This is a genomic window from Marinilabilia sp. (assembly GCF_016278715.1).
Classification (GTDB): Bacteria; Bacteroidota; Bacteroidia; order Bacteroidales; family Marinilabiliaceae; genus Marinilabilia.
The window spans coordinates 1-54,615 of sequence record NZ_JADQBH010000006.1 but is presented as its reverse complement, the minus strand read 5'-3'; the positions used below and the strand labels follow the sequence as shown (position 1 = coordinate 54,615).

Below are 54,615 nucleotides of genomic sequence, written 5' to 3'. Positions count from 1 at the left end.
CTCGTACGCCTTCCCGATGAAAAGATACGTCGTTCTTTTGAAAATCTATATTGCTTTGCAGTAAAAATAAACTGCACCATGAACGAGCGACAGTATTACATTGATTGGATAAGAATAGGTCTTATTTTGAGTGTCTTTTTGTACCATGTGGGAATGGTTTTTAACGGATGGCCCTGGCACATTAAAAACGAGGTTCAACTTGAATCATTAAATCCGGTTATGGGTATGTTGCATTCGTGGCGAATGCCCCTGCTTTTTTTAGTTTCGGGAGCAGGCACCCGTTTTGCTGTAAAGTTTAGGTCAAAGAGGAAGTATTTTGCAGAAAGAAGCAAAAGGCTTTTACTTCCTGTTATTTTTGGAATATTTGTTTTGGTTCCGGTACAGGTGTATATTGAAAAAATCTCCTCGTATTCAAGTTTGTGGGAGTTTTATTCACATATTTTCGAAGGGGTTTATCCTGAAGGAAATTTCAGTTGGCATCACTTATGGTTTATTGTTTACCTGTATTTTATTTCCATTGTATTCATTCCTTTTATCAGCTTTTTTCGATCTGGTTTTTACTTTAAAGTAGTAGATCCAAAATTTGAAGTTTTATCTGGATGGCAGGGTGGTCTGGCACTTTTTTTCGTTCCAATGCTTCTTTCTCAGGTTTTGTTGAGGCCTTACTTTCCGGAAGAGACCCACGCTTTTTACAATGACTGGGCTTTCATGACTCTGTTTTTTATATACTTCCTACTGGGCTTTGGTATTTTCGGGAATTCCAAAATTGTTGCAAATCTTAGAAGGCAAAGAAAAATTTGGTTGGGGGGAGCTATAATAATGGTGTCCGCTTGGTTTGTTTTGTCAGATTTTTCCTATTCATCGACAGTCCAAACCGCCCGGGATGTAATTGCTATTATAATGAGTTGGTTCATTAATCTGGCAGTTTTGGGTTATGGAAAGAAATATTTAAACAAAGATCATATCCTTCGAAAGCCTCTTAATAAGGCCATTTATCCATTTTACCTTATCCATCAGCCGGTAATAGTAGTGGTTGGGTACTGGGTCATTGCCATCCCGATGGCGATTTCTGCAAAGTCCTTGCTGTTGACTGTCTGTAGTTTGATAATAATTGTTGTTCTTTATGGCGGCCTAATTTCAAGAAGCAGGTATCTGGCTGGATGTTTCGGGCTTAAAAAATAAATACAACCAAATCCTATTTCTTATATGCCTTATAGGGTTTAATTTTTTCTTGGTTTCTTCTGTATTTTAATTGGCTAATAGGTAAAACTACTGCCCCCCAGGAATTCTCTCAAGATTGAGGTTGGCGGAATCTCCCGTGGCAGAATGGGTTTGAAATAGCTAAAAAACTTCAATAGCCGGTTGGCTTCGGAATATTCGGTTTGGTTTGGTTGCACCTCCAGAAGGATGGGCTCTGCGAAAGGTTTTAAAACTGCCAGTTCGTAAAGCAGAGCAGAGTTGAACATCGTATCTGCTTCCTCCTGATAAGGAAAAATGTGCTTGTCTTCTCCTCTGCGAACGCTGTCCCATCGGGAAATGGTTTCCTGTGCCGAATAGTTTCGATAACGATAATCCCGGATTATTCTTCTTACCAGTCGGTTGTCGGTTGTCGGAATTCGGCTCTGATTGTCAATGTTGATGTTGGTAAGAGCGGATACGTATATTTTATATTTTTTGCTGTTTTCTATCAGGTGTGTCAATCTTGGATTCAGGCCGTGAATACCTTCAATAATCAGGATGTTATCTTTTTCCATTTTTAATTTGTCACCATTGAAAGAACTCTTTCCGGTTTCAAATGAAAATTTTGGTAACAACACTTCTTTTCCGGCCAGTAAGTCGAGGAGCTGCTGGTTGAAGAGTTCAATATCTAATGCTTCCAGTGATTCAAAATCGTAGTCGCCGTTTTCATCCAGAGGAGTATCCTCCCGGTTTACAAAATAGTTGTCGAGCGACAGGTTTAAAGGGCTGATACCGTTGACCAGAAGCTGTATTGCCAGTCGTTTGCTAAATGTTGTTTTGCCGCTTGATGAAGGACCGCTGATTAATACAATTTTAAGTTCATTCTTTTTTTCGGTAATTCTATCGGCAATTTGAGCAATTTTTTTCTCGTGAAGGGCTTCACTTACTTTAATCAGGCGTTCGGCTTTGCTGTTGTGGGCAGCATTGTTGAGGTCGCTGATGTTCGTAACGTTCAGTACCCGGTTCCAATGTCCGAATTCGCGAAAGATTTCAAACATTTTGGTTTGTTCCACCAATTCCTGGACTTCCTCCGGTTTCTGTTGGTTGGGTATTTGAAGCAGCATTCCGTTGTAATATTTATTGAGGTCAAAAACCGTCAGATAGCGGGTTGAGGGAACCATGAAGCCATAATACTTACCGGGGTGCCCATTTAAGCAGTAATAGGTGGAATAGTATTGTCCCCGGTGTTTCAGTAGTTCAACTTTGTCATCAAGACCTTTTTCTTTGAAAAGGTCAATTACATCGTCGGTTTCATCTTTGAATTGCAGAAAAGGAATGTCCTGAGTAACCATCTCACGCATTTTCCGGCCTATTTCGAAAACATCCTCTATTGATAAAACTTTCTTTGTGCCGTGCAGGTCACAGTAAAAGCCTTTGCTTACCGAATGGTCTATACGCAGAGTGGCTTCGGGAAACACCTCTTTTGCAGCGGCTGTGAGTAAGAAGGAGAGGCTGCGAATATACATTCTCATACCATCCTTATGCGTGATGTCAAAAAACTCAATGGTTTTGGGGTTATAAATTTCAAAAGACAACTCCCTGACTTTATTATTGACCATTGCCCCTAAAATGGGGTGCTTTAATGATATTTTCTGATTCTCCGCAATTTCTTTGAGGGTTGTCCCCCTTTGTATATTGAAGGATTTATCATGGTTGAGACATTTTATGCGCAAGTTCGTTTTCATATTTGAATTTTGAATAGGTTATTTTTCCCGCAATCTGTAAATTTCGTTTGGGAAAGGGTTTTTGCAGAAAGTTCTTTCCTGAATAATGCAGGTTAGAGACCTTCATCTTTTTTAAGGAATTGTCCGGTAAAACTTTTTTTGCATTGTGCAACCTTTTCGGGTGTTCCACTGATGATGAGTTCTCCTCCGCGGCCACCCCCTTCGGGCCCGATGTCGATAATGTGGTCTGCCGTTTTTATCACGTCCAGATTGTGCTCAATAACGATGACTGTATTTCCCCGGGAAACAAGTTTGTTCAGTACTTCGAGCAATACCCGGATATCTTCAAAATGCAGGCCTGTGGTGGGTTCGTCAAGGATGTAAACTGTTTTTCCGGTGTCTTTTTTTGCTAGTTCGGCAGCCAGTTTCACCCGTTGCGATTCTCCTCCCGACAGAGTGGTGGAGGGTTGTCCCAGCTTGATGTAACCCAGACCTACTTCCTGAAGCACTTTTAACCGGGGAACCAGTTTGGGAATATTTTCGAAAAACTCAACCGCCTGGTTGATGGTCATATCCAGTACATCGCTGATGGATTTCCCCTTGAATCTGACTTCCAGTGTTTCACGGTTGTACCGTTTCCCGCGACAGTCGGGGCATTCGACCATGACATCGGGCAGAAAGTTCATTTCTATTACCTGTACGCCACCTCCTTTACAGGTTTCACAACGTCCACCTGCCACATTGAACGAAAAACGGCCAGGTTGGTAAGCTCTGATTTTTGCCTCTGGTAATCCCGCAAACAGTTTTCTGATCTCATCAAACATTTTCGTGTAGGTGGCAGGATTGGAGCGCGGGGTGCGGCCCAGTGGAGCCTGGTCTACATCAACTACCTTGTCCACATATTCAAGACCTTCTACTTTTTTGTAAGTCAGCGGGTCTTTCACCGATTTGTAAATGTACTGGTTGAGGATGGGATAGAGCGTGTCGTTGATGAGTGTGGATTTCCCGCTTCCCGAAACGCCTGTAACACATATGAATGTCCCCAGAGGAAATGAGACAGTGAGGTTTTTCAGGTTGTTTCCGGATGCACCTTTGATGGTCAGATTATTCCCGTTTCCCGTACGTCGCTCTTTGGGTATTGGAATTTCTTTAATCTTTTTGAGATAATCGGCTGTTAAGGAGTTTGATTCCAGTATGTCGCGGGGTGTTCCCTGTGCTACGACTTCGCCACCATGACGACCCGCATGGGGGCCCATGTCTATTACGTGGTCGGCAGCCATCATCATATCCTTGTCGTGTTCCACTACCAGAATGGAATTGCCGGTATCTCTTAATTGTTTTAACGATTCAATGAGCCGGTGGTTGTCGCGCTGGTGCAGACCAATACTGGGCTCGTCCAGGATGTAAAGCACGTTTACCAGCTGAGAGCCGATTTGAGTAGCGAGCCGGATGCGTTGGCTTTCTCCCCCCGATAAAGTCATGGCGCTGCGGTCAAGGGCCAGGTATTCCAATCCCACATCCAGCATGAATCCCAATCTTGACCTGATCTCTTTCAGAATTTCAGTGGCGATGGCCTTCTGTTTCTTTGAGAGGCGGTCTTCAATTCCTTCAGTCCATTGAAAAAGTTCCTTTAGATCCATCTTGCTGATTTCGGCAATGTTCTTCCCGTCAATCAGAAAATGAAGAGCTTCCTTATTGAGTCGCTGTCCGTTACAGGCCGAGCATACCGTCTTTTGAATAAACTGATTGGCCCACTTCCGGGCTTTCTGTGAAGTTTCGTTAGATTGCTGGTTGTGGATGTAGCTGATTACCCCGTCGAAACTCAGAGAGTAATTAGACGAAACGCCAAGGGGGGTGTTTTTTAACTTGAGGGGTTCGGCGGTGCCATGGAGAATTTCATCCAATGCCTCTTCTGGTATGTTCTTTATGGCACTTTTCAGTTTAAAGTCATGGCGGGCCGCCAATGCCTCTAATTGCCAGAAGATGAGGTTGTTTTTGTGCCGGCCCAACGGAACAATGCCACCTGAATAGATGGAGACATTGTCGTTGGGAATGATTTTTTCGAGGTCAATTTCATCCACAAAACCCAGTCCTTTGCATTTGGGACAGGCGCCCTGGGGAGAGTTAAATGAAAAATTGTGGGGTGCCGGCTCGTTGTACGAAATACCCGTGGTTGGACACATCAGTTGGCGACTAAAGTAGCGGGGTTTGTCACCCTCTTTGTCCATTACCATCATTATGTTTTTCCCTTGCTTCATGGCCAGCGATACGGATTCTTCCAGCCGTTTACGGTCTTTCTCCGATACCCTGAGTTTATCGATTACAACCTCTACAAAATGATTCTTGTAGCGGTCGAGCTTCATACCATGTTTTATCTCTTTAATTTCACCGTCCACCCGGACATTCAGGAATCCCTTCTTTCGAATCTGCTCAAAGAGTTCCTTGTAATGTCCTTTCCGGCCTTTTATCATTGGGGCAAGGATATATACATCATGGTCATTAAATTCCGAAAGAATGAGGTCAATTATCTGACGGTCAGTGTGTTTTACCATTTTTTCGCCTGTTTCGTACGAAACGGCATCTCCGGCTCGTGCGTAAAGAAGACGAAAGAAGTCATATATTTCAGTGGTGGTTCCAACCGTTGACCGGGGATTTTTACCGGTAGTTTTTTGTTCAATGGAGATAACCGGACTCAACCCCGTTATTTTGTCCACGTCGGGTCGTTCCAGTCCTCCGAGAAACTGACGAGCATAAGCTGAAAAAGTTTCTATGTAGCGCCTCTGACCTTCGGCATATATGGTGTCGAAAGCCAGTGATGATTTACCACTCCCGCTGAGGCCGGTGATAACCACCAGTTCGTTGCGGGGAATGATAATGTCGATATTTTGAAGGTTATGCACACGGGCACCCAAAACTTCAATCTGCTCAAGGTCGCTCTCTATGGGTAATGTGTTGTTTTTCGGTGTATTCACGTACTATTTTTTTGGAACTTACAAAGATAGCAAAAGTCAGGAACGGAGAAAAAGAGTTTTTAACACCGGAGTGATGGAAGTGGATTGTAAATAGGGAGTGGTATACAATATTCGTGTGAACAGATGGGATAGAAGCGGGACGTTTGAGGCTGGGGGTTGAAAAAAATCATAAGAATAGCACCCGGATTTTTGCCGGGTGTTTCGTTTAACCAGACTCAACAGAGTCCAGAGCAGGCATTCATTGGTGGTAAAATCTGAAAAACCTGGCGGCACGCCAATCACACCTCGTTCAGGAGAAAATCACTGTTGTGTTTGTTCGTCTAATTCCGATGCAGCGTGTGTTTGATTCTGAAACTTGCTTCGGATAAAAGCACCCTCTTCAGGAATTTTTATGTGATAAGTTTTTCCTCTTGAATTGGTTAGATGATCGTCTCTCAACCATGGATTCAAGTCTTTTAGTTCTTTATAGGAAAGACCAAAACTCTGGGCAAAATCAGCAAAATTGCTGATGGTACTATCCACTTCCACAGTATAGGTGGGTTCCATATAGTACAAGTCTCTTTCCTTTACATGAAAACCATAACTGACAGGGTTTTCCAGTATCTCTTTAATCGCAATAATGCGGTAAACGTACCGCCCGGTCTCATCATTCAGCAAAAGATCGTAGTAGTTGTTGGTCTTTTGTCTGTCTAATTGTCCGATAACGTGACTTCTGCCTGCATTGTAGGCAGCAGCGGCCAAAGTCCAGCTGCCAAACTTTTCGTAGCTGCTTTTGAGGAATCTGCTTGCGGCAGAAGTAGCCTTTTCAATGTGGTAACGTTCATCAACCTGGCTGTTGATTTCCAGGCCATAGTCGGTTCCGGCTCCTTTCATAAACTGCCAGGGACCTGCTGCTCCCGCTGGAGAAACGGAACGAATAATAAGTGCACTTTCTGCCAAAGCCAGGAATTTAAAATCATCGGGAACCCCTTCTGCTTTCAGAATGGGTTCGATAATTGGAAAATACTTTGCAGCCCGCTTGATAAATAATAAGGTTTGTGATTGCCAGTAAGTGTTGACCAACAACTCCCGATCCAGATTTTCCCGGATATACGAGCGTTCAACAGGTACGGGCTCACCTGCAAATGTAGGATTCTCCGGCACCGGCAATGAAAAAATATTGTATTCGCTCTGAAACTGCTCATTGTGAGTGGGAGCGGGCTCGTTTTGTTCAGGCTCTGCCGAATAGGTAAATAAACCCCACGCAAAAGCTGCAGCGAGGATTAAAGCACTTCCCGATAAAAATTTAAATGTCTTGAGTTGATTTCTGGTAGTCATTCTCTTTCCCTTCCAATCTGTTTCGAAATTATTGAGTAACACCGCAAATTTACATCATTTTGCGGACAAAAAAAGCTTGCAACGTTGTTTACGCTGCAAGCTTTTATATGTTTCTGAAAAATCCGCTTTTTCAAATTTTTTTTTAAACCATACCGGCAAATCCCATAAATGCCATGGCAAGCAATCCTGCAACAACTAAAGCGATAGGAGCACCCTGCATACCTTTTGGGATATTCACTAAATCCAGTTGCTCACGGATACCGGCAAATGTGATGAGGGCGAGTCCGAAACCCAGAGCAGATGCACCTGAGAAAACAACGGCCTCCACCAGGTTGTAATCGCGGCTTACCGTCATGATGGCAACACCCAATATGGCGCAGTTGGTGGTTATCAAAGGCAGAAATACGCCAAGGGCCTGATAGAGTGGGGGACTTACCTTCTTCAGGACAATCTCAACAAGCTGCACCAGAGCTGCAATCACTAAAATAAATGAAATGGTTTGCAGAAAGGTGATGTTGAATTGCTCGAGAATAAGTTTCTGGATAAAATAGGTGACGATGGTCGCGATAACCATCACAAAGGTCACTGCACCGGTCATTCCGATTCCGGTAGAAATTTTTTTTGAAACGCCCAGAAATGGACAAATTCCCAGGAACTGACTCAGTACAATATTGTTGACAAATATTGCTGATATGATAATGATAAAATAAGTCATGGTATTTTCTTTTTATCAACTACTGACTAATAATTACTGACTGCCCTTCCTCAGGCTTTGCGTACTTTATTGATGAATGCGGTCAGATAACCCAATGCAATAAATGCTCCCGGAGCAAGAACGAAAATCAACATCCCGTAACTTTCAGCAAAGAGGGAGAAACCAAAAATCTTTCCACTCCCTAAAATCTCCCTGATGGAACCCAGCATCGTCAATGCCATGGAGAAACCCAGTCCCATTCCGAGTCCGTCAATAATGGACGACCCCAGGGAATTCTTGGATGCGAATGCTTCGGCACGTCCCAGTACCAGACAGTTTACCACAATCAACGGGATGAACAGTCCCAGGGCCTCAAAAAGGGCAGGGATATAAGCTTGCATAACCATTTCAACAACCGTTACAAAGGATGCAATAATGACAATGAATGAGGGAATACGCACCTTATCTGGAATGAAATCCTTTACCAGAGCCACTACGATGTTGGACATAACGAGTACAAATGTAGTCGCCAGTCCCATGCCAAGTCCGTTTACAGCAGAGGATGTGACTCCCAGTGTGGGACACATACCCAGTAGCATTACAAATACCGGATTGTCTTTGAAAAAGCCTTTTGAGAAATTTTTCCATTGATTCATTGGGCACCTCCTTCCTGAGCGTCATTGTTTTTGGTTGTTGCAGAGCTGTAGGCATCTGCATTTTCATTGTAAGCAGCCCATGCTTTCTGCACGGCATCCAGAAATGCTCTGGAACTAATGGTGGCAGCAGTAATGGCATCAATGTCACCACCATCTTTAGAAACGGTCAGATTCGTTTTCAAGGGGTCTGCCCCGACAATGCTGGTGTTGCCTCCTCCGGCATCGCTTTTGATGCCAAAAAGCCAGTTGGCAAAGGCATTGCCCGAAGGTCCTGCATCTGCATTGTCTGATGGCTTAAACCAGGTATCCATCTTGGTTCCTAAGCCGGGCGTTTCTTTATGTTCCAATACAGCGTAATTATTGATGGTTCCGTCGGGTAAAATGCCAACCATGATTTTCACATCACCACCAAAGCCTTTGTGACTCACACTTTCGATGGCCACGCCCACATTGATGCCCTCTTTTTTTGCAGGGAATACCTTGAGTGAATCACCACCATCGGCGGCAATTTTGTACATCTCCTGTGCCGGATTGTTGTCGAACACCGGAACCACCAGCTGGATGGCTTCCTGTTGTTTCTGTTCGCTGGCGGCCGCAATGGGGCCAGCTGTCAGTTTGTATATGTATCCCAGCGTGCTTCCTGCTATCACAGTAATGACAATCAGGGTCAGTGCCATGCTTGGGAGTGTGGATTCTTTCTTGCCCATACAATCGTCCTTCTTTATTGTTTTTGAACTTTTGTTGTCTTTACTTTTTCTCCAAAGCGTTTTGGCTTCATATATCTGTCAATGAGCGGAACAAATGCATTCATAATGAGGATTGCAAATGAAACACCTTCGGGATAAGAACCATACACTCTGATAAGAACTGTTATTAAACCTATCCCAACACCATAGAGCAACATTCCTTTTTTCGACATGGGAGAACTTACATAATCAGTGGCCATAAAAAAGGCACCTAGTAAAACGCCTCCGGTAAGGAGGTGGAACAAGGGGCCTGCGTAACTTTCAGGGTCTGAAATATTGAGAATGGCAGCAAATACAGCGACTGATCCAAGAACGCTGACAGGAATATGCCAGGTAATGATTTTGCGCCACAGCAAATAAAGAACACCCAATACAAGCGTTATTCCTGCAATTTCCCCGGCACTACCTCCCATATTTCCCATAAAAAGATTCAGATAGGATGGAATTTCGCCCATTAATTCTGATAAAGAGGCGCCTGAAGACAAACCTTCCTTAACTACTGACAGTGGTGTTGCTCCAGTGGTGGCATCCAGATACTGAAAACGTGAGGCAACGGGAACAGGCCAGCTGGTCATTTGCACCGGAAATGAGATGAGTAGGAACACCCGTCCAACCAATGCCGGGTTGAAGGTGTTGTTTCCCAGACCACCAAACGACATTTTCCCAATTCCAATTGCAACCGCAGCGCCAATAATAATGAGTCCTATGGGTAAATTGCTGGGCATGTTGAATGCCAGGAGCAAACCTGTTACCGCGGCAGAACCGTCAGAAATCGACGGTGTGGCTTTCATTAGGTATTTTTGAATCACCCATTCAAATAAAACACAGGCCGCTATAGCGGTGAGCGTGACTATCAGTGCCCCGATGCCAAAATACCACAGCGATGCCAACAGAGCCGGGATCAGTGCTATGATTACTCCATACATATTCTTGGGTACGGAATCGCCACTGTGAACATGCGGGGATGGAGATACAACTAATTTTTGGTTCATTTTATATGATGCTTTGTATTAGTTTCTGTTTCGTATGATTTTTCCCACATTGCCTTTTCCCAGCCTGATGTAGTCCAGCAACGGACGATTGGCCGGGCAGGTGAAACTACATGATCCGCATTCGATGCAGTCCATGATGTTGTCACTTTCGGCGCGGTCAAGAAGTTCTTTTTCTGCTTCAATCATAAGAAGATAAGGCTCTAGTCCCATCGGGCATACCGAAACACACTTTCCACAACGGATGCAGTTTTCTACAGGTTTGCGGTGCGCTTCTTCGTGTGGGAGAACCAGAATGCCTGAACTACCTTTAGTTATAGGTACTTCCAGGTTGGAAAGTGCTTTACCCATCATGGGGCCTCCACCAATTACTTTTCCGGTGTTGTCGGGCAGTCCGCCCGCGGCTTCGATGAGCTGACTGACAGGTGTTCCGATGCGCGCGAGGAAGTTGGATGGTTTGCTGACTCCGGGGCCGGTTACGGTGACCACTCTTTCTATCAGCGGCTTATTTTTTTGAACAGCTTCATAAACAGCCAGGGTGGTTCCCACGTTGTGAACAACCGCTCCTACTTCGATGGGTAATTTCCCTGAAGGAACCTGACGGCCAATAACTGCATCAATGAGTTGCTTTTCACCACCCTGTGGATATTGAACTTTCAAAGGCTGAATTTCTATGCCTTGTTCGTTTTCTGTAAGCGTTGTTAGATGCTGGATGGCATCGGGCTTATTGTTTTCGATGCCTATGACGGCCCGGTCAACTTTAAGTGCTTTCATCAGAATCTTTACGCCGACAATGAGTTCATCTCCTTTTTCCAGCATAACACGATGGTCACTGGTGAGGAAAGGTTCACACTCCACGCCGTTGATGATTAAAACATCACATTTTTTACCGGGGGGGGGTGATAGTTTCACATGAGCAGGGAAAGTAGCTCCTCCCATGCCGACAATCCCCATTTCTCCAACTTTTTTAATTATTTCTTCGGAAGAAAGGGAAATTTCAGTCTTTAAAGTTTCCGACCGGTCGATGGACTCATCCCATTCGTCCCCCTCCACATCAATAATGATAACAGGTTTCCGGTATCCGGAAGCATCAACGACCTCGTCGAGTTTGAAAACTTTTCCGGAAACAGGAGAATGGATATTGGCCGACACAAAGCCACCGGATTTGGCAATTACCTGACCAGTTTTTATCTGGTCACCTTTTTTGAGTTCGGTTTTTGCCGGGGCTCCGATGTGCTGGGCCAAAGGTACCACCACTCGTTTGGGTAGGGGCAGCACTTCTATGCTTTTACCGGCAGATATTTTGCGGTCGGCCGGGTGAATACCTCCTAAGGAAAATGTTTTAAGCACGGTGATATTTCTTTTTAGTGAACGTCCAAATTAATTACTGCTTTCGGGTGTGTTGGCCGGTTCCTGCTCTTTTGCCGGTTTTGGCTTTGGCGGGGGAAAGTTTATCTCATGAATGGCATTTGTAGGACAAACAGGGACACACTTTCTGCACAAACGACATTTATCGTAGTCAATGTACGCCAGATTGTTTTCGATGGTAATAGCATCGAATGGACAAACTTTAGCACATTTTCCGCACCCGATACAGGCCACATCACAAGCTTTTTTAGCTACTGCTCCTTTGTCCTGGTTGACACAGCTGACAAAAATCCGACGGCTTTTGGGGCCTTTTTTACGGAGTTCAATGATTTCTTTGGGACAGGCGTCCACACAAGCTCCACAGGCCACGCAGTTGTCCTCAATGATAACCGGCAATCCTGTTTTTTCGTCCATATACATGGCATTGAAATCGCATGCTTCCACGCAATCGCCCAGTCCGTAGCATCCGTAGGAGCAGCCTGTTTCTCCTCCGTAAAGTGCCGCAGCAACGGCACACGAGGTGGCTCCTTCGTATTCATTGAGGCGTGGACGATGCTCACAGGTTCCGTTGCAGCGAACCACAGCCACGAGGGGATCGGACTTTCCCATTTCTTTTCCAAGAATATTGGCTACGGTAGCCATTACATCGGCTCCTCCTACCGGACAATTCAGGTCTGAAATGTCATCTGCTTTTACCAATGCTTCTGCAAAGGCACGACAGCCGGGGAATCCGCATCCTCCGCAATTTGCAGCAGGAAGAGCTTCTTCCACCTGATTAATGCGGGGGTCTTCAAAGACTTTGAATTTCTGGGAAGCCAGATAAAGTATCACTGCAGCCAAAGCGCCCAGGCCGGCCAGCGTTAATATGGTAATCAAAACAATACTCATAACACTACTCCGTAGATGGTTTTATGGTAAAAGAAAATGTTTTAAAAAACTTATGGTTAAATAACCTGATGATAAGGAAGTAAGGAACCAGGATTCCCAATGCCAGCAAGCCGGCAAGGTTTTCATTTTTGGTTAGTGTGTAGGTGGTGATAAGAACGGCAATAATTAAAAACAATGGAAGGATATAGGCCCACCAGGCAGCCTGAAGCCCCAGTTTACTTTCGCCAACCAGCGTTACTCTGTCACCGTGTTGGTATGGACGGTCGCACGAGGCATCAATTAGTTTTTCCTGCAGATCGGCTGCAGTACAAACGCCTTTGGCATGGCATGAGGCACAGGCCGATTGACTCAGAATTCTCACGGTTGCGCGGTTCCCATCAGCCTGTTCTATTATGCCCTGGTGTTCTATTTGTTTGTTTTCTGACATGTTTTTATACCCCTTGTGCGGCACAAATGTATATAAATGGGAATGATTGGATAGAGAGGGGGTCTATTTTTTGTTTAGAACAAATTAAAATAACTTTTAATATCTTGTTTCATTGAATGATAGCAGGGAGAGGATGGGATAATTTAGACGAATTTAGATTGAGGATTTTTTTCTGTATTTAACTAATCATTGCCCAGTTCATTTTTTGTTGTGCAAGCTTTTTCAGTTGGCGCCGAAGAATGGCGTTTTCCTGTTTTTCCAGTAAGGGGTCTTCCTTTAAAATATCTGAGGCTACATTGCGTGCAATTTGCAGCAGCCGTGTGTCTTTTGCGAGGTTGGCAATTTTTAGCTCAAAGGGCAGTCCCGATTGCTGCGTGCCTTCCAGATCTCCGGGCCCGCGAAGTTTCATGTCGGCTTCGGCAATTTCAAATCCATCGTTGGTAGCGGTCATGATCTCCATGCGTTTGCGGGTTTCTGCGGAGAGTTTATAACCGGTCATCAGAATGCAGTAGCTTTGTTCGGCGCCACGCCCTACACGGCCTCGGAGCTGATGTAACTGAGACAGGCCAAATCGTTCGGCACTTTCAATAATCATGACGGAAGCATTGGGAACGTTCACGCCTACTTCAATAACGGTTGTAGATACCAGTATTTGTGATCGTCCGGCCACAAACTCCTGCATGGCCGCATCCTTATCGGCCGGTTTCATTTTTCCGTGAACCATCGAAACGGTATTATTCGGGAAAACTTCTTTCATGTACTCAAAGCCGTCGGTCAGGTTTTGAAAGTCCATTTTTTCCGACTCTTCAATCAATGGGTAAACCACATAGACCTGACGACCGGCATCAATTTGTTCTTTCACAAATTTGTTGAGTCCCAGGCGTTTCTTGTGGTAAGCATGAGTGGTCTCAATCGGTTTTCTTCCGGGAGGGAGTTCATCAATTACCGATACATCCAGGTCTCCATAAGTTGTCATGGCCAGTGTCCGGGGAATGGGGGTGGCCGTCATCACCAAAACATGGGGTGGCGAAAGGTTCTTTTTCCATAGTCGTGCCCTTTGTGCTACTCCGAATCGGTGCTGCTCATCAATTACCACCAGGCCAAGGTTGTGAAATTTAACGGTGTCTTCAATGAGCGCATGAGTGCCAATAAGTATGTTGAGTTCTCCCGATTGGAGTCTTGCGTGTAAATTTTCACGGGCAGCTTTTTTTGTTGAACCGGTGAGCAAGCCGACATGAATATCCAAACCATCTAACATCTTACTGATACTCTCGAAATGTTGTGTTGCCAGAATTTCTGTGGGTGCCATAATGCAGGCCTGGAAGTTGTTGTCAATGGCAATGAGCATCACCATCAGAGCCACCAGGGTTTTTCCGCTTCCTACATCGCCCTGGAGCAGCCGGTTCATCTGGTGACCGCTGCCCATATCCCGCCTGATCTCTTTGATTACCCTTTTTTGCGCATTGGTGAGCTCAAACGGAAGGTTTTCAGCATAAAAACGATTGAGATAGCGACCTACAGTTGAAAAAATGTGTCCTTTGATGTTGAACGTTCTTTGGTTACGCAGTCTCAGAATGTTGAGTTGAATGTAAAAGAGCTCTTCAAATTTAAGGCGAGAGGAGGCTCTTTGAAGTGTTTGAGCATCGGGTGGCATGTGGATGTGTCTTAATGCCTGGTTGATGTTCATCAGTTTTAACTGCTCAATGATGTGTGGGGGGAGTGTTTCGGGGATTATCGAATTGTATGTCTGAAATGCATTCTGTACCAGTTTGAACATAGCCCGTGAACCGAGATAGCTGCTTTTCATTTTCTCGGTGGTGTTGTAAAAGGGCTGAAGACCTGCGAAAAATGGTACTTTCCCTTTTTGTTCATTATCCAGTTCGGGATGGACAACATTTATGGTGTTGTTGAATTTGGATGGTTTTCCAAAAAGGATATAGGTTTCATTGGGTTTTATTTGTTCTTTGAGATATTTAAGTCCTTTAAACCATACCAGCTCCAGACTGCCGGTTTCGTCGCTGAATGTTCCGATCATGCGTTTTCCCCGGCCTTCTCCGGCCAGTTTAAGTGAGGTGATTCTTCCTTTTACCTGAATGAAGGGCATGTCGCCGGTAATTTCCCTGATGGAATAAAACCTGCTGCGATCCACATATCGATAGGGAAAATGATACAGCAGATCCTCAAACGAAACAATTTTTAGTTCGCTTTTTAGAATATCTGCTTTCCTGGGGCCAACCCCAGGCAGATACATTATATTGTGTGTAGAGAGATCAGACATAACTTGAGTTCAAAAATAGGAGAAACCTTGATTTGAAACAAATGATGTGATGACTTTGAGTAATTGCAAAAAGAAGAGGCTGTCTTTTGGGACAACCTCTTAATCTTTTTCCTGATGATGAATGAAGGCACTGTTTTTACAATTCTTCAGTTTCTTCCTTCAGGTTTTCTGCTCCCTCTTCTGCTGCATCAGCAGCATCTTTGGCTGTTTCTTCAACCGCATCAGCGGCATCTTTAGCTGCTTCTTCTGCAGCATCAGCAGCATCTTCAGCCACCTCTTCAGCTTCGGCAGCTGCGTCTTCTAATGCTTCTGAAACATTTTCTGTTTTTTCTTCAGCAGCCTCTTCAGCTTTTTTGTCTTTTCCAGTTTGTCCGGCACATGAAATTAGGCCAAACACGATAGCAATGAAAAATAACTTCTTCATGGTTTAAAGTGAATTTTGGGTTTGTAATAAAACGAATTGTAATTCATTTTTAGTCAATGATTGCAAGGTATAAAAAAAATGTATAAAAAAAGTTAAACATCAAAAGGAATTGTGGTTGTTTAAATTATGTGCTGTCTCTTTTTCGACTTTTAACTTCGAAACATCATTGTCCGGAGAAACTTATTTCTTGAAAAAGGTTTGCTTCGCTTGCAATGGCACCGAATGTCTCTTCATGAGGAATGCATAGGAGCAATTTCAATCTTTTAACCGGATACCACTGATTTCGAAAAAATGGTTTTTTAAATCCATTTTTGGTTTAAAGAACAACTTCGTTTACTTTTATCGGGAACTTTTAACTTCTCAAAGATTCAAGAATTGAAATTATCATTGGTATTATTTCGTGTTAAAGTCCTCCTGAGGTACTTTCTTTATGCCCGACATGCAAAAGGATTTGGCATTCATTCTCCTTTTGTATTTTACTTTGTTCGGGAACTGGTTTATGAGCAACTTCCATATTATGGCTTTAATAAAGTTAATGCAGCGCGTGACATGCTCAGACGTAGCAAGAGAAAAGTAAATGTTCAGTCGTATGGAGCCCCTTCTGTAAATCCGGCAAAGGAAAAATATATAAAGAATTTAATTCAGGAAGGAAGTATCCCCGCTAAATACGGAGAACTGCTGTTTAGAATGATTGACTGGCAAGCGTTTGAGAATATTCTTGAACTGGGGACAGGAACAGGGATTGGCACACTTTATCTCGCACTTCCTGATTCACGTGCAAGAGTGACCACGATTGAGGGAAATAAAGCCTTGTGCAGAGTGGCAGGTCAGGTTTTTGAGAGTGCCGGAGCGACAAATATAAAAGTGTTGAATGGGAAGATTCAGGAGGTATTGCCTTCTTTTTTGGAACAGACAGAAAAAGTGGATTTTGTATTGTTTGACGGTGACCATCAATACCAAACCACTCTGGAGTATTTTGAGTTGTGTCTGAAGAAAAGCCACAATGATACTATTTTTGTGTTTGACGATATTCACTGGTCGCCTGGAATGGAGAAAGCATGGGATGAAATTGCCGGTCGCCCGGATGTTACTGTTTCAATAGACTTGTTCCGGATGGGAATTGTATTTTTCCGAAAAGAGTGTACCAAACAGCACTATGTATTGAGATATTAACCGAATAGTCTGCTGTAAAAGAAATCTGCACCAGTTAAATTGCATAGTGTTTTTTGTAAAATTCTTGTAAGATTTTGTCGGAGTAATTTAAAGGGATTAGGATTTAAAAAAATGATAAGGGGTAGCCGATTTTTTTTTCTTTTTTAAACCATTGACTCTTTGTTTTATCAAAGGAGTAAATTTTGATGTCTGTAAATTAAAACGGTTGTTTGCCTTTTCCTTAAGGCTTATGGATAATTGTTCTTATAAAAACACGTTTATTAAATAGTTTCCCATTAATGGATACAACGGTAATTCAAATCGAAAATCTGAAAAAACATTACGAAGTAGGTACACAGACAGTTAAAGCTCTGAACGGAGTGACACTTTCTATCGAGAAAGGAGAGTATGTGGCCATTATGGGCCCGTCAGGATCAGGGAAATCTACCCTGATGAATCTGATTGGTGCTCTGGATACGCCAACATCTGGCCGGTATGTGCTGAATGGAACCGATGTGAGCCGCATGAGCGATGACCAGCTGGCAGAAATCCGGAACCGTGAGATTGGTTTTGTTTTTCAGACGTTTAACTTACTTCCTCGCTATTCGGCCCTGGACAATGTGGTGCTTCCATTGATTTATGGCGGTGTGGCAAAAGAAGAACGATACGAAAAAGGACGTCAGGCCCTGGGAAATGTAGGTTTGTCCGATCGGATGACACATAAACCCAATGAACTGTCAGGGGGGCAGCGACAAAGAGTTGCCGTTGCCAGAGCTTTGGTGAATAAACCATCACTTATCCTGGCAGATGAGCCAACCGGAAATCTGGATTCCAAAACTTCAGTGGATATTATGCGCCTGTTTGAAGACATTCACACCGCCGGAAACACCATTGTGTTGGTGACTCATGAAGAGGATATTGCGCGTCATGCAAAAAGAATTGTCCGCCTGCGCGACGGGGTGGTTGAAAGTGATGAGGTGGTTGAGCATGTCGTGAGTTCTGAGGCCTGAGTTCTGGGTTTGGGGGCCAACTTTCAGCCTTAGTCTAAACCTCAGTTTCCAGGTTCTCTATAATTGTTAGAGGCCCAAAATGAAAGGCACCAACACCGGAACCAGTAAAGAAAGAACAATCCCGCTGAAAATACTAACTACTGCATACTCTTTTCCTGTGGCTTTTACAATGACGGGCAGGGTGGTGTCCATGGCTGTTGCGCCGCCCGATACAATGGCACCAAGTTTCCCGAACCATTTGACCATGAAAGGCGCTGCAATCAGTGTAATAACTTCCCGGAAAATATTTGCCAAAAGGGCAATGACACCCATCTCACTTCCACTGATTTGACCTATGAAAATGGCAGATAGGGAGTAATAGCCAAAACCTGCACCAATTGCCATTCCGTTGGTTGCGTCGACGGTATCAATAAGGAATGAAACCAGCAAGCTACCCCCAATACTCCCCACAATCACAATGGCCGGAACCATGAGAATACGGAAACTGGTGCGTTTCAAAATTTCCAACGCCCGGGGATCTGCTCCCAACCCGGCACCGACCAAAACCATCATCACGTACAACGTGGCGGTGGCAACTATTGCATCTCCCCAAAATGACGGGAAGATGTCCATCTGTCCGGCTACTGTTCCACCAACAAAAAAAAGGAGAATCCAGAGGCTTTGATTCTTTATCAGATTGATGAACCATTTGACCGATAGCGTTTTGTGCTTTTCCTGAGGTGCTTTCGGGGGTTTCTCTTCATCCTTCCTGAAAAAGGAAGCTGCCAGGCGGGCCAGAAACAGACTCCCCAAAATGGCTCCGCTACTAAGCAAAATTGCCTGCCATCCCAGGATCGTGATGTTCTGGACTATGCGTGGGTCTGTTCCCACAGAAATCCCCAGAAAGAAAAGGAGGGCAAAAATAGCAAGCGAAATAAGGGGCTCGGTGACTTTCAGAAATCGAGACTGCTTCCTAAATAACAGTCCGATTCCGATTCCCACAATAAATAATCCTATGACGATTAGCGATACCATTTATTATACTTTTGTTCCTTGGCTGAAATCCAGGGTCCAATGAAAATTGAGACTAAGTCTGAGGTTAAATGGACTAATCAACTTTCAATACTCCGTTATTTCGAAGCTTCGGGGTTACAAATAATTAATAATCAGTTTATTGTAAAATTAAATAGGAGAGCCGCCACTCACTCATAATAAAAACGCGGCATCATTGCGTCTCTGCATTTAAGCTTTTTTTAATGGACTATTGAACTTTTGTTCAGCTTTTATTCTCTGTTACTTCCTTTTTAGATATCAATATTTTGGTCCTTTTTCATCCGGAAAGCTTTCATTGTATTCATTCCAGAAACTTTTTACTTCCTGTTTCACTTCTTTGTGGAGGATCAGAAGGCCTATCAGGTTGGGAATGGTCATTAGGGCGATGGTAATTCCCGAAAGAATCCAAACAATGGTGGTGTCGGTAAAGGAGGCCAGGAAGAATCCAATGATGTAAACGGCTTTGTACCACAATATCCCTTTGATGCCGAAAAGAAAAGTGACCGCTCTGCCTCCGTAATAACTCCAGGAAATGGCTGTGGAAAAAGCAAACAGCAGCAGGCCAATGGACACGATGTATTTGCCGTATTCTCCCAGCCAACTTCTGGAAAAAGCGACTGTGGTCAGGGGGGCACTGTGCAGCAGCGATTTTCCTTCAATAGTGTATTTATCCGGTTGCGCTAATTGGCCTTTTATGACTTTTACGGCCCCGGAGAATGGCTGCTGGTTTTGATAAATATTTACCTCTTCAGCAACCGAACGGGCATGAAGAATGGTGATGTTATCTGCCGGTGTACCATTGACAATTTCCATATTTCCGCTGAATAGGGGAAGGGTTTTTTTGCCTGACAAGTGGTCTCGCAGGATTTCCCGGTTTTCATCAGTATAAAAGCCTTCCACGATTTCCATGTCGGTCATCTGAAAACGGTTTTCAAATTTTTCGCTCCAGACTCCCGATGCCATTAGCGTCAATCCTGTAAGCATACATATTATAATGGTATCAATGAAGGGTTCCAGAAGGGCTACGAGTCCTTCCGATACGGGTTCGTGTGCTCTGGCGGCTGCGTGGGCAATAGGGGCCGAGCCCTGACCCGCTTCATTGGAGAAGAGTCCGCGGTTCACTCCGCGGTTAAAAGCAAAAGCTACTGATGCTCCCAAAAACCCACCAGTCGCCGAACTCCCGGTAAACACCCCTGAGGCAATGGCCGATAGGGATGGAATGATGTTCTCGTAATTGTAGATGATAACCATTAAGGCGCCTGTGAAATAGATGACAGCCATCACCGGAACCAATGTTTGGGTTACCCTGGCAATTCTTTTGATGCCTCCAAGGATAACGAAGCCCAAAAAGATGCTTAAAACTGCTCCGGTGAGGATGTGCGGGATTTCAAAGGTTTCAAAAAGAGAATTGGAGATGCTGTTGATTTGTGGCAGGTTACCGGTTCCAAAAGAAGAAAAGATGGTGGCAACCGCAAAAGTAACAGCCAGAAGGCTTCCCGTTTTAATTACTTTTCCGGACGGCAGTTTCAGGTTCAGCCGCTTTTTCATGTAATACATTGGTCCACCGCTGATGGAGCCATCAGATGCTTTGTCCCGGTATTTATGAGAAAGGGTAACCTCCACAAATTTGGTGGTCATTCCAATCAGAGCAGTAACCAGCATCCAGAAAAGGGCAGCTGGTCCGCCCAGGTGTAATGCCAGGGCTACTCCTGCAATATTGCCGGTGCCAACGGTTCCCGATAAGGCCGTGGTGAGTGCCTGGAAATGACTGGTGTCACCTTCGTCACCCTCTCTGTCAAATTTCCCACGCACTATTTTTATGGCGTATTTAAAATATCTTATCTGTGGAAATACCAGATAAATGGTAAAGAACAGTCCTGTGCCCAGTAAAAGGTAAACAAACCAGGATGACCCTCCGATCATACGGTCAATTGTCGTTAGAATATTGGTGAGTTCTTGCATAAGGATTGGTTGGTAATTAGTTAGTTTTTGCAAATATAGTAATTGAAGGCCGGATTTTGTAATTGATGATTCATTGGTTGTCTGAAACTATCCGTTCAGAAAACAATACCCATGGCTCAGAAAACGCATTGATATATGTGATTGTTCTTTAGAATCTTCTGGTAATTTTGCTCTGCTGTCAGTTGAGAATGACTTTGAAAGCTTGCTGTTTTTGAATCATTTATGTCAGCAGACTTCACAGAAATTCGGTGTTTATTTCCAAATACATTTTGCTGGTGTATAGATATCTTATTTTCATACCTTAATAGTGTTTGGTTTATCAATAATAGAGTTTAGTTTAATTATTAAATGAATTATTATTGATAAATTTACGCTCCAATCCAGAATTATTTTATCTGTGTTTAATTTTAATCAGTTATTGAAATGAAAAATTTAAAACTCCTGACCGGTGCGGCTGTTTTGGCCGGACTCCTATTCACAACCGGATGTGTTAAGAATGAAGAAACTGACGGTGTAAAAGCCCTCAGACAGGCCCAGGCCGGCTTGTTAAATGCTCAGGCAACTGCTGCTACTACAGCAGCTGAAGCTCAGGCTGCCCTTGCCAATGCAGAGGCTGCTTACAAGCAGGCTCAGGCTTCAGTACAGGAAGCTCAGGCAGAAAAGGAAGCGGCCCTGGCTGAACAACAACGAATTTCCAATGCTCTTCAGCAGGCCACCAATGCAAACGAAATTGCTAAGATGGAAGCCGAACTGGCTACGTTTCTGCTGACTGAAGACCTTAATCAGGCTGCCAAACAAGCTGAAATTGACCTGGCTATGGCCGAGGCTGCCATACAGATGGAAATTGCTCAGGAAAAACTCAATTTACAACTGGCCGATCTGCAACATCAGGCAAAATTGGCTGCTGTTCAGGATGCAGATGGTTTAAACGATGAGTTGAATTCCCAACTGAATACAGCTATCGGTGATTTGAACGGCGTTTTAACTCAACTGAAAACCAAAAGAGGTTTATTGTATAATGCTCAGATTTCTCTGATTAACTTGCAATACAATCTGGGTGATACTAAAGCTCAGTTGGCTCAGGATTCTCTTGACCTGGACGATATGAAAGCAGAACTGACCGAGCAGGAAGCTGCTTTGGAAGTTCTGGAGACTGCTTTGGCAGACCCCAGTGGGATTGCTTCACTTATCGAAACAGTCGAGGGTGAGTACCAGGCTTTGCAGGCTGACTCTCTTGCCAAAAGAGTTGCTAAAGAAAACGCTGATGCTGCTTACAAATCTGCTATTAATGACTTGACGACTTTCCGCGATGATTTGGAAGCGATTGCAAATTATACTGATTTTGATGATGTTGCTGATGGTACAAATCCTGACTTTTCTGCATTTGGCGATCTGCAGGGTCTTATCGATGATATTGATGCCGACATTGAAAAGTTGAATGACAATATTGACCTGGTAACCAGTGGTGGTACACTTGAGTATGTTGAAGATGTGGACAACGATGATTTGGTGTATGCTATTAACATGGATGTGAGCGAAGCTACAGACGGAATCACAGTTAAGGAAGATGAACTCGAAGGGTTGAATGATGAGCTGGTTGTTCTTCAGGAAAATTTGGCTGATAAGAATACTGAAATTTCCGAATTAACAGATGAATTGAATGATGTGTTGGCCCCTGAACTTCAGAGTAAGCGAATTATCTTTAATACTTATAACAACGATTACCTTACAAAGAAGAATGCTTATGATGCCAAATATGCTGATTATCTTGCTAAGCAGGATGCTTATGAGCAGGCTGTTGCTGCCTATAATGTAGATAATTCTACTGAAAACCTGACTGCAATGAATACTGCTGAACAAGCTATGGATGATGCTTACACCTTGGTTGATGGAACTGACGGAAATGAAGTCCCCGCTTCTGAGAATGATTACAAAATTGCAATGGACAATGCAGAAGCTTTGAAAACTTCAGCTGAAACTGACTATGAAACAGCTCAGACAGCTTATGACAATCAAGCTGATGAAATTGAAGAGTTGACCAACGATATGGTTAATCCTTTCATTACCAGTGCTGCAGAAATTCAGGCTGATATTGATGAGAAGAACGAAGATATTGCAACTAAGGAAGCTGAAATTACTGCACTTAACGATTTGGTGGTGTTGTTGAACACCACCATTACCGAATGGACTGCCCAGAGAGATGAGATTGTTGCACAACAAGGCAATTTGCAACCTCAGGCCGATGCATTGCTGGTTGCGTTTAACAATGCAAGAGATGCTAAGGTGGCTGCTACTGCCGCTTATGAATCTGCCAAGGCTGCTACTGAAGTGAAAAAATCGCTTCTTGATACATTGAAGGGTGAGTCTGAAGGTGATGGTGTTCTCGGAACTCTTGAATCTGAGATTGAAACCCTTGAGACTGAAATTGAAACTCTTGAAGACGAGATTGAAACCCTTGAAGGAAAAATTGAAGCTACTGTTAATAGTGGTTCTGAAACCGGTATCAACGCAATCAATGCTCAGGAAGAGCGCATTGCTGAGAAGCAGGACGAAATTGCCGGTATTGAAAGCGACATTGTTGCTCTCGAAACTCAGAGAGATCATTATCAGTCGATCGTTGATGATTTGTATGCTCAGTTTTCAGCTGAGTAAGGATTAGAAATTCCTATTAAATAGCGGCGGGAACATCGGGTTCCCGCCCATATAAATTAAGTATGAATTTTTAAATCCTTATCCTAATGAAAAGATTTGTTTTAAGTATAGTCCTAATCATATCCGCTGGTTTGGTTATGGCTCAGGGAGGATTTGGAGCACAGGCAGGAGATATTTCTGTTTCCCTGCAACTGGGACATGCCGAAGATTTTGACGATCTTCAATTTGTTCAGAAAAATGCAAACAGCTATTCTATTTTTGCACCATCCAATTCTACTTCATCCACCTACAATAATTCACTGGTGAATATGATAGGGGTGGAAGGAAAGTATTTTGTGGCAAGCAACATAGCTGTACGTTTAAGTGGTATGGGAACTATTAGCAATACTCCTGCTCAACAGGATGTTCCCGGTGTGCCTAATCCGGATAACAGTATTGAAGGACTGCCCAATATGATCATTCCTTCTTATTCCGATGTTCCATCAACCAGTTTTCATAAGTATATCTTAAATGTTGGCGGTGATTACTATTTCTCCACCGGCGGCACACGGGTTTTTCCCTATGCCGGAGGTCAGTTAAATATGAACTACGGCCAGCGAAAAGATTTTACTCTGTTGGACGATGATTTAGGGGAACAGGTTTCTGAGACTTACGGACTTGGTGGAAGTGTGGTTGGAGGTGTTGACTATTATATTGGGGAAGGTTTCTTCCTGGGTGTCGAAGTGAAAGCTTTTAGTTATATGTATTCTGTAGCTAAGATGTTTCCTCAACCCGGAATGGAAGCGCTTGATGCCGATAACCATTCAGTCAATATTCTTACCAATCCGATGGTGAAACTTGGATTTACCTTTTAAATAATTTATAAGGCCTGCTCCTAAAGCGATTTGGGAACAGGCCTTTCTTTTTATCCGGAGCTATTCAGTGTTTATGCCGGATTTTGATTTTATTGCCCTGTTACCCGGTTTTGTGTCGTGTGTACGGGGAAATGAAATATGTTGAGAACCCTCCGGAAAAAAACCGGTGCCGTTGAAGAATTTCCTTCATTGCTCATTTTTTGATGTCAAGTCGTTTCTTTTTGGCCGTATCAAATGTTTTGTATCTTCTTTTTGCCTGAAATATCATGAGAAAAATATTTTTACTATTCGCTCTGTTTTGTATTTTACCCGCCTTTGGTCAGGGAAATTCTTTGCCCAGCCGGTCAGAGATTTATGATGTTCCGGAAATTGACAGGTTTCAGGAATTCCTTTCGGGAAATACCTCGGATGCTCCCTTCTATACAGTAACGTATTCTTCGAACACAACCACTACTAAGCGAGGGCATTTGTATCGCATTGATGGAAGGGATAGTGAATTTGAATTAAACACCTGTGGGTCAGAGTATGATACCTATCTGTATGTGTTTGAGAGCAATGGAGACGACTGGGAATGCATTACTCGCAACGATGATAATAATTCCAGTTGCCCAAACCTTAGCGGTTTGAATTCAAAAGTGGTATTTTCCACCGACAGAGGGAAGGATTACCTGGTTTTTGTTTCCGGCTGGGGCAGTTCTTCAGGCTATTACGAGTTGAATGTTTTTGAGGAGTTTGATGAATTCAAAGGGAAACATGTTTTTTCTTATTTCTCTGTTCCCGGGCAGACCGAAGAGAGTGAAATAAATATTGAGAATAATACTATTGACATTTTCTGTCCCATGGGGACTGACCTTTCCAGTCTTGCAGCGACATTTGAAAATGTTGATCAGGATGGAACCTTCTCTGTGAAGGTGGATGGTCAGGTGCAGCAAAGCGGAGTTACAAAAAATGACTTCTCCCGTTATATACAATATGAGGTGTCGGCTGACGATGGCTCTCTGCTTGAATTTTGGTTGGTTCGGGTTCACGAGATCTTACCCGATGGACAGAGGCCTGTTTACGATTTAGGTTTTAGTACCTTCTCGCTCAATGGACAGTCGGGCGATTCATTTATTGATTGGCCTAACAAGACTATTGAGCTTGAAGTTCCCCATGATGTGGATGTTTCTAACCTTGTTGCTCAATTTTCTATAAGCCGGGGCCAGCGAATTTATGCTGAATCCCGATATATTGCCAGAGTAAATGGAGTGAACCAGATAAGTGGAAATACGGAAAACAATTTCACCAACTATCTTACCTATGAATTGTCCACTGTTGATGGAAGTGTTTCTTCTTTTTGGACGATTAAAGTTATCCGTCTGTTTCCATCGGATGAGATATGGGGAAGCAATCCATTTTTCCGCATCCCCGAACAGGTAGGGGAGTCTCAGTTTGCAGACGGACAGGTGAATATTGAAATGCCTCATGGCACGGACTTGAAAAATCTGAGGCCCGAGTTTAATCTTGCCCGAGGTGTAAAAGTTTATGTTGACGGAGATGAGCAGATCAGCGGGGTGACACCACAGGATTTTTCATCCTCTGTAAGGTATGAACTTGTTTCAGAAAATGGGCTGAACACAGTATTTGTGTATGTCGCGGTAGAAACTCTGCCCGGTTCATCTCAGGTGGAGATTTCAGCTTTTCAGTATTATTATTCCTTGGAGTATTTTTCTACCGTTTTATTTGGGAGTATTGATAATGAAAATCGTACGATTAATTTAACTGTTCCGGGCTCCGTTAGCCTGATTGGGGAAAATGATTATAGCTACAATATTCGATTAACATTGAATCGGGATGCTTCGTATGCCGGAGAGTTTGTTAGTATTTCTTACAGTGGCACCACGAGAAGATATTCCATTAATCACGACCTGACTGCTAATAATAAATTAAGTTTTATCGCACAGGATGGAACCGAAGTTCAATACGAGGTCGTAATTGAAAAGTTGCCGGTTAGTAAAAGTGTTGACTTTTCCTATATTTTCCTGGGTAGTAGCTGGGATTACCGGGGGAAGTTGAATGAGGACAAGAATGAAATAACTTTCACGATGCCTTATGGTACTGATTTATCGCAATTAATAGGATATATCGATAGCAAAACGATTAACACCTACTATATTAACGGAAGAAAGATAGGTGTTCGGGCTGTTTTTTTTACTGTTGATTTATCGAAACCGGTGGTTTTAACTGTTGAGGCAGAGGATGGGGTAACTCAAAAGTTCTGGGACTTAAAAGTTGAGTTTGAAGAACCATCATCAGAAGCCAACTTTACCGGTTTTTCTCTAAGAGATGCTGAGGGAAGAAACATCTCTGATAATTACACGATTGATTCGGAAAATAATGAGATTAGGGTTGTGGTGCCTTATGGGTATCTTTATGAAGAGATGAAGGATTTAAACAATCTGACCGCTTCTTTTAGTTTGTCGTCCGGAGCAAAAGCATATATTGGAAGTAAGCAGGAGTTCAGCGGAGTTGGAACACTCAACTTTACCGGAGGAATGACCTATTTCCTTACGGCACAGGATGACCTAACCACTGAAATATGGAATGTAAAAATTAGTGTCACCGAGCCTGGAAGAAGAGCACGGGTTGATGCTGTTCGAATCAATGACGGCCAAATGCCCGTTTCCATAGACCATGAAGCTGGTGAGATCCTCGTTCACGCATCTACTACGGCTGATGTTTCAAGTGTGAAAGCTGGTTTTTCTGTTTCGCCAAAAGCCCGTATTTACAGGGGTAGCAGCGACGAGCTTCTTTCTAAAGAGGAAAGTTTTGATCTGAATGAGACTCATTTTCTAAAAGTTGTTTCTCAGGATAAAAACAAAGAAAAGGAATATGCTTTAAGGGTTTCTCCAGGAGAGCCCACCAATATTAAAAAAGAACAGGACGGTTTGTTGGAGATTTTCCCCAATCCGGCTTCTGAAGTGATTTACATTGATGTTCCCGGCAATTCCGGAAATGATGTGGTTGTGAAAATTTTTGATTTGGAAGGCAAAAAGGCCTTTGAACAGGAATTCAATATTTTGAATAAAGAAGACTTTCCTGTTGATGTTTCCGATCTAAAACCCGGAATTTACTTCCTCCATCTTGAAACAGGCTCGAAGGTGTTTACACAAAAGATTGTGATAAAATAGTAGTTGACCTGGTATTAGACAATAGAAAAAAGGCGACCCGGCGGGCCGCCTTTTTTGTGTTGTAAATACGATTCATGTATAGACGATTCATGAATCGTCTCTACATGTTTTTCATCGACAATTGGATCCTTTTGCGGGCCACATCCACTTCCAGAACTCTAACCTCCACGTGTTGATGCAGTTTCACCACATCATTAGGATTGGAGATGAAGCGATCGGCCAGTTGCGAGATGTGAACCAGTCCGTCCTGCTTAACGCCTACATCCACAAAGGCGCCGAAGTTGGTGATGTTGGTGACGATTCCCGGAATTTTCATGCCGGGCTTGAGGTCTTCCATGGTGTGTACATCTCTGGAAAATTCAAAAACCTTGATGGTTTGACGGGGGTCGCGTCCGGGTTTTTCCAGCTCCTGCATGATGTCTTTCAAGGTTGGGAGGCCTGTTCCTTCCGTGACGTATTGGTTAAGGTTAATTTTTTCTCTGAGTGACCTGTCTTTAATCAGATCTTTAATTTCGCAGCCCAAATCTTTTGCCATTTGTAATACAATGGGGTACGATTCAGGGTGGACAGCCGTGTTGTCCAGCGGATTTTTGGCTTCTCCGATTCTCAGGAATCCAGCGGCCTGTTCAAATGCTTTAGCACCCAGACGGGGAACTTTTTTCAAAGCCGCACGACTCACAAACGGGCCGTTTTCGTTGCGGTAAGTCACAATGTTTTTTGCAAGCGCCGGGCCAAGTCCGGAGATATAGGTCAACAGGTGATGACTCGCGGTATTTAGGTTCACACCCACACTGTTCACGGCCGATTCTACAACCCGGTCCAGAGCATCTTTGAGTTTGTGCTGGTCCACATCGTGCTGATATTGGCCTACTCCAATGGATTTTGGATCAATCTTCACCAGCTCGGCCAACGGATCCATCAGACGGCGCCCAATGGAAACGGATCCTCGTACCGTTACATCGTATTGAGGAAATTCATCCCGTGCCACCTTACTAGCACTGTACACGGAGGCTCCGTCTTCGCTAACCACAAACACTTGTAAGTCGCGGTTGAATTTGGTTTTACGTACAAAGTCCTCGGTTTCTCTGGAGGCCGTTCCGTTTCCGATAGCAATGGCTTCTATTTTGTAGGCATCCACAAGTGAATCCAGCTTTTTCATTGCCTTGGTAGTCTCTTTTTGAGGCGGATGCGGATAAATTGTTTCATTGTGCAATAATTCACCCTGTGCATCCAGACACACGACTTTACAACCGGTTCGATAGCCCGGATCCAGGGCAAGCACACGTTTCTGCCCCAATGGGGGAGCCAAAAGAAGTTGTCTTAAATTGTCGCTGAATACCCGGATGGCTTCTTCATCGGCCTTCTCTTTAAAGGCTGCCATGGTCTCATTTTCCAGTGATGGGGCCAGCAGTCTTTTGTAAGCATCTTCAATGGCCAGTTCTGCCTGGTCGGCAGAATTATTTTTTCCTTTTACAAAAAGCTGCTTTAAACGTGGCAGAATATTCTCTGCTTCGGGGGAAGCAGCCAATTTGAGAAATCCTTCTTTTTCACCACGTTGCATTGCCAGGAAACGATGCGAAGGACATCGTTTGAGTGGTTCTTCCCATTCGAAATAATCGCGGTATTTGGCGCCTGCTTCTTCATTCCCTTTTACCAGCCTGGTCGAAATTACCGAGTGATGCTGAAAGCTGTTTCGCACAATCTCCCTTGCTGTCTTATTTTCGTTTACCCACTCAGCAATGATGTCTCTGGCACCCTGTAGTGCTGATTCCACATCAGGCACTTCATCAGAAAGAAATGAGGCAGCCCGGGTTTCCGGATCCCGCTCCTCCTGTTTTAGGATTATTTTAGCCAGCGGCTCCAGTCCCAGTTCCCTCGCTTTAGTTGCACGGGTTTTTCTTTTTGGTTTGTATGGCAGGTAAATATCTTCCAGTTCGGTGGCATCATAACAATTTTCGATGCGGATTTTTAACTCATCGGATAGGAGTTCCTGCTCTTCAATGGTTTTTAGGATGGTGGCTTTTCGTTTTTCCAGTTCCAGGAATTTATCATAAGCTTCCTTGATGTCTCCAATTGCAACTTCGTCGAGGCTTCCGGTACGCTCTTTCCGGTACCGGCTGATAAAAGGAATGGTTGCTCCCTCCTTGAGCAGTTCGATGGTGTTGTTTATTTGGGTAGTGGAAATACCGGTTTTTTCAGCAATTAGTTTTGGAATGGTTTGCATCGTGAACGGTTTAATTTGAGTGTTTTTAAAGGTTGAATAATGCAGGCTGGGTTTAAAAAACATCTTTTTAGATTAAACTCAATCATAAAAACAGGCGGATATGAGAAAGCTGCATAAACAGGGCGCAGCCCGGCCCATACAGCCTTGATAGTTTTCTTCCAACGATGGATTTTTTTAATTACCTGAAATTACTGGATTGTCCATCGTCGTTGTGGAATTCAATTCCTTTTGGGTATTGTCCGAAATCTGTCTTGCTTTATGAGGCGCACTAATCTCGCCGGAAAGGCTGCTATTTATTGTCTTTTCCCCGGTATTTCCCTGAAGGTTTTCCACCCTTTTTTTTGTTTCGGTTGAAAGGCTTTTTATTCCTTGAAAAGGATTTGGGATTGTATTCTGGCCCCTCACCAATTTCAGCAGGTAGAGGAATTTTAATTATGGTCGTTTCGATCAGTTCTTCAATATTTTTAAAGTCCTGTTGGTCCCTTTCGGTGATGAATGTCAGTGCCACACCGGTGGATGAGGCCCTGGCAGTACGCCCTACGCGATGAACGTAGTCCTCTGCATCGTTGGGAACGTCAAAATTAATTACAAGGTCTATTCCTTCCACATCAATTCCACGTGCAATAATATCGGTGGCCACAAGTATCTGGATGTTTCGGTTTCGGAATTCACGCATCACTTCGGTACGTTCTTTCTGATCCAGGTCTGAATGGATGGCTTTAACCGGGTAGCGGTTCTGCTGCAAAGAGCGTTGGATATCTTTCACCTTCTGCTTGGTAGATGAAAAAATCACTATGCTTTTCAGATCTTTTCCTTTTAACAGGCTGTTGATCAATGGAATTTTTTGTGGCTCATAGGTCATGTAGGCACCTTGTAAAACTCCTTCGGCAGGTTTGGACATGGCGATGTTGACTTCTTCATACTCTGACAGAAGTTCGCGGGCCATCTCTCTGATTTTTCCAGGCATTGTGGCTGAGAACATCAGTGTTTGTCTCTTTTTGGGGATGTGGGAGACGATTTGCATGATGTCTTCGTAGAAACCCATGTCGAGCATACGGTCTGCTTCGTCGAGGATCAGGTGTTTTAGCGTATCCATTTTTACGTAACCCATGCTCAGGTGCTGAAGCAGGCGTCCCGGGGTAGCAACAATGACGTTGGCACCGGTTGTCAGAGCGGTTTTTTGAGCGTTCCAGAGTCCGGCATCATTTCCCCCATAAACTGCAATGGAGGTGATGGACAAAAAGTAGCCAAAGCCTTCCATTTGCTGGTCGATTTGCATGGCCAGTTCACGGGTAGGAACCAACACCAGTGTGTTGAGGCCTTCAGAGTTGGCTTGCACCTGGCGGTCGAGCACCGGCAACAAATAAGCAGCCGTTTTTCCGGTACCTGTCTGTGCACAGGCAATCATATCTTTCCCCTTCATGATCGGGGGAATGGTGGCTTCCTGAACAGGAGTTGCTTTTTCAAATCTCATGGCTTCCAGTCCGTCAATTACTTCCTGGGAGAAGCCAAATTCTGTAAATTTCAAAATATTTTCTTTTAAGTTTTTCGTAAATGACTGCCCCAAAAACGAGAGCTGCGCAGTAATTGGCGTTTTCCTGAAATAAATAGAGTGTGTTACTCTACAAAGAGAACCAATCCTTTCAGATATTCACTTTCGGGATGATAAATATTCACCGGATGATCGGCGGGTTGCTCCAGCTGATGCAGAATCCTGACGTTGCGTCCGGTTTTGGCAGCAGCTGAAAACACTGCTTTTCGAAACGCATCTTTGCTGATTACCTGGGAACAGGAGAAAGTAAATATAATTCCTCCCGGGTTTATCTTTTCAATGGCTCTGGTGTTCAGCTTTCGGTAGCCCTGCAGTGCGTTGGGTACTACATTGAGGTGTTTGGCAAAAGCAGGAGGATCCAAAATCATTAGATCGTAATCCTGCCCGGAGTGGTTTAAATATTTAAAAGCATCTTCGGCAAAGGACCTGTGCCTCTCGTCTCCCGGAAAGTTGAATTCCACATTTTTATTGGTCAGTTCAATGGCCCGTTCGGAGCTGTCAACCGAATGAACAACCGAAGCTCCGCCCCGTAACGCATAGAATGAAAAGCCGCCTGTGTAGCAGAAAAGATTCAGCACTTTTTTGTCTTTACTGTACTTTTCCAGTAGTGCCCTGTTTTCACGTTGGTCCACAAAAAAGCCTGTTTTTTGACCTTTTTCGTAGTCCACATTGAAGCGCAAACCGTTTTCGATGGCTGTTTTATCATCTGTTTTTCCAAACATGAAGCCATTTTCAGGGCTCACATCGGCTTTAAAGGGAATGGTTCCTTCTGATTTGTTATAGACGGCCTTAAGGTTGGGCCCTATTACATTTCGCAAAGCATTGCACAGTGTGTCTTTGATGAGATACATTCCAACCGTATGAATTTGCATGACAGCCGTTTGGTTGTAAATATCTACGATTAGTCCAGGCATTCCGTCGCCTTCCGCATGAACGAGCCGGAAGGCATTGGTGTCCGGATTATTGAACAGACCTGCTTTCTCCCGTACTGCTAATGCTTTTTTAATTTTATCTTCCCAGAAATTTTCATCAGGAACCACCCGTGTAAAGGAGATAATTCTTACTGATATGGAACCTATCTGTGAATGTCCGATGGCCAGGAAGTTGTTGTTGCTGTCCAGTACTTCTACAATATCTCCTTCTTCTATTTCACCGGAAACAGATTTGATTGCGCCTGAAAATATCCAGGGGTGATACCGTAAAATACTTTGTTCCTTTCCCGGTTTTAGAATAATTTTAGCAAATTCCATATAGAGGTTGGCTGTTATGAGCTTTTTGGTTGTGCTTGAGTTTTAGTGGTTTTTGTTTTAACCGGTTTAAGCTCTTTCAATTTGTTGTATATTTCCAAGGATACCCATGCATCGGTTGCGGCATAAAGTATTTGACCTTCCGATAATTCCTGTGCTTCCCAGTTGGAGAGTCTTTGACGTTTAGATACCCGGAATCCCAGTAATAAACCGGCCAGGTTCTTCAGACTCAGTACTTCTATTCCGTATTCGGGAGCCATTTCCTGAAGTTCTACAAACCCCTTTGGAATAAAACTGTTTAATTGTTTCAGACCGCGAAGGTCATCCCGGATGCCAACCCCTACTTTAACCACTTTAGGATTGGTCATTAATTTTGTCAGTGAGCCGTTGAATCCGGTGTTGGGTAATCTGAAGAGAAAAGCTTCGTCTCTGGTGCTGAGTTGTAACAGGGAGATGTCGTGTGAGACTCCTTTTTTGAATGAAGGCTTGGTTTCGGTATCAAATCCAATGGCCTTTTCTTTTTGAAGTTTTTCTACAATTTCGGTGACTCGCTCCGGATCTTCAATCACTGTAACCTTCCCTTCAAATTGTTTTAAGGGTAATTCGTTTATAGCGTCTTTTGATATTGTATGCTGCATTCAGTTAAAATGTTACTGATGGCCGGGTGGGAGTGCTTCCGCCCGGAAAAAATTAAATATGATTCCTGTCTTCTTCGTGGTCGTCCTGCCAGTTTTTTTGCATTTTCGAAATCAACCAGTCTTCAGTGTTTCTACGGTCTTCTGTCGGATCGGTTTCATCTTCCTCCTCATCAATGTTTTCACCGTTGAAGGCAACTTCATGAAAGGCCCGCAGAACATTAACCAGTTTTTGGCCCCAAAATTCTTCAAAACTTTCTACCAACTCAATGAGTGCTTCATTCATGATTTCCGTTACCGCGGTGCGATAACTCATCAAAAAGTCTTTTACATCCTGGTAAATATCGGCCAAATTTTCAGAGATAGTGGCGGTCAGAGGTTCAACACTGTTTTGCATATCGGCAGTGAAAACTTCCAGATAGTCGTTGTAGGGCCCCATCTATACCAACACGGCATTGAGGATTTGTTGATATTCTTCCTCCGCCACAAATTTTTCCAGGAAATCGTCCTCAAGCATGGTTCCAGGCTTGGGCAGGCCAGATGCTTTCAGGTACAGCAATGGCAACATCATTCGTCCCGTTTCCACAAATTCTCTGCGGGGGAATGAAGGAGTTCCTTCCAGCCAGGCGCAAAATTCTTTGGCAACGGTAACAAACTCTAAAACGTTTTTCGAATAAACCGGATGTTCAAAATCTGTTTGCATATTCGCTGCAAAATTAGTGATAAATATTGATAATGTAGTGTTTAATCAGGTTAAAACCCTTTTTTGTGTACAAAGTTAATAGTCAGGGTACAAAGTTCTGGAAATCGATTGACATTTTCTGAATTTAGGGATTTTTATTTGAGCCATTCCATCTCGCCGGTTTCCATTTGTCCGATGAATTCATGGTCCTCCAGCCACTTTAGTACTTCCCAGACATCCTTTTTTTCAAAAGGTAGAGTGTCCACTATTTTATCGGCTTCCATGGGGTATTCTTTTAGCATGGTTTCCAGTGATTTCTCAATTTCAGAAAAAGTTTCTTCTTTCAGACCCGATTTTTTTCGGGAGAGACAAACATCGCAAACGCCGCAGTTTTCGGATTTACTCTGGCCAAAATAGTTGAGCAAAAAACGACTTCTGCAGATGTGGTTTGAGGAACCGTACTCCACCACGGCTCCTGTCTGATCCATATATTGTTGTTTCTTTTTTTCATAAACTTCCGGAGGGAGACGCAGGTGGCGTAACTCTTCACGCGATTGCAGCCAGGTAATCAAAGGAGTTTTTCGTCGGGGAATATAGTGGATGATTCCTGCTTTGGAAAGTTGTTGAAGTGCTTTGTAAATAACGTCACTTGTAGTGCCTGTTTTTTTTGCAAGATCTGCTTCGTTAATGGAAGTGTATTCCGTAAAAAGCCCTGTGTAGGTGCGCAACAAAACTTTAATGAAAGGATCCATTGCGGCATTGGACACCTGATACTTGTAAAGGTTGTTTCCTTCCATCAGGAACATCACCTTTGAGGGAATGTCCAGTTCTTCAGTATGTGCCAGATATCCTGCTCTTTGCAGGATTTTTAGAGAATTAAAGACCTGAAGGATGTTAAAACTAAAGGCACTACAGAACTTTCCGATGTCGAAATCATATATCATTTGAAAACCGGCACCTACCGGCAGCTGAAAAAAATTACCCAGGGCATCATATATTCTCTTTATTGCTTCCGGTTCGGGGAAGGTTGTTCTTACCTGCTTGTTGAGTTTTACTTTATCGTTGTTGCTCCACAAAAGTACTGCAAAGGCTTTTTTCCCATCGCGACCGCCACGACCTGCCTCCTGAAAATATGCTTCCAGTGAGTCTGGAGCATCCATGTGAACAACAACACGAACATCGGGTTTGTCGATTCCCATACCAAAGGCATTGGTGGCGACCATTACCCTTGTGCGGTTGTTCTTCCACTTATCCTGCCGATCGTTTTTACTGACTTGCGTGAGTCCGGCATGAAAATAATCTGCACTGATGTGGTTTCTAAGGAGCAAATCGGCATATTCGCGCGTTTTTTTTCTGCTTCGCACATAGACCACTGCTGATCCGTTCACCGCCTGAAGGATTTTTACCAATTCCTGTTCTTTGTTTTCCGTTGGACGTACAACATAAGCCAGGTTGGGCCGGGCAAAATCTTTTTTGAATACATTTTTGGTTCTGAATAATAGCCGCTCCATAATATCTTCAACTACCTGCGGAGTGGCAGTTGCTGTAAGTGCCAGAACAGGGGTGTCGGGGATAATTTCCCTGATGGCTGCAATTTTCAGATAAGAGGGCCTGAAGTCATATCCCCACTGAGAGATACAGTGGGCTTCATCTACTGCAATAAGATTGATGTTAAGGAAAGGAAGTTTCTCAAGAAATAGTTCTGTGGATAGCCGCTCGGGCGAGACATAAAGAAACTTTGTGCCTCCAAACATGGCATTGTCGAAAGTGACCTTAATTTCCCGGTAAGAAAGGCCCGAATGAATGGCCGCTGCTTTAATACCATTTTTCTTTAGGTTTTCCACCTGATCCTTCATCAGGGCTATTAGCGGGGTCACCACGAGGCAGAGCCCGTCGGTTGCCAGAGCCGGAACCTGGAAAGTAATCGATTTTCCACCCCCGGTGGGCATCAGAGCCAGCGTGTCATTTCCTTGTCCAACCGATCGTACAATATCCTCCTGAAGCGGTCTGAAAGAATCAAACCCCCAGTGCTTTTTTAATATCTCAACGTAATTGTCGGCCATACGGACAAAATTAATCAAATAATCTATCGAATCGGTTCTGCAAAAGAAAAGAGAATTTCGTACCTTTGCCAAAATTTTTTTAAACCTAAAAAGCATCAGCTCATGTCATTTCTCAACGACAAAATCACATCCGATGGATTGACTTTTGATGACGTACTTCTGGTTCCTGCCTACTCGGAAGTATTGCCTCGAGAGGTGGACCTGTCCACTCGTTTTTCAAGGAATATTATATTGAATACGCCTATCGTGTCCGCATCCATGGATACCGTTACCGAATCGCAACTGGCCATTGCTATTGCCAGAGAAGGGGGGATTGGTGTGATTCATAAGAATATGACCATCGAAGAACAGGCGAAGCAGGTGGTGATTGTTAAAAGGGCCGAAAATGGAATGATTTACGACCCGGTCACCATCAAACGGGACAAAACCGTGGCAGATGCTCTTGAATTGATGAGTGAATACAAAATTGGGGGAATTCCTGTGGTGGATGATGGTGGATATCTGGTAGGGATTGTGACCAACCGGGATCTGCGTTTTGAAAAGAAATTTGACCGTGCCATTGCAGAAGTAATGACTTCAGAGAATTTGATTACTACTAATCAGACTACCGATCTCGAAAGCGCGGTTGATATTTTGCAGCGCCACAAAATTGAGAAGTTGCCTGTTGTTGACAATAATAATAAGCTGATAGGTCTGGTTACCTATAAAGATATTACCAAAGCCAAGGATAAACCCCTGGCTTGTAAAGATTCCAAAGGACGTTTGAGGGTTGCTGCCGGTGTAGGTGTTACTGCCGATACCTTTGAGCGCATTCAGGCTCTGGTGGATGCCAATGTGGATGCCATTGTTATTGACACTGCCCACGGGCATTCCAAAGGGGTTTTGAATACCCTGAGGGAGACCAAGAAGCGGTTTCCTGATTTGGAGGTGGTGGTAGGGAATATTGCCACAGCAGAAGCTGCTTTAGACCTGGTAAAAGCCGGGGCCGATGGCGTAAAAGTGGGCATCGGTCCGGGGTCTATTTGTACCACCCGGGTGATTGCGGGGGTGGGAGTGCCTCAATTGTCGGCCATTTATGATGTTCATAAAGCGCTGAAAGGAACCGGGGTTCCCTTGATTGCGGATGGCGGATTGCGCTACAGTGGCGATATTGTAAAAGCATTGGCTGCAGGGGCACACTCTGTGATGGCCGGTTCTTTGTTTGCCGGAGTTGAGGAATCTCCGGGAGAAACCATTATTTATAATGGCCGGAAGTTTAAGACATACCGGGGCATGGGATCCATAGAGGCCATGCAGAAAGGTTCGAAAGACCGCTATTTCCAGGATGTTGAAGACGATATTAAGAAGCTGGTTCCTGAAGGGATTTCTGCCCGGGTTCCCTATAAAGGAACTTTGTACGAGGTCATTTATCAGATGACAGGCGGACTTCGCGCCGGAATGGGATATTGTGGCGCAGGGAACATTGAAGGTTTACACGGAGCCAGATTTACCCGAATCACCAATGCAGGTGTGACGGAAAGTCATCCGCACGACGTAACCATTACCCGTGAAGCTCCCAATTATTCCCGTTAGTAATAATATTTATTTTTTATGAATTAGAAGCAGACCCGGATTAAGCGCTCCCGTTTTTCCGGGTTGTTTTTTTTAATGGTCTTTTAAATAAGTCTGAATGCCGAGAGGCAATGACGCAAAGTTTTTATTGTCAAAGAGTTGTACGATATAGGTTTTTGTTGCAACCAATTCGTTATCAGCTATCTGCAGGCCTATTGAGGCATGCTGTTGTTTTTTTGAAGTTCAAAATTTTGCTGTTGTTTGCCAGCCTGCAAACAAACCATTATTTTTGTGATACCTTGCAAAAATATTATTCTTTGTTTGAGTTGAACTCTGTTCGTTTTTTGTTAATTGCATTCAAAAGGCAGAAAGCATGATTTACTTGTTTGTATTTAATGTCTGAAAGTTTAAAGAAATATTAATTGATGAACACAAAAGCCCTTTTAATTATTCCCATTGCCGTTGTAATGACCGTTTTATTATTGACTTGCGAAGGTGCTGTGAAGGAGGGTGACAGCAAACCGGTTGTTAGAGTAGGAAGTGAAGTATTGAAAGAGGATGACCTAAATGAGGTGCTGCCCTCTGATATAAACAAAGAAGATAGTGCAGCCCTTGCAGATGAGTATATTAACCGCTGGGTGCGAAATAAATTGTTTTTGAATCAGGCAGAATCAAATTTAACAGATGAGGAAAAGGATGTCAGTCAAATGCTCGATGAATATCGTACTTCTTTATTAGTGAATAAATATCAGCAGAAAATGCTGGAGCAAAAATACTCTCCATTGCTCAACAAAGAAGAAATTGAACAATATTACAAGGAGATGCAAGACAATTTCAAGCTGCAGGAGAACATCATCAAAGGTTTGCTGATAAAAGTTCCACTGGATGCACCCGGGCAAAGCGATATCCGCCGGTGGTGCAGAACTGCTGACCCGGAGAGTCTTGTGGCACTGGAAAATTACAGTTTGCAAAATGCCAGAATGTACAATGTATTTCTGGATTCCTGGATACCGTTTCAGCGCATCAATGCCAATTTGCCCGAGCCAGTTCGAAATGAGGAACGGTTTTTGAAGTATAATCGTTATTATGAAACCACCGATAAACAGAGTCGGTATTTCTTACTGGTGACAGATTATGAGCTTATCGGGAGTACTGCTCCCCTTAGCTTTGTGGAGGAACGAATAAAAGCGATACTTTTGAATAAAAAACGAGGCGAATTTTTAAAGACTCTTGAAAAGGAACTTTATGAAGAAGCTCTCCAGAAGAAAACGATAAATTTCTATTAATAACCATTTTGGTGATTGTTCTTTTTTAATGAAAAAACTTTTTTACATGCAGATAAATATTCATCCCCGCAGAGTTACCTTTCTTTTTATTCTGATTTTTTCGACCTTAATGGTTCACGGACAGAAAAATGTTATCGACCAGGTTGTGGCTGTGGTGGGTGATGAGCCTGTGCTTCGTTCCGATATTGAGTTTCAGCATCAGCAAGCCTTGATGGAAGGGGTTGATTTTGCCGGTGATATGAAATGTCATATTCTGGAACAAATGATGGTGCAAAAGCTTCTTCTGGAACAAGCAAAAATAGATAGTGTCGAAGTAAGCGAAAACCAGGTCCTGATGACGGTTGACCGTCAGATTAACGAGTTTGTTAACCGGGCAGGCTCCAGGGAGAAGCTTGAAGAGTGGCTGAACAAGTCAATTCTGCGTATTAAAGAAGAACAGCGGGAGCTGGTGCGCAACCAGATGCTTACCCAGCAAATGCGTTCTGAGATCACCAAAGATATTGCTGTAACTCCAATGGAAATAAGGCGGTTTTTTAGAGAAACTTCCGAGGATAGTCTGCCTCGAATGCCAGCCCAGTTCGAATATCAGAAAATTGCCATCACCCCTCGTATTAGTCAGGATGAAATTGACCGCGTTAAAGGACGTTTGCGTGATTTTCAGCGTCAGGTACGCGAAGGACGCGATTTTGCAACCCTGGCTGTGCTGTATTCAGAAGACCCCAACAGTGCCGCACGTGGTGGCGAGTTGGGACTCACACCAAGAGCCAACCTTGTTCCCGAATTTTCGCAGGTGGCTTTTAATTTGAGAGAAAAGAATAAGGTTTCTAAAATTGTGGAAACCGAATTTGGATTCCATATCATGCAATTGGTCGAACGTCAGGGCGACCGTATCAATGTGCGTCATATTTTGCTAAAACCAAAACCATCATCAGAGGCTATTGTAGAAGCAAAGGAAGTTGCCGATTCTTTGGTGACCCTTATCCGCGCAGACAGTATCTCTTTCGAGGATGCGGCTTTACGTTTTTCTATGGATAAGGATACCCGGGCCAGTGGAGGTACAGTGATTAATCCGCAAACCCAATCTACCAAGTTTGAACTTCAGCAAATTCCTCCAACCATCGCTCGTGTGGTTGAAAACATGGAAGAAGGAGCCATTTCTGACCCTTTTATGATGAAAGATCAGCGTTTGGGAACGGACCAATATACTATTGTGCGTTTGCAGAAAAAAACTCCACCTCACCGTGCCAATATGGTTGATGATTATCAGACTATTAAGCGGATACTGGAAAACAAAAAACAGGAAGAAACATTTAATGACTGGATTAAAAGGAAGCAGCGCGAGACTTATATTTCTATCTCGGGCGAATGGAGAAATTGTGATTTTGAGTTTGAAGGCTGGCTAAAATAATGGTGATGAGAAAGGGTGCATTGAACAGGGGGTTTATTTTGGTTTTCGGACTTCTGCTGGTCAGCAGTTGTGCCAGAGAAGCCTATAATATTTCCTGGGAGGGCGTTGTGGTTGATCAAAGCAGCGGTCAACCGGTTCAGAACGCCCGAATTCTTGCTACTTCCTCCTATCAGGCCAATATTGATGAAACCGGAAGCCAGAAGAACTATACCGTCAGCGATGAAAACGGGCAGTTTAGTATAGCTTTCCGTCGTGGATTCGGCATTACCGTGCGCACCAGTGCATCCGGTTTCCTGAGTGGCCTTGATTATAAAGTGGTGAAAAAGCCTGATATCCGGGACACCATCTTTTTATCTCCCTATCCTTTCGATGCCAGTCTTGTTGTTCGCAAAATCGATGAAACTTCTTTTGCTTCCTCTGTTCCTTTTATCAGGGAAAAGCATGTGATTGATGGTGGCTTTTCCGGCTCGGAAAAGATAACAAAATGGGGGTTCGATTTTCTGACAGGGATCAATACCCTGAACCTCGACAGTGCAGACGTATGGATTGAGATTAACCAAAAATCAGGAAAAATTGTGTTGAATGCCTCCGAAAAGGGAGGGATTTATCCGGTTGTGAAAACAGATCCCGGTGATTTTGTGATGAATGTTACCAAAGCACCTGAATCAGGTTATCTTAAAAGTTATGTTTTTGCGGGTGATGAGGCCGGTTTTTTTATCCTTTGCAGGAACGGGGTACATGTGGCAAAAATGATTCCGGAAGACAAAATTTGCATTCTTTCATACTGGAATTCTGATGGGAGCAGGGTAAAAGAGACGGGTATCCGTTTTGATTATTTGTTTCAACCCAATCTTCAAAATCGTTTGTATTTTCCGGTGTCTGCATCTGCTGACGGGGTGGAGTTCTCCGATGAAACGGTTCCGCGGAGCCTGAAAAGTGAATGTGATGACATTGATAGTAACTGATTTTTGTATCTTTTATTTCCTTTCCTCAAAATTTATTAAATGAGCCTGGAGGTGTGATTTCTCAAATTCCACAAATTATTTAAAGGGGTTTAGAGTTGCACACGACCTTAATAAACAAATTCTGATAGGTATGAATTTTCTGAAGGCAATAATTCTTCTTTTAGTGACTTTTACCGGGTCTCAAATAGCTTTTTCGCAGGAGGAACAGAGAGGAAAGGGAACGATTCTAATTGAATACGCCGATTTCCTTGAGGGTGCCGAAAAGAGGCTGGGAAAAAATGTCCAGGCCCTAAAGGGAAATGTAAAAATGCGTCATCACAATACCATCATGTTTTGCGACAGTGCCATCATTTTTAGAGATTCCAATAAAGTTGAAGCTTTCGGATCTATTCACGTTATTCAGAATGACACCATCAATTTGTATGGAGATAAACTGTTTTATGACGGTGATGAGGAAATGGCCCAGGTGCGTGAGAATGTTCGCCTTGTTAATAAAAAGGTGGTGCTGACCACCAATCACCTTGATTATGACCGTCGGGATGATGTGGCTTACTATTTTAACGGGGGGAAGATTGTTGATGAAAGCAATGAGCTGGTTAGTTCACTTGGATTTTATTATCCGCGAACAGGAGAAGTGAATTTTAAAGACAGTGTGGTGCTTACCAATCCCGATTACCTTATATACAGCGATACGCTAAAATATTATACCAGAACAGAAGTTGTAGAAATTCTGGGTCCTACCGATATTGTGAGTGATCAGAATACCATCTATTCCGAGCTGGGATTTTATGATACCAAAAAGGATGAGGCCCGTTTGTTGAAAAATAATTACATCGATGGAGGAGAGCAGACTCTGAGAGGGGATACCATTTATTATGACCGCAAAAACGGTTTTGGAGAGGTATTCTCTTCCATGGAACTTGAGGACACTGCCAACAATGTGATTATCACCGGGAATTATGGCTTTTACAATGAATTAAGTGAACGTGCCATGGCTACGCGCCGTGCGGTTCTAAAGCAGGTTTACGGTACCGATACGCTCTTTCTTCATGCTGATACACTTCGTGCCGATCCGGTGGATGATGATCCCGAAAATAAAATTGTCAGGGCTTTTCATCATGTGCAGTTTTACAGATATGATTTACAAGGGCGTTGTGATTCCATGGTTTACAACTTTCGCGACAGTACCAATACTTTTTACCACGAACCGGTTATCTGGGCCCAGGGCAATCAAATGACGGCGGGAACCATTAAACTCTTTACCCGGAACCGGGCCCTCTACAAAGCCGAGATGATTGATAATGCATTTCTTATTGCACCCGAAGATACGATGCACTACAATCAGATTAAGGGAAAACTGATGACGGGTTTCTTTAGAGACAATCAATTGTTTAAGATAGATGTTGACGGAAACGGGCAGACCATTTATTATCCTAAGGATCGCGAATATGTAATTGGCGTGAACCGGGCCGAAAGCAGTAATCTGACTATCTTTCTTGAAAACAGAAAAGTGGATACCATTGTTTTGCGAAACCAGCCATCAGGCAATATGAACCCTCCCCTGATTTTGGCTCCCGAGGCTACAAAACTTGACGGGTTCGCATGGCTGGAAGAATACAGACCCAAAGATTATGAATCTATCTTTAATTTTAAAAAGATGGAGCTTGATGTGAAACGTAACGATTACAGCGGGTATCAATTTGATCAATAACCGGTGCTCAGAATGGAAGTTTTATAAAAAATGAAAGCCCGATTTGTTTTTACAAATGCAGGCAGCAAAAAAATACAAGGGGTAAGAAAAATGAACCCCTTGTTTTGTTTTTTCATCTCTGAAAGATGAACCGACTAGTATTCATCTTCGTTAAAGAAGAAATCGTCCTTACTTGGATAATCCGGCCAGATATCTTCAATACTATCATATACCTCACCTTCATCCTCAATTTCCTGAAGGTTTTCGATTACTTCAAGTGGCGCCCCTGATCGAATTGCAAAATCGATTAATTCATCCTTCGTTGCAGGCCACGGCGCATCCTCTAATTTAGAAGCTAATTCAAGAGTCCAATACATATCGATAACAGTTTAACTCTTAATAATATTTTGTTTTTTATTATTGCTGATTTTCTGCGAAATTAGAAAAAAAAAACAATCTTACAACTTTGGGCTCCATGTAATTTCACTGTTATCGTAAAAATTGGATAAATATCTGGCTAACACGAAGAAATAATCCGACAATCTGTTAAGGTATCTGATGACCCAGTTGGCCACTTCTGTTTTTTTAGCCATCTCATTGACACGCCTTTCCGCTCGTCGACACACCGTACGTGCGATGTGTGCATAGGAGGCAGCCGGATGACCACCTGGCAAAATAAAATTTTTCAGGGGCGGAAGCGATTCTTCCATTTTGTCCATCTCTGTTTCCAACAACTCTATTTCCGATTCATCCTGATTCAGTTTTGTCCTCAAATCCGAAATATTGTCGTCTGTGGCAAGATAGGCTCCAATCATGAATAATTGGTTCTGGATGTGGAGGATCGTCTGATTGACTGCTTCCTCGTTGGGCCAGGAGCGAATCATCCCGATGTAGGCATTCAGCTCATCTACCGTTCCGTATGCTTCCAGTCGGTAGTGGTGTTTGTCAACCCGTGTGCCGCCTATCAGGCTGGTTTTTCCTTTGTCTCCTGTTTTTGTATAAATCTGACTTTTCGCCATTTTTCTTATCGTTTTTGTTAAGACAACAAAAATATTTCTTTAAGGTTGACCCTTACCCTGCTTTTCAGCCAAACCTATATCCTTATATGGTTTAATTTCGAATTATTACCTGTGCAATTGCTGCTGACTACCAATCAAATTCTAAATCCAAGCCCTGTGTATCAGGGTTCAGAATGTGATTATTGTCATTTATATGGGGATTTTGCGACAAAAATGTATTTAGAATAAATCTAAATTGGAAGAATTGTCTTTAATTGCGTATTCCCTGAACGTACGAATTTTCAATACATCTAAGTGTTGAAGTTACAATAAATATATTTTAAGAAATTAAAATATATTTTTTACTCTTTGCATTTTAAGGATTCCTTTTTAATTTAGCCACGCGAAATCAAAGTGTTTTATTAACACTTAACAAAGTTGATATTTTGTAAAGGTGAAATTCAAAACACAAATATAATTTCATTTTTTTAATTTCTAACCTTCGGGAATATATGGTTAAAAAGCGACTTAATAATACGATATCTGTAGACTGTGTGATATTTGGATTTGACTTCGAGAAACTTAATGTTTTATTGGTTGATCGTGTTTTGATCGATGACAAAACCGGTGAAGAGTTATTTTCAGATTTAACCCTGACAGGTAACCATATCTTTGAAAATGAAAGTCTGGAGGGTGCTGCAGCACGCATTCTTTTTGACCTCACCGGATTGGAAAATATATATTTGAAGCAATTTGGTGCTTTTTGCGATCCCGAACGTTTAATGAACCCCAACGATCAGGCCTGGTTAAAGGCCAGCGGCAGGGATCCTCAAAGTCGCATTATTTCTGTTGGTTACTACTCCCTTTTGGCTACTGAGAAAGTCACCCTAAAATGGAAGGGTAGAAATGTTAAATGGTATCCTGTTTCAGAGGTTTCAGAATTGGCATTTGATCACTACTCTATTTTTCAATCGGCGCTGGAAGCCCTTCGACGTGAGTTGCTTTATGAGCCCATTGGATTTGAATTGCTTCCTGATAAGTTCACCTTGTCACAGCTTCAGAAGCTTTATGAAGTTGTTCTGGGTGTTGAACTGGATAAAAGGAATTTCCGGAAAAAAGTGAGCCGGATGAAATATCTTATTCCCCTGGATGAGAAACAAAAAGGTGTGGCGCATAAACCGGCCCGTTTGTATATGTTTAGCCGGGAGGTTTATGAAAGAACTCGGAAAGATGTCTTTGACTTTAATATTTGAAAAAGTACGGGTCGCTGAATTGGTAGTTCGGCAGGAATCTTAACTAAACTAAAAGAATAAAAGGATCATGTCAGATATTATTCAAAAATTGAGTTTTAAAGAAAAGGTTGGTTACGCATTGGGTGATGGAGCTGCCAATATTGCCTGGAGGGGTGTTGCCACTTTTCTAATTGTTTTTTACACTGATGTTTTTGGAATGAATCCTGCCGCGGTAGGACTTTTGATGTTGATCGCCCGCTCAAGCGATGGTTTGAGTGACGTATTGATGGGGATTGTAGGGGACAGGACAAAATCCAAATACGGAAAGTTCAGACCTTGGATATTATGGACCGCCGTTCCTCTGGGTGTTATTCTTTCCATGTTGTTTACCACTCCCGATTTAGGGCCGACAGGTAAAATTGTTTATGCTTATTCCACCTATATTTTATTTACTCTGATTTATACTGCCAATAACGTGCCTTACGGTGCGTTGATGGCAGTAATGACTGGTGATGACAAGGAGCGGACAAGTATCGGCTCTTACCGCATGGTTGGTGCATTTGCGGGTGGAATGCTGGTGCAGGGAGCGTTACTCCTGTTGGTAGCACACTTTGGGAATATCAATCCATCTATTGACATTGCCCGGTTAGATGCGCAAAAATATGAGGTGGTTGTTTCAACTCCTAATGATGTGGAGAATGTTAACATCAAAACCGAAGATGAGGTTGCCCTCTTCAGTTGGATGGATGCAACTATGGCTGATAGCGTCAATGTTCCTACCAAGGGGAAAAGTTTTTCCATGGAAGCCAATAAAGAATATGGTTTTATTGTGGAAGGGGAACCGGAACTTGATGCTTCCAAAATCAGAATTATTGATCAGAAACAGGGATACAGCAAATCTATTTATCTGATGTCCATTGTATTGGTGATTTCTCTTTTTATCACCTTTGCAGCCACTAAAGAGCGGGTTTTACCCCCTAAAACACAGAAAACAGATTTGGGAAAAGATCTGAAGGACCTGGTCAGGAATCGTCCCTGGTTGATATTATTGATTATCGGGTTGTTGTTTAACATTTACAACTCCATGAAACAGGGAATCACTGTTATTTACTTTACCCATTATCTGCATAATCAGTTGCTGGCAGGCTCGTATATGGTGATGCTGATGATTGCTTCCATTCTTGGGGCGATGGCCACGTCTCCACTTGGACGACGACTAGGAAAGCGCAGGCTTTTTATCTATGCCTTGTTGTTTAGCGGTGGAGTAAACGCATTGCTTGCATTTTGCGGGCCCGAAGATACAACGGCTATTTTCACCATTGGGATAATCTCAGAATTTGGGGCAGCCATTTTCCCAACCCTGTTTTTTGCCATGCTTGGGGATGCTGCTGACTATTCGGAGTATAAAAACGGACGTCGTGCAACCGGTCTTGTTTATTCTGCCGGTTCGTTTGCTACAAAATTTGGTGGTGGCCTTGCCGGTGCCATTATTGGGGCAGTCCTGGCCTTCTTCCATTATGATGGTCAGGATGCGGTCGCTATTCAGGGTGCTGTTCCCGGAATTATAATGCTGATGAGTTGGATCCCTGCGGTGATAGCTGGATTTGCTGCTGTGCTAATGCAATTCTATCCCTTGGATCAGGATGCTCTTGATAAGATCACTACTGAACTAAATGAACGTAGATCGGCAGAACTAGCGTAAGAAAATACATTGACTAATAAATACTTTTACTAAGAACATTATGAAGTTTGGATTTTTTGATGATGAGCGGAGAGAATATGTAATCAATACTCCCGAAACACCCTGGCCCTGGATCAATTATTTGGGGAATGAAGATTTCTTTTCGCTGGTTTCCAACACAGCAGGAGGATACTCTTTTTACAAGGATGCAAAGTTTCGGAGGCTGACACGCTACCGTTACAACAACGTGCCGATGGACAATGGTGGTCGTTACTTTTATATCAATGAAGGGGGAACAGTTTGGTCACCGGGGTGGAAGCCTGTAAAAACCCCACTAGATAATTATGAATGTCGTCATGGACTGAGCTATACCAAGATTACGGGTGAAAAAGACGGTTTGGAAGCCGAAGTGTTGTTATTTGTGCCGTTGAAATCGTGGTGTGAAGTGCAAAAAATGAAACTCACCAACAAATCCGGACAAAAGAGGAGCTTTAAGTTATTCTCTTTTCAGGAATGGTGCTTGTGGAATGCAGAAGATGATCAAAATAATCTGCAACGCAACCTAAACACCGGCGAGGTTGAAATTGACGGTTCCACGCTTTATCATAAAACTGAGTATAAGGAACGGCGAAATCATTATGCATTTTATCATGTTAATGAGCCGGTGCAGGGTTTCGATACCGACAGAGAAAGTTTCGTAGGGCTTTACAATGAATTCTCGGGGCCTCGGGCTGTGCTTGAAGGAAAACCCGGAAATTCAGTCGCACACGGTTGGTCTCCAATTGCATCACACTATTTTGAGATTGAACTGGAGCCGGGAGAAACCAAAGAGATGGTATTCCTGTTGGGATATATTGAAAATCCGGAGGATGAAAAGTGGGAAGCTAAGAATGTAATCAATAAAAAGCCTGCAAAAGCAGCCATCAGCAGGTTTGATTCTGTTGAAAAGGTGAATGCCGCTTTTGACGACTTAAGAAAATACTGGGACAACCTGCTGGATGGGTTTGTGCTGGATAGTGGAGATGAGAAACTGGACAGAATGGTGAACATCTGGAACCAGTACCAGTGTATGGTTACCTTCAATATGTCGCGATCGGCTTCTTTTTTTGAAGTGGGTATTGGTCGTGGAATGGGCTTTCGTGATTCCAATCAGGATTTGATAGGTTTTGTGCACCAGATTCCTGAACGGGCCAAAGAGCGCATCATAGATATTGCATCAACTCAGTTTGAGGACGGAGGTGCATATCATCAGTATCAACCCCTCACAAAGCGTGGCAATGATGCCATTGGCGGAAACTTTAATGATGACCCCCTATGGCTGATTCTTTCTACTGCTGAGTATATCAAAGAGACAGGCGACTACGGTATTTTGGATGAAATGGTGCCTTTTGACAATGATATGTCGGTGGCTAAAAGTCATTTTGAACACCTGAAGCTTTCTTTCTATCATGTGGTAAACAATCTGGGACCTCACGGTTTGCCGCTTATTGGAAGGGCTGACTGGAATGACTGTCTCAATCTGAACTGTTTCTCCAACAACCCCAATGAGTCGTTTCAGACCACCGAGAATAAGTCGGGAGGTACTGCCGAATCGATTATGATTGCCGGCTTGTTTGTTGTCTATGGAAAGGAATATTCAAAGCTTTGCCGCCAGATTGGAAAAAGTGAAGAAGCCAATGACGCTGACAAGCATGTGGATAGTATGGTGGAAGCCATAAAAAAACACGGCTGGGATGGTGAATGGTATCTGAGAGCTTACGATTTTTATGGCAAAAAAGTGGGAGGCAACGAGAATGAGGAAGGTAAAATATTTATTGAATCTCAGGGCTGGTGCTCTATGGCTGAAGTAGGTAAAGAGGAGGGCATGGTTGAAAAGGCTTTGGATTCAGTAAAAGAGAAACTCGACTCAAAATATGGCATTGTATTGAATAATCCAGCTTTTACAAAATATGTGATTGAGTACGGTGAGATATCTACTTATCCTGCCGGATACAAGGAGAATGCAGGGATTTTTTGCCACAACAATCCCTGGATAATGATTGGTGAAACCAATATTGGTCGTGGTGAAAGAGCCTGGGAGTATTACAAGAAAATTTGTCCTGCTTATCTGGAAGATATTTCTGATTTGCACCGCACAGAACCCTATGTATATGCCCAGATGGTTGCCGGCAAAGATGCGGCAAAACCCGGAGAAGCAAAAAACAGCTGGCTCACCGGAACTGCAGCATGGAATTATTACGCCATTACCCGCTATATTTTAGGAATTCGTCCCGATTATGACGGATTAGTGGTTGATCCATGTATCCCGGCCTACTGGAAAGGTTTTTCTGTAAAAAGAAGACTGAGAGGTACCACTTTTAATATTAAAGTTCAAAACACCAATGCAGTGAGTAAAGGTGTTGCGCGCATGACTGTTGACGGGAAGGAAATTAAAGGAAATGTGGTTTCTGTTTTCGATGGGAAAGAGCATGATGTTCAGGTGGAAATGGGATAAAAATCAATGAAACGAGTATGGCAATGATTACCTCACAAGAGAATGTAACCAATCGACCATGCGGGTTCCATCAGACCAATAACTTAGATGAATTATTTACTGATGAAATTCCTGTTAGTATGAATGCCTATTGATTTATTTGCATTGAGGAAATAACACTGCAACGAATTGATAACATTTGTCTTTTTTTGTTAATAAAACATTACCTTGCTTTGAATTTTTCTACATTCAAGGACTCGGATATAAAAACAGATTAGAAAAAGCTTATGAGATAATTTTTTAATAAAAAAGGGATGTCATTCGGAAAAATTGGCGTTGGACCGAATAACACCCCGTGATTAGTTCTAACTATTGTTAAAACCTGTAAAACGGCAAATTTATGAAAATGATCCGATCTTTTTTAGAAGGCGACCTGTTAAAAAAGGTCAAATCCGGTGGTAGAAAGATACTTACCGGTATTGCGATCGCTCTAGTAGCGACATTTCTAAGTGCCTCCGTCGCGTTGGCACAAGATGCTAAAACGGTCAACGGTACGGTGACCGATACTCAAAATGGTCCCCTCCCCGGAGTGAACGTAGTTATCAAAGGTACCATGCAAGGTACCATTACCGATGTGGATGGTAATTACCAACTCCAGGCTACAGGGGAAGATGTTCTTCAATTCAGCTTTATTGGCTTTACCACCAAAGAGGTTCTTGTTGGCGATCAGACCACCATTAATGTTTCACTCGAGGACCAATTTACTGACCTTGATGAAGTGATTGTGGTTGGTTACGGTGTAAAACAGAAATCTTTGGTTACCGGTGCCATCTCCAGTGTTAGTGCTGAAGATCTGGAAAATACTTCCAACAGCAGGGTCGAGCAGGCCTTGCAGGGACGTACAGCTGGTGTTACTGTTCTGCCCTCTTCCGGGTCTCCCGGAGCAGGCGCAAAGGTAAGAATTAGGGGTGTCGGTTCCAATGAACAAGCTGAACCGCTTTACATTGTGGATGGTATGAAAGTGGGGAGTATTGATAACATTGCTCCCGGTGATATTGAATCCATTGAGGTGCTCAAAGATGCTGCTTCTTCTGCCATTTATGGTTCGGAGGGTGGTAATGGTGTAGTGCTAATTTCTACCAAAACCGGTAAGAAAGGTGCTGCTCAGGTATCTTACAATTTCCAGTACGGAATTCAGAGTGTGAAGACCAATATGGAACTGATGAATGCTCAGGAGTATTCACAATTCATGCAGGAAGCGGAGGAGGATATCACTGTTCCTTCAAATGTTGGTGCCGGAACTGATTGGTTGGATGAGATTTTTGAAGAGGCTCCCATGCAAAGTCATCACCTGAATTTTTCGGGTGGCGGTGAGAAATCCAACTATCTGGCATCAGTGTCCTACAATCAGCAGGATGGTGTTGTTGGCGGAGATAAGGCTTCCTATGAGCGCCTGACTTTTCGATTTAATGCTTCCTTCGATATCAAGGACTGGCTGGAAGTTGGAAATACCTTGTCATTCTCGCACGCAAACCGAAAAACGGTGGGAGAGGATGATGAATACCGTGGTGTGTTAAACAATGCATTGCTGATGGATCCAACTACTCCGGTTGCTTATGCTCCTGGACAAGAAACCGACAGAGAAAGAGCAGCTCTTGCAGATGGTCAGACTTTGCTTACCGACGAGAATGGTGGCTATTATGCCCTGGCAGTAAATGCTACGGGAGAAATTGCGAATCCAGTTGCACGTTTGGAAACGTACAATAATAAGAATACAAACGACCAGTTGATGGGTACCATATATGCCAATCTTAAGCCGGTTGATGGATTGACCATCACTTCTCGTTTAGGACTTGATTTGTCATATAATCAATACCACAACTGGAATAACAAACATTATTTTTCAGCTGAAAGTACTAATTCAACCAATACGATCACAGATGATCTGGATAAGTATTTCAACTGGTTGTGGGAGAATTTTGCCTCTTATAATTTAAAAGCAAATGACCATGATTTTACTTTCCTTTTAGGTTATTCTGCCGAGAGGAGGTTGCATCCCAATTGGAGTCTTTCTTCAAGTCCAATGGCCAAAGAGGGTGATCGCTTTGCGTATCATTCCCACACTACATCCAGAGCGAATGATCTGGTAGGTGGTGATTTGCAGGAGGAAACTATGACTTCTGTTTTTGGAAGATTTTCTTACAGTTACCTGAGTAAGTATCTGTTGGAAGCTTCTCTTCGTCGAGATGCTTCCAGCTTGTTTCCTGTAAATAAGGAAGAGGCTTATTTCCCTGCAGTTTCAGCCGGTTGGGTGGTTTCGGAAGAAGAATTCTGGAATGATTCATTTGTGGATTTTTTGAAACTGCGCTTCAGTTGGGGACAGAATGGTAGTACTTCCATTCTTACCGGGACTGCCGGTCAGGAGTTTTGGACTGTTTCCGGAATTTATTATCCCAACCCCTCTGAGACAGGTTATGTGTCGGGTGCCCAGATTGAGCAATTGGTCAATGAAGATTTGACCTGGGAACGTTCAGAACAGATTTCTATTGGTGCAGACATGCGATTCCTGAATCAGAGGCTTAGCTTTTCAGCGGATTACTATGATAAGCAAACCAGAGACCTTATTGTGGTGGGCCCATTCCCGCCATCAACCGGAAATGATCCCCCATTTGTAAACGGAGGTGATGTTTCCAATTCCGGGCTGGAACTGGAACTTGGCTACAATGAGCAGTTTGGTGATTTTAATTTTGGCGCCAGTGTAAATGTTTCAACGCTTAAAAATGAAGTGACACGCCTTGGTCAGGATGCTCCTATTGCTGGTGCAAATGTTCGCGGTTATGACATTACCTGGTTTCAGGAAGGTGAACCTCTCTGGTATTTTAATGGGTACAAGACAGATGGCATTAATGAAGATACAGGAATGCCAAATATTGTGGATGTAAATAAAGATGGGAGTATTACTGCGGCGGACCAGACAAAACTGGGCGATCCTCATCCCGATCTTCTTTATGGAGCAGCGCTTAACCTTGAGTATAAGGGAGTTGATTTTAGGCTGTTTCTTCAGGGGTCTAAAGGCAATGAAATTTATACTGCCTGGTATCGCCCCGACCGCCCCAGATCCAATAAGCCCAAATATTTCTTTACCGATCGGTGGACTCCATCTCAAACCAACGCCTCTATGCCACGGGCTCCCCGAGCAGGTATTGACAATGAAGAGTATATTTATCGAAGCGACCTGATGGTGCAGGATGGTTCTTATATGAGAATCAAGCAAATTCAACTTGGCTATTCCTTGCCACAGTCTGTTATCGGACAACTTGGACTGAGTAAAACCAGAGTGTTTGTTTCACTCGATGACTATTTTACGTTTACCGACTATGAAGGCCTGGATCCTGAAGCAGGAAGTGCCAACACACGAAGCCAGGGGGTAGACCGTGGTGTTTATCCAATTCCGCGTAAAGTGTTGTTTGGTTTGTCAGTTAATTTTTAATTGTCTTAAATTCTGATAACTATGAAACGAAATAGAATATTTTTATTAATGATTCCGGCGCTTCTTTTGGTTCTGACGCCGGCGTGTAAAGACGAATTTCTGGAGGTTGATCCTGCAGGAAAGTTGTCAAGTGAAGTGTTTCCCCAAACAGATGAGGAAATTTACTCTGCAATTATTGGTGGTTACGCCAAAATGCAATGGAACTATGGTCGTGACTGGCAAAGTGCATTTGTTGCCAAGGTTCTGGCCGGTGATGACGCAAACGCTGCAGGCGGTGGCTCTGGGGACCAGACTCCCTATCAAAATATTGATGATTTTGTGAACGAGTCTGACAATCCGGTAACCTCTGCTATTTGGGAGGGATTCTATCATACGGTTAATCACTCCAATACAATTATTGAACGGGTAGAACCCAGCAATGCGCTTAGAGAACGTGTGATAGCAGAAGCCAAAGCTATGCGGGCATGGAGTTATTTGGAGTTGGTTTCTCTATATGGAGATGTCCCCTTTTATACAGTAAACCCAACGAATGCAGCAGATTATCATAAACCGCGCACGCCGAAGGCGGACATTTATGCTCAAATTGAAACCGACTTGAAAGATGCCATGGCCGTGCTGCCCTTAAAGTCGGAATTGGAAGAGAATGAGCTGTTTCGTATTTCCAAAGGTGCTGCTCAGGCAATGCTTGGTAAAGCTTATCTTTATCAGGAAAAATGGGACCTGGCTCATGTGGAGTTTCAAAAGTTAATTGATTCACCTGATTATGAGTTGGAAGAGAACTTTTCGGATGTCTGGAAAAGGGTTTCTGAGTATGGAGATGAGTCTGTTTTTGAGATTGCCTATACCTCTCATGAAGGGTACGATTGGGGAACTTTTGCCTGGGGCGGACTTGATGAATCAAACATACATATTCAGCTGATGGGGCCTCGTGCGCCTTTCTTCTCAAATCTGGATGTATTGGGAATTATTCCAGGTTGGGGATTTAACCTGCCAACTGCAAAGATTGGAAATGCTTTTGCTGATGCGGGTGATAATGGACCACGCTATCAGGCATCACTTATGAGTGAAGCGGAATTTTTAGCAGCTGGCGGCTCCATAGTGGCAGATACTGACGATGAGGGTAATCAGGTTCCTGCCTGGGATTATGAGAAATATCTTCGCCTGAAGTATGCTACTTACGCTTCGGAAACCAATACCGCAGATGGTGTTGTTGCCGAGTTGAACTACACAACTAACTGGCGTCTCATTCGCTATGCTGATGTATTGTTGATGGCTGCTGAAGCCTACAACGAAGACGGAGACCCCGGAACAGCCATTGGATATGTGAATGAGGTTCGAGAACGTGCTGAACTTCCGCTTTTGTCCGGTTTGGGACAAGGTGACTTAAGGGAAGCGATTAAGCTGGAACGCCAGCTTGAGCTGGCATTTGAAGGGGCCCGCTATACCGACCTGGTCCGTTGGGGCGATGCTGCTGAGGAATTGGCAGGTGATGGATTCCAGACTGGAAGAAATGAACTATGGCCCATTCCTTTGACAGAAATTTCAGCTAATAATGAAATAGAACAGGAAGATCAGAATCCCGGTTACTAACCTTTCACTATAAGAACTAGCCTATATGAAAACAGGGCCGGCTGAGCAATCAGCCGGCTTTTTTTTGTTGGGTCATCACGAATATGTGTACTTAATAGACCATTTTGACAAGGATTTATTTGAAATATTTCAAAGTATAATTGCTTCGCAATTATTTTGAGAATCCACAAATTTCAAAGCTTTGTTACAGCTTTTATTTAACGGTGGTGCCGTTTTAAGTTACACCAACTGTGTGACAAAATTCGTATAATTCGTGGACAAAAGAATATGAAATGGCTTAAGCCTTTTTTATGTTCATTAATTATGTGATGATTTTTTTCAGGGATGCATTATTATGATGATCTTTTTTATTTA

General features: G+C 43.2%; 37 protein-coding genes and 1 pseudogene. 16 read left to right on the top strand and 22 right to left on the bottom strand.

Annotated features, from left to right (window positions below; translation table 11 throughout):
- The coding region (locus tag QZZ43_RS00400; protein WP_291854775.1) for an acyltransferase at positions 1-1,182 on the top strand (1,182 nt) is incomplete at its 5' end.
- A gap of 74 nt (positions 1,183-1,256) precedes the next feature.
- Here QZZ43_RS00400 and QZZ43_RS00395 read toward each other — a convergent pair.
- The 12 genes from QZZ43_RS00395 to QZZ43_RS00340 form a co-directional block, all read right to left on the bottom strand.
- Positions 1,257-2,924 (bottom strand): nucleoside kinase, encoded by a 1,668-nt coding sequence (locus tag QZZ43_RS00395; protein ID WP_291854771.1) that lies wholly within the window; start codon positions 2,922-2,924, stop codon positions 1,257-1,259.
- Positions 2,925-3,016: 92 nt separating this feature from the next.
- Positions 3,017-5,875 carry an excinuclease ABC subunit UvrA gene (gene uvrA, locus QZZ43_RS00390; protein WP_291854768.1) on the bottom strand — a complete coding sequence of 953 codons (2,859 nt, stop codon included), beginning with the start codon at positions 5,873-5,875 and terminating at the stop codon, positions 3,017-3,019.
- 300 nt (positions 5,876-6,175) lie between these two features.
- On the bottom strand, positions 6,176-7,192 hold the full coding sequence (locus tag QZZ43_RS00385) for a lytic transglycosylase domain-containing protein (RefSeq protein WP_291854765.1): 1,017 nt from the start codon (positions 7,190-7,192) through the stop codon (positions 6,176-6,178).
- Positions 7,193-7,334: 142 nt separating this feature from the next.
- Positions 7,335-7,907 (bottom strand): electron transport complex protein RnfA, encoded by a 573-nt coding sequence (locus tag QZZ43_RS00380; RefSeq protein WP_291854763.1) that lies wholly within the window; start codon positions 7,905-7,907, stop codon positions 7,335-7,337.
- 50 nt (positions 7,908-7,957) lie between these two features.
- Positions 7,958-8,542: an RnfABCDGE type electron transport complex subunit E gene (locus tag QZZ43_RS00375; protein WP_291854759.1), complete on the bottom strand. Its 585-nt coding sequence runs from the start codon at positions 8,540-8,542 to the stop codon at positions 7,958-7,960.
- On the bottom strand, positions 8,539-9,249 hold the full coding sequence (locus QZZ43_RS00370; RefSeq protein WP_291854756.1) for an RnfABCDGE type electron transport complex subunit G: 711 nt from the start codon (positions 9,247-9,249) through the stop codon (positions 8,539-8,541). Before QZZ43_RS00370 ends, QZZ43_RS00375 begins: the two co-directional genes overlap by 4 nt.
- Positions 9,250-9,263: 14 nt before the next feature.
- Positions 9,264-10,280 (bottom strand): RnfABCDGE type electron transport complex subunit D, encoded by a 1,017-nt coding sequence (locus tag QZZ43_RS00365; RefSeq protein ID WP_291854754.1) that lies wholly within the window; start codon positions 10,278-10,280, stop codon positions 9,264-9,266.
- Between the two features lie 18 nt (positions 10,281-10,298).
- Complete coding sequence (gene rsxC, locus QZZ43_RS00360) at positions 10,299-11,627, bottom strand: electron transport complex subunit RsxC (RefSeq protein ID WP_291854751.1); 1,329 nt, start codon at positions 11,625-11,627, stop codon at positions 10,299-10,301.
- Between the two features lie 30 nt (positions 11,628-11,657).
- Complete coding sequence (locus QZZ43_RS00355) at positions 11,658-12,533, bottom strand: Fe-S cluster domain-containing protein (RefSeq protein WP_291854748.1); 876 nt, start codon at positions 12,531-12,533, stop codon at positions 11,658-11,660.
- 4 nt (positions 12,534-12,537) lie between these two features.
- The gene (locus QZZ43_RS00350; RefSeq protein ID WP_291854745.1) at positions 12,538-12,960 is read right to left on the bottom strand and encodes a SoxR reducing system RseC family protein; all 423 of its coding nucleotides are present in this window, start codon (positions 12,958-12,960) and stop codon (positions 12,538-12,540) included.
- Between the two features lie 178 nt (positions 12,961-13,138).
- On the bottom strand, positions 13,139-15,238 hold the full coding sequence (gene recG, locus QZZ43_RS00345; RefSeq protein ID WP_291854743.1) for an ATP-dependent DNA helicase RecG: 2,100 nt from the start codon (positions 15,236-15,238) through the stop codon (positions 13,139-13,141).
- Positions 15,239-15,374: 136 nt separating this feature from the next.
- Positions 15,375-15,662: a YtxH domain-containing protein gene (locus QZZ43_RS00340; protein WP_291854740.1), complete on the bottom strand. Its 288-nt coding sequence runs from the start codon at positions 15,660-15,662 to the stop codon at positions 15,375-15,377.
- A gap of 375 nt (positions 15,663-16,037) precedes the next feature.
- On the opposite strand from QZZ43_RS00340, the gene QZZ43_RS00335 reads away from it, so the two are divergent.
- Together QZZ43_RS00335 and QZZ43_RS00330 are read left to right on the top strand one after the other, a co-directional pair.
- Positions 16,038-16,835 (top strand): O-methyltransferase, encoded by a 798-nt coding sequence (locus tag QZZ43_RS00335; RefSeq protein WP_291854737.1) that lies wholly within the window; start codon positions 16,038-16,040, stop codon positions 16,833-16,835.
- 278 nt (positions 16,836-17,113) lie between these two features.
- Positions 17,114-17,824 carry an ABC transporter ATP-binding protein gene (locus QZZ43_RS00330; RefSeq protein WP_291854735.1) on the top strand — a complete coding sequence of 237 codons (711 nt, stop codon included), beginning with the start codon at positions 17,114-17,116 and terminating at the stop codon, positions 17,822-17,824.
- A gap of 66 nt (positions 17,825-17,890) precedes the next feature.
- Here the strand turns inward: QZZ43_RS00330 and QZZ43_RS00325 are convergent, their stop codons facing one another.
- On the bottom strand, positions 17,891-18,838 hold the full coding sequence (locus QZZ43_RS00325) for a lysine exporter LysO family protein (RefSeq protein WP_291854732.1): 948 nt from the start codon (positions 18,836-18,838) through the stop codon (positions 17,891-17,893).
- A 276-nt stretch (positions 18,839-19,114) separates the two neighbouring features.
- Positions 19,115-20,818 (bottom strand): sodium:alanine symporter family protein, encoded by a 1,704-nt coding sequence (locus tag QZZ43_RS00320; protein ID WP_291854729.1) that lies wholly within the window; start codon positions 20,816-20,818, stop codon positions 19,115-19,117.
- 423 nt (positions 20,819-21,241) lie between these two features.
- On the opposite strand from QZZ43_RS00320, the gene QZZ43_RS00315 reads away from it, so the two are divergent.
- The 3 genes from QZZ43_RS00315 to QZZ43_RS00305 all read left to right on the top strand — a co-directional run bounded on the left by QZZ43_RS00315 (position 21,242) and on the right by QZZ43_RS00305 (position 27,494).
- Positions 21,242-23,470: a hypothetical protein gene (locus QZZ43_RS00315; RefSeq protein ID WP_291854725.1), complete on the top strand. Its 2,229-nt coding sequence runs from the start codon at positions 21,242-21,244 to the stop codon at positions 23,468-23,470.
- An 86-nt stretch (positions 23,471-23,556) separates the two neighbouring features.
- Positions 23,557-24,324 (top strand): BT1926 family outer membrane beta-barrel protein, encoded by a 768-nt coding sequence (locus QZZ43_RS00310; protein ID WP_291854722.1) that lies wholly within the window; start codon positions 23,557-23,559, stop codon positions 24,322-24,324.
- 266 nt (positions 24,325-24,590) lie between these two features.
- The gene (locus tag QZZ43_RS00305; protein WP_291854720.1) at positions 24,591-27,494 is read left to right on the top strand and encodes a T9SS type A sorting domain-containing protein; all 2,904 of its coding nucleotides are present in this window, start codon (positions 24,591-24,593) and stop codon (positions 27,492-27,494) included.
- A 100-nt stretch (positions 27,495-27,594) separates the two neighbouring features.
- Here QZZ43_RS00305 and QZZ43_RS00300 read toward each other — a convergent pair whose 3' ends face one another.
- From QZZ43_RS00300 to QZZ43_RS00275, 6 genes and pseudogenes are all read right to left on the bottom strand, one after another.
- Positions 27,595-29,718, bottom strand: a complete 2,124-nt coding sequence (locus QZZ43_RS00300) for a Tex family protein (RefSeq protein WP_291854716.1) — start codon at positions 29,716-29,718, stop codon at positions 27,595-27,597.
- A 289-nt stretch (positions 29,719-30,007) separates the two neighbouring features.
- Positions 30,008-31,246, bottom strand: coding sequence for a DEAD/DEAH box helicase (locus tag QZZ43_RS00295; RefSeq protein ID WP_291854714.1), 1,239 nt, complete (start codon positions 31,244-31,246; stop codon positions 30,008-30,010).
- 89 nt (positions 31,247-31,335) lie between these two features.
- Positions 31,336-32,520 carry a class I SAM-dependent rRNA methyltransferase gene (locus tag QZZ43_RS00290; RefSeq protein ID WP_291854712.1) on the bottom strand — a complete coding sequence of 395 codons (1,185 nt, stop codon included), beginning with the start codon at positions 32,518-32,520 and terminating at the stop codon, positions 31,336-31,338.
- A gap of 14 nt (positions 32,521-32,534) precedes the next feature.
- Positions 32,535-33,155 (bottom strand): 3'-5' exonuclease, encoded by a 621-nt coding sequence (locus QZZ43_RS00285; RefSeq protein ID WP_291854709.1) that lies wholly within the window; start codon positions 33,153-33,155, stop codon positions 32,535-32,537.
- 52 nt (positions 33,156-33,207) lie between these two features.
- A pseudogene (locus QZZ43_RS00280) lies at positions 33,208-33,855 on the bottom strand (DUF5063 domain-containing protein).
- A gap of 134 nt (positions 33,856-33,989) precedes the next feature.
- The gene (locus QZZ43_RS00275) at positions 33,990-35,897 is read right to left on the bottom strand and encodes an ATP-dependent DNA helicase RecQ (protein ID WP_291854706.1); all 1,908 of its coding nucleotides are present in this window, start codon (positions 35,895-35,897) and stop codon (positions 33,990-33,992) included.
- Between the two features lie 102 nt (positions 35,898-35,999).
- Here QZZ43_RS00275 and guaB point away from each other — a divergent pair, with 102 nt between their 5' ends.
- From guaB to QZZ43_RS00250, 5 genes are all read left to right on the top strand, one after another.
- On the top strand, positions 36,000-37,469 hold the full coding sequence (gene guaB, locus QZZ43_RS00270) for an IMP dehydrogenase (protein WP_291854704.1): 1,470 nt from the start codon (positions 36,000-36,002) through the stop codon (positions 37,467-37,469).
- A 404-nt stretch (positions 37,470-37,873) separates the two neighbouring features.
- A complete protein-coding gene (locus tag QZZ43_RS00265) occupies positions 37,874-38,734 on the top strand; it encodes a hypothetical protein (RefSeq protein ID WP_291854701.1) in 861 nt (286 codons plus the stop codon).
- 46 nt (positions 38,735-38,780) lie between these two features.
- The gene (locus QZZ43_RS00260; protein ID WP_291854698.1) at positions 38,781-40,142 is read left to right on the top strand and encodes a peptidylprolyl isomerase; all 1,362 of its coding nucleotides are present in this window, start codon (positions 38,781-38,783) and stop codon (positions 40,140-40,142) included.
- Between the two features lie 5 nt (positions 40,143-40,147).
- Complete coding sequence (locus tag QZZ43_RS00255) at positions 40,148-41,107, top strand: carboxypeptidase-like regulatory domain-containing protein (RefSeq protein ID WP_291854695.1); 960 nt, start codon at positions 40,148-40,150, stop codon at positions 41,105-41,107.
- A gap of 130 nt (positions 41,108-41,237) precedes the next feature.
- A complete protein-coding gene (locus tag QZZ43_RS00250) occupies positions 41,238-42,818 on the top strand; it encodes an OstA-like protein (protein WP_291854692.1) in 1,581 nt (526 codons plus the stop codon).
- A gap of 134 nt (positions 42,819-42,952) precedes the next feature.
- Here QZZ43_RS00250 and QZZ43_RS00245 read toward each other — a convergent pair whose 3' ends face one another.
- Together QZZ43_RS00245 and QZZ43_RS00240 are read right to left on the bottom strand one after the other, a co-directional pair.
- Entirely contained in the window at positions 42,953-43,174 is a 222-nt protein-coding gene (locus tag QZZ43_RS00245; protein WP_291854690.1) for a DUF2795 domain-containing protein, read from the bottom strand.
- Between the two features lie 81 nt (positions 43,175-43,255).
- Entirely contained in the window at positions 43,256-43,816 is a 561-nt protein-coding gene (locus tag QZZ43_RS00240; RefSeq protein WP_291854687.1) for a cob(I)yrinic acid a,c-diamide adenosyltransferase, read from the bottom strand.
- Between the two features lie 491 nt (positions 43,817-44,307).
- Here QZZ43_RS00240 and QZZ43_RS00235 point away from each other — a divergent pair, with 491 nt between their 5' ends.
- The 5 genes from QZZ43_RS00235 (at position 44,308) to QZZ43_RS00215 (ending at position 54,261) form a co-directional block, all read left to right on the top strand.
- Positions 44,308-45,048, top strand: coding sequence for an NUDIX domain-containing protein (locus QZZ43_RS00235; RefSeq protein ID WP_291854685.1), 741 nt, complete (start codon positions 44,308-44,310; stop codon positions 45,046-45,048).
- A 67-nt stretch (positions 45,049-45,115) separates the two neighbouring features.
- Entirely contained in the window at positions 45,116-46,729 is a 1,614-nt protein-coding gene (locus tag QZZ43_RS00230) for an MFS transporter (RefSeq protein ID WP_291854682.1), read from the top strand.
- Between the two features lie 40 nt (positions 46,730-46,769).
- Positions 46,770-49,202 carry a glycosyl transferase gene (locus QZZ43_RS00225; protein ID WP_291854679.1) on the top strand — a complete coding sequence of 811 codons (2,433 nt, stop codon included), beginning with the start codon at positions 46,770-46,772 and terminating at the stop codon, positions 49,200-49,202.
- Between the two features lie 379 nt (positions 49,203-49,581).
- Positions 49,582-52,671 carry a TonB-dependent receptor gene (locus QZZ43_RS00220; protein ID WP_291854676.1) on the top strand — a complete coding sequence of 1,030 codons (3,090 nt, stop codon included), beginning with the start codon at positions 49,582-49,584 and terminating at the stop codon, positions 52,669-52,671.
- Between the two features lie 21 nt (positions 52,672-52,692).
- On the top strand, positions 52,693-54,261 hold the full coding sequence (locus QZZ43_RS00215; RefSeq protein ID WP_291854673.1) for a RagB/SusD family nutrient uptake outer membrane protein: 1,569 nt from the start codon (positions 52,693-52,695) through the stop codon (positions 54,259-54,261).
- Positions 54,262-54,615: the final 354 nt, after the last annotated feature.

Coding starts and splice junctions, on each gene's coding strand:
- QZZ43_RS00395 (WP_291854771.1), bottom strand. CDS start 2,924: ATGAAAACGAACTTGCGCATAAAATGTCTCAACCATGATAAATCCTTC.
- QZZ43_RS00385 (WP_291854765.1), bottom strand. CDS start 7,192: ATGACTACCAGAAATCAACTCAAGACATTTAAATTTTTATCGGGAAGT.
- QZZ43_RS00380 (WP_291854763.1), bottom strand. CDS start 7,907: ATGACTTATTTTATCATTATCATATCAGCAATATTTGTCAACAATATT.
- QZZ43_RS00375 (WP_291854759.1), bottom strand. CDS start 8,542: ATGAATCAATGGAAAAATTTCTCAAAAGGCTTTTTCAAAGACAATCCG.
- QZZ43_RS00370 (WP_291854756.1), bottom strand. CDS start 9,249: ATGGGCAAGAAAGAATCCACACTCCCAAGCATGGCACTGACCCTGATT.
- QZZ43_RS00365 (WP_291854754.1), bottom strand. CDS start 10,280: ATGAACCAAAAATTAGTTGTATCTCCATCCCCGCATGTTCACAGTGGC.
- QZZ43_RS00355 (WP_291854748.1), bottom strand. CDS start 12,533: ATGAGTATTGTTTTGATTACCATATTAACGCTGGCCGGCCTGGGCGCT.
- QZZ43_RS00350 (WP_291854745.1), bottom strand. CDS start 12,960: ATGTCAGAAAACAAACAAATAGAACACCAGGGCATAATAGAACAGGCT.
- recG (WP_291854743.1), bottom strand. CDS start 15,238: ATGTCTGATCTCTCTACACACAATATAATGTATCTGCCTGGGGTTGGC.
- QZZ43_RS00340 (WP_291854740.1), bottom strand. CDS start 15,662: ATGAAGAAGTTATTTTTCATTGCTATCGTGTTTGGCCTAATTTCATGT.
- QZZ43_RS00330 (WP_291854735.1), top strand. CDS start 17,114: ATGGATACAACGGTAATTCAAATCGAAAATCTGAAAAAACATTACGAA.
- QZZ43_RS00325 (WP_291854732.1), bottom strand. CDS start 18,838: ATGGTATCGCTAATCGTCATAGGATTATTTATTGTGGGAATCGGAATC.
- QZZ43_RS00320 (WP_291854729.1), bottom strand. CDS start 20,818: ATGCAAGAACTCACCAATATTCTAACGACAATTGACCGTATGATCGGA.
- QZZ43_RS00315 (WP_291854725.1), top strand. CDS start 21,242: ATGAAAAATTTAAAACTCCTGACCGGTGCGGCTGTTTTGGCCGGACTC.
- QZZ43_RS00310 (WP_291854722.1), top strand. CDS start 23,557: ATGAAAAGATTTGTTTTAAGTATAGTCCTAATCATATCCGCTGGTTTG.
- QZZ43_RS00305 (WP_291854720.1), top strand. CDS start 24,591: ATGAGAAAAATATTTTTACTATTCGCTCTGTTTTGTATTTTACCCGCC.
- QZZ43_RS00300 (WP_291854716.1), bottom strand. CDS start 29,718: ATGCAAACCATTCCAAAACTAATTGCTGAAAAAACCGGTATTTCCACT.
- QZZ43_RS00290 (WP_291854712.1), bottom strand. CDS start 32,520: ATGGAATTTGCTAAAATTATTCTAAAACCGGGAAAGGAACAAAGTATT.
- QZZ43_RS00285 (WP_291854709.1), bottom strand. CDS start 33,155: ATGCAGCATACAATATCAAAAGACGCTATAAACGAATTACCCTTAAAA.
- QZZ43_RS00275 (WP_291854706.1), bottom strand. CDS start 35,897: ATGGCCGACAATTACGTTGAGATATTAAAAAAGCACTGGGGGTTTGAT.
- guaB (WP_291854704.1), top strand. CDS start 36,000: ATGTCATTTCTCAACGACAAAATCACATCCGATGGATTGACTTTTGAT.
- QZZ43_RS00265 (WP_291854701.1), top strand. CDS start 37,874: ATGAACACAAAAGCCCTTTTAATTATTCCCATTGCCGTTGTAATGACC.
- QZZ43_RS00260 (WP_291854698.1), top strand. CDS start 38,781: ATGCAGATAAATATTCATCCCCGCAGAGTTACCTTTCTTTTTATTCTG.
- QZZ43_RS00255 (WP_291854695.1), top strand. CDS start 40,148: ATGAGAAAGGGTGCATTGAACAGGGGGTTTATTTTGGTTTTCGGACTT.
- QZZ43_RS00250 (WP_291854692.1), top strand. CDS start 41,238: ATGAATTTTCTGAAGGCAATAATTCTTCTTTTAGTGACTTTTACCGGG.
- QZZ43_RS00245 (WP_291854690.1), bottom strand. CDS start 43,174: ATGTATTGGACTCTTGAATTAGCTTCTAAATTAGAGGATGCGCCGTGG.
- QZZ43_RS00240 (WP_291854687.1), bottom strand. CDS start 43,816: ATGGCGAAAAGTCAGATTTATACAAAAACAGGAGACAAAGGAAAAACC.
- QZZ43_RS00235 (WP_291854685.1), top strand. CDS start 44,308: ATGGTTAAAAAGCGACTTAATAATACGATATCTGTAGACTGTGTGATA.
- QZZ43_RS00230 (WP_291854682.1), top strand. CDS start 45,116: ATGTCAGATATTATTCAAAAATTGAGTTTTAAAGAAAAGGTTGGTTAC.
- QZZ43_RS00225 (WP_291854679.1), top strand. CDS start 46,770: ATGAAGTTTGGATTTTTTGATGATGAGCGGAGAGAATATGTAATCAAT.
- QZZ43_RS00220 (WP_291854676.1), top strand. CDS start 49,582: ATGAAAATGATCCGATCTTTTTTAGAAGGCGACCTGTTAAAAAAGGTC.
- QZZ43_RS00215 (WP_291854673.1), top strand. CDS start 52,693: ATGAAACGAAATAGAATATTTTTATTAATGATTCCGGCGCTTCTTTTG.